The sequence below is a fragment of the Hamadaea tsunoensis DSM 44101 genome (assembly GCF_000428945.1).
Taxonomy (GTDB): Bacteria; Actinomycetota; Actinomycetes; order Mycobacteriales; family Micromonosporaceae; genus Hamadaea; species Hamadaea tsunoensis.
On the sequence record NZ_AUAX01000037.1, the window covers coordinates 1 to 57,671 of the forward strand.

At 73.9% G+C, this 57,671-nt stretch carries 30 protein-coding genes and 2 pseudogenes (1 of these 32 running past the window's edge); 9 read left to right on the forward strand and 23 right to left on the reverse strand.

Annotated elements, in window-relative coordinates:
- Positions 1-360: 360 nt before the first annotated feature.
- Both G401_RS50525 and G401_RS0134995 read right to left on the reverse strand, forming a co-directional pair.
- Positions 361-1,902, reverse strand: coding sequence for a DUF4185 domain-containing protein (locus G401_RS50525; RefSeq protein WP_051367615.1), 1,542 nt, complete (start codon positions 1,900-1,902; stop codon positions 361-363).
- 67 nt (positions 1,903-1,969) lie between these two features.
- Positions 1,970-3,097 (reverse strand): glycoside hydrolase family 172 protein, encoded by a 1,128-nt coding sequence (locus G401_RS0134995; RefSeq protein WP_027346159.1) that lies wholly within the window; start codon positions 3,095-3,097, stop codon positions 1,970-1,972.
- A 133-nt stretch (positions 3,098-3,230) separates the two neighbouring features.
- Here G401_RS0134995 and G401_RS0135000 point away from each other — a divergent pair, with 133 nt between their 5' ends.
- The 5 genes from G401_RS0135000 (at position 3,231) to G401_RS0135020 (ending at position 10,817) form a co-directional block, all read left to right on the forward strand.
- Positions 3,231-4,193, forward strand: a complete 963-nt coding sequence (locus G401_RS0135000; RefSeq protein ID WP_027346160.1) for a LacI family DNA-binding transcriptional regulator — start codon at positions 3,231-3,233, stop codon at positions 4,191-4,193.
- A gap of 69 nt (positions 4,194-4,262) precedes the next feature.
- Positions 4,263-5,768, forward strand: a complete 1,506-nt coding sequence (locus G401_RS0135005; RefSeq protein ID WP_034594046.1) for an FGGY-family carbohydrate kinase — start codon at positions 4,263-4,265, stop codon at positions 5,766-5,768.
- Entirely contained in the window at positions 5,765-8,242 is a 2,478-nt protein-coding gene (locus tag G401_RS50530) for a GH116 family glycosyl-hydrolase (RefSeq protein ID WP_034594047.1), read from the forward strand. The genes G401_RS0135005 and G401_RS50530 overlap by 4 nt, the downstream gene beginning before the upstream one ends.
- 2 nt (positions 8,243-8,244) lie before the next feature.
- A complete protein-coding gene (locus G401_RS0135015) occupies positions 8,245-9,885 on the forward strand; it encodes a fucose isomerase (protein WP_027346162.1) in 1,641 nt (546 codons plus the stop codon).
- A complete protein-coding gene (locus G401_RS0135020) occupies positions 9,882-10,817 on the forward strand; it encodes a hypothetical protein (RefSeq protein ID WP_027346163.1) in 936 nt (311 codons plus the stop codon). The genes G401_RS0135015 and G401_RS0135020 overlap by 4 nt, the downstream gene beginning before the upstream one ends.
- 12 nt (positions 10,818-10,829) lie before the next feature.
- Here G401_RS0135020 and G401_RS58460 read toward each other — a convergent pair whose 3' ends face one another.
- From G401_RS58460 to G401_RS0135075, 11 genes are all read right to left on the reverse strand, one after another.
- Positions 10,830-11,258, reverse strand: coding sequence for a MarR family winged helix-turn-helix transcriptional regulator (locus tag G401_RS58460; protein WP_027346164.1), 429 nt, complete (start codon positions 11,256-11,258; stop codon positions 10,830-10,832).
- Positions 11,259-11,351: 93 nt separating this feature from the next.
- A complete protein-coding gene (locus tag G401_RS0135030; RefSeq protein WP_027346165.1) occupies positions 11,352-12,059 on the reverse strand; it encodes a thioesterase II family protein in 708 nt (235 codons plus the stop codon).
- Positions 12,056-13,075: an AvrD family protein gene (locus tag G401_RS0135035; protein ID WP_027346166.1), complete on the reverse strand. Its 1,020-nt coding sequence runs from the start codon at positions 13,073-13,075 to the stop codon at positions 12,056-12,058. Before G401_RS0135035 ends, G401_RS0135030 begins: the two co-directional genes overlap by 4 nt.
- The gene (locus G401_RS0135040; RefSeq protein WP_027346167.1) at positions 13,068-13,349 is read right to left on the reverse strand and encodes a phosphopantetheine-binding protein; all 282 of its coding nucleotides are present in this window, start codon (positions 13,347-13,349) and stop codon (positions 13,068-13,070) included. Before G401_RS0135040 ends, G401_RS0135035 begins: the two co-directional genes overlap by 8 nt.
- Positions 13,343-14,068, reverse strand: a complete 726-nt coding sequence (locus G401_RS0135045) for an SDR family NAD(P)-dependent oxidoreductase (RefSeq protein ID WP_027346168.1) — start codon at positions 14,066-14,068, stop codon at positions 13,343-13,345. Before G401_RS0135045 ends, G401_RS0135040 begins: the two co-directional genes overlap by 7 nt.
- Positions 14,065-15,408, reverse strand: coding sequence for a class I adenylate-forming enzyme family protein (locus G401_RS0135050; protein WP_027346169.1), 1,344 nt, complete (start codon positions 15,406-15,408; stop codon positions 14,065-14,067). Before G401_RS0135050 ends, G401_RS0135045 begins: the two co-directional genes overlap by 4 nt.
- Complete coding sequence (locus G401_RS50535; protein WP_051367616.1) at positions 15,405-16,310, reverse strand: HAD family hydrolase; 906 nt, start codon at positions 16,308-16,310, stop codon at positions 15,405-15,407. The genes G401_RS0135050 and G401_RS50535 overlap by 4 nt, the downstream gene beginning before the upstream one ends.
- A 154-nt stretch (positions 16,311-16,464) precedes the next feature.
- The gene (locus G401_RS0135060; RefSeq protein WP_034594055.1) at positions 16,465-17,304 is read right to left on the reverse strand and encodes an MBL fold metallo-hydrolase; all 840 of its coding nucleotides are present in this window, start codon (positions 17,302-17,304) and stop codon (positions 16,465-16,467) included.
- Between the two features lie 35 nt (positions 17,305-17,339).
- Positions 17,340-18,434 (reverse strand): Gfo/Idh/MocA family protein, encoded by a 1,095-nt coding sequence (locus tag G401_RS0135065; protein ID WP_027346171.1) that lies wholly within the window; start codon positions 18,432-18,434, stop codon positions 17,340-17,342.
- A 93-nt stretch (positions 18,435-18,527) separates the two neighbouring features.
- Positions 18,528-19,967: an MFS transporter gene (locus tag G401_RS0135070; RefSeq protein WP_027346172.1), complete on the reverse strand. Its 1,440-nt coding sequence runs from the start codon at positions 19,965-19,967 to the stop codon at positions 18,528-18,530.
- A gap of 217 nt (positions 19,968-20,184) precedes the next feature.
- Positions 20,185-20,496: a winged helix-turn-helix transcriptional regulator gene (locus G401_RS0135075; protein WP_051367618.1), complete on the reverse strand. Its 312-nt coding sequence runs from the start codon at positions 20,494-20,496 to the stop codon at positions 20,185-20,187.
- A 177-nt stretch (positions 20,497-20,673) separates the two neighbouring features.
- Here G401_RS0135075 and G401_RS50540 point away from each other — a divergent pair, with 177 nt between their 5' ends.
- Positions 20,674-21,348, forward strand: coding sequence for a dienelactone hydrolase family protein (locus G401_RS50540; protein ID WP_034594048.1), 675 nt, complete (start codon positions 20,674-20,676; stop codon positions 21,346-21,348).
- Positions 21,349-21,400: 52 nt separating this feature from the next.
- Here the strand turns inward: G401_RS50540 and G401_RS50545 are convergent, their stop codons facing one another.
- The 8 genes and pseudogenes from G401_RS50545 to G401_RS58055 form a co-directional block, all read right to left on the reverse strand.
- The gene (locus G401_RS50545; protein WP_084557972.1) at positions 21,401-22,786 is read right to left on the reverse strand and encodes a carbohydrate-binding protein; all 1,386 of its coding nucleotides are present in this window, start codon (positions 22,784-22,786) and stop codon (positions 21,401-21,403) included.
- Between the two features lie 167 nt (positions 22,787-22,953).
- On the reverse strand, positions 22,954-23,226 hold the full coding sequence (locus G401_RS0135090) for a GlsB/YeaQ/YmgE family stress response membrane protein (RefSeq protein WP_027346174.1): 273 nt from the start codon (positions 23,224-23,226) through the stop codon (positions 22,954-22,956).
- Between the two features lie 261 nt (positions 23,227-23,487).
- On the reverse strand, positions 23,488-24,987 hold the full coding sequence (locus tag G401_RS50550) for a GMC family oxidoreductase (protein ID WP_051367621.1): 1,500 nt from the start codon (positions 24,985-24,987) through the stop codon (positions 23,488-23,490).
- Positions 24,984-29,474, reverse strand: a complete 4,491-nt coding sequence (locus G401_RS50555) for a non-ribosomal peptide synthetase (RefSeq protein ID WP_051367623.1) — start codon at positions 29,472-29,474, stop codon at positions 24,984-24,986. The genes G401_RS50550 and G401_RS50555 overlap by 4 nt, the downstream gene beginning before the upstream one ends.
- Entirely contained in the window at positions 29,461-33,480 is a 4,020-nt protein-coding gene (locus G401_RS50560; protein WP_051367625.1) for a non-ribosomal peptide synthetase, read from the reverse strand. Before G401_RS50560 ends, G401_RS50555 begins: the two co-directional genes overlap by 14 nt.
- Positions 33,477-37,220: pseudogene (locus tag G401_RS53710) on the reverse strand (SDR family NAD(P)-dependent oxidoreductase); the annotation flags it as partial. The gene G401_RS50560 and the pseudogene G401_RS53710, both read right to left, overlap by 4 nt.
- 88 nt (positions 37,221-37,308) lie before the next feature.
- A pseudogene (locus G401_RS53715) lies at positions 37,309-40,413 on the reverse strand (SDR family NAD(P)-dependent oxidoreductase); the annotation flags it as partial.
- A gap of 98 nt (positions 40,414-40,511) precedes the next feature.
- The gene (locus G401_RS58055; RefSeq protein WP_034594049.1) at positions 40,512-50,144 is read right to left on the reverse strand and encodes a type I polyketide synthase; all 9,633 of its coding nucleotides are present in this window, start codon (positions 50,142-50,144) and stop codon (positions 40,512-40,514) included.
- Between the two features lie 210 nt (positions 50,145-50,354).
- Here G401_RS58055 and G401_RS0135125 point away from each other — a divergent pair, with 210 nt between their 5' ends.
- The 3 genes from G401_RS0135125 to G401_RS0135135 all read left to right on the forward strand — a co-directional run bounded on the left by G401_RS0135125 (position 50,355) and on the right by G401_RS0135135 (position 53,338).
- Complete coding sequence (locus G401_RS0135125) at positions 50,355-51,794, forward strand: MFS transporter (protein ID WP_034594050.1); 1,440 nt, start codon at positions 50,355-50,357, stop codon at positions 51,792-51,794.
- 19 nt (positions 51,795-51,813) lie between these two features.
- Positions 51,814-52,404 carry a TetR/AcrR family transcriptional regulator gene (locus G401_RS0135130; RefSeq protein WP_027346176.1) on the forward strand — a complete coding sequence of 197 codons (591 nt, stop codon included), beginning with the start codon at positions 51,814-51,816 and terminating at the stop codon, positions 52,402-52,404.
- Between the two features lie 223 nt (positions 52,405-52,627).
- The gene (locus G401_RS0135135; RefSeq protein ID WP_027346177.1) at positions 52,628-53,338 is read left to right on the forward strand and encodes a hypothetical protein; all 711 of its coding nucleotides are present in this window, start codon (positions 52,628-52,630) and stop codon (positions 53,336-53,338) included.
- A gap of 28 nt (positions 53,339-53,366) precedes the next feature.
- On the opposite strand, the gene G401_RS50585 is transcribed toward G401_RS0135135, so the two are convergent.
- Together G401_RS50585 and G401_RS50590 are read right to left on the reverse strand one after the other, a co-directional pair.
- The gene (locus G401_RS50585) at positions 53,367-54,122 is read right to left on the reverse strand and encodes a helix-turn-helix transcriptional regulator (protein ID WP_084557974.1); all 756 of its coding nucleotides are present in this window, start codon (positions 54,120-54,122) and stop codon (positions 53,367-53,369) included.
- A gap of 121 nt (positions 54,123-54,243) precedes the next feature.
- On the reverse strand, positions 54,244-57,671 hold the 3' portion of the coding sequence (locus G401_RS50590) for a non-ribosomal peptide synthetase (RefSeq protein ID WP_051367631.1). Its footprint extends 550 nt past the window's final position; 3,428 of the gene's 3,978 nt are visible here — the last part of the coding sequence; the start codon falls outside the window, past its right edge — the gene reads right to left on this strand; the stop codon is at positions 54,244-54,246.

Genomic DNA, 57,671 nt, shown 5'->3' on the forward strand with positions numbered 1-57,671 from the left:
AAGACGCGTGAGGTGTAGCCGGAGCCGGTCAGCGTGCTCCGGAACCGTAAACGATCATGCGCGGGGCGGCCAAATTTACACCTCAGCCGTAAATGATCACCCCGTTCGACGCCCACCGCCCACAAGTCGGACAGTCGCGACAAAGGCCCGGGGTGCAGGGGTAGACGGTGACCGGACGACGGAGAAGGATGCGTCGCCCCAGAAACCTGGCAGTGGAGTCCCCGGAGCGCAGCGATAGGGGCGGAACGGTCTCCCGCGGGAGGAGCGGAGGTGAGATCGACGAACCCGGGACATGAATTTGATCGTGAATTTGTCCCGGCGACCCTGCGTAAGGACAAGGATCGCCGGGACAACGAAGGTTCAGACCGCGGTGAGGGAGAAGTCGTCCAGTTGGATCCAGATGTCGCCGTGGTCGGTCCAGACCCCGGCGTAGACGACGACGTTGGTGTTGGCGCCGCTGTTGAAGTTCACGACGACCCTGGTCCACGGGCCCACGGACGTGTAGTGGGCCTCGCTGATCACGGTGTTCCCGGTGGTACGCGCACCCAGGAAGCCGTTGTCGCTGTTGGCGGAGGTTCGGATGAATCCGGTCAGCTGGTAGCTGGTGTTGGCCGTGACCGGGACGGTCTGGTGCACGTCCTGCCAGCCGGCGTTGTAGCGGGCGAAGGCGTTGCGGTCACCGGAGTAGCCCCAGTGTGAGTTGTCGATGCCGCAGTTGCCGTTGCAGGCCCAGAATCCGCCCGTGCCGGTGCCGTTGAGGGCGCCGCGTTCGAAGCTGGGGTCGCCCATCAGGTTCGGCTTGACGATGGTTCCCGCGGTGTTGATGCGTACCTTCATCAGGTAGACGTTGTACGGGTCCCACTGCGACATCGTGAAGTAGATGGTTCCGTTGGCGCTCCACGGATGCATGAAACCGCCGTAGAGACCGGGGTAGTCGGCCGAGCTGACCACGATCTGCGCCGCGCCCCACGGGCCCTGCGGGCTGGTGGCCGCGCGCAGGATGATGTCCTCGCCCTGCAGGTACATCATCAACCACTTCGAGCTGTACGCGTCGTAGCGTACGGACAGTTCGGAGACCGGAGCGGAGACGATCGCGGTGGCGGCGGTGTCGGCGCCTGAGACCCAGCTGCTGCCGTTCCAGTACTGGTACGCGGACTGTGTCAGCATCGACGCCTCCGCGACCCGGGCCACGTACGCGCTGCCGCTGCGCCCGCTCGGCGTCCCGTAGACGTAGACGTAGCCGCCGTCGCGGGCGAACGCCTGCTGCTGGAAATGGTCGGTCAGCGACGGGTTGTTCCAGGTCGGCGTACCCGAGGTGGACCACGTGTTCCCGTTGTCGTCCGAGTACGCGATCCGCGCGTAGTCGGTGTCCCAGGAGCCGGGCGGGCCCCAGTGGTGGACGGACATGTACGAGACGTACTGGCGGCTGCCGACGGCGATGCCGGCCGTCGGGATCTTCGTGACCTCGCCGGTCCCGTCGGGCTGGTGCAGGCCGGGCAGGATCTCCCGGGCCCGGCCGTCGGCGGCGGTCACCGCGCTGGCGAAGTCCATGCCGTTGTCGGGGGTGGTGTCGGAGGAGCGCAGCAGGACGTTGCTGCGCCAGTTGGCGTCGCCGGCGCCGAGGGCTCCGCCGCCGGGGCCGACCCAGGCGTCGCCGAACGTGTCGCCGAACAGGGCCATGACCTGGCCGGCGTTGTTGTCCCACAGGATGCCGAGGTCGGTCGCCTTGACGTTCCAGCGGCCGTAGGTGTTGTTGGGCGAATCCGGTCCGGTGATCTTCTCGATCACCGTGGCGCTGGTGTGCGCGCTCGTCGCCGCGGCGGGTTGCGCGGCGAGCAGGAAGGTCGCCCCGGCTGCGAGAGCCAGGAGACCGGCGGTGGAGCGGGGGATGGACGTGAGCAAGGCCGTACTCCTCCCGATACCGGGCGCCGGAGGGGTTCCGGCGCCCGCCGCTGTGTGGAGACCGGCGTTACGAGGGCAGGCGGGGCGGCTGCGCGCCGAGGTCGGGCACCGGGGCACTGCCCAGGTGCACCTCCAGGTCGTCGGCGCTGGGCGTACGCGGGCGCCGGGCCGTGGGCCGGTCGAGGTAGAACAGGGCCGTGGAAGCGATGTCGTCGCGCAGGGGCAGGTAGCGCCAGCCGGACCGCCAGCCGAGTGCCTGGATGTCGACCCGCAGCCGCTGCGCGAAGTGGATCGGGTCGGGCAGGTGCCAGCGGTACATGCCGAAGCGCTGCTGGCTCACGTAGAGGCCGTCGGGCCGGATGACCTGCGGCATGCCGAGGTAGGGCGTGGAGAACTCGGTGTAGCCGCGACCGGGTACGTCGAAGTTCCAGGCGCCGCCGAAGTAGTCCTCGGTGCCGGTGCCGCAGATGGTGGGGTAGTCCTCGTCGTCGTCGAGGTAGAACTTGATCTCGCCCTCGCCCCACCAGCCGTTGCTGTTGACGCCCCAGGCGAGGTAGGTCCCGACGTAGTGGCCCGCCCCCTCGACGCCTTCGATGATCGTGTGCGGCTTCAGGTACTCCAGCGGATTGCTGCGCCGCCATTGGGCGTGCAGGTAGCCGAGGGCCGAGTAGTCCCCGCCGATCTCGTACGTGATCTGGTAGTAGACGCGTACCTGGACGGTGGACAGGTTCTCGACGGTGAGCCGGGCGCCGTCCTGGAAGGGCATGGGCCAGTAGGAGTTGAAGCCGCCGTGCGGGTTGGCCGCGATGACCTGCGAATTCACCTGGGCGAACTCGCCCCAGCCGGAGCAGAAGAAGTCGCCGTACGGCACCTCGACCGCCGGTTCGGCGGCCCCGTCCCAGTACGCGCGCAGCAGCAGCGTCCGCCAGTTGTCCTTGTGGGTCGTGATCCAGATGTGCGTGATCTTGCCCGCCCCCGGGATGTTCGCGAGGTCGAAGGTCGCGCCCGGCGCGATGTCGACGCTGGGCGAGATCTTCCAGCCCGGGCCGAGGTCGCGGGCGCAGTCGGCACCCGTCCCCTCGGTCGCGCGACCGCCGCCGCCGGCCGACCCGTCGAAGTTCTCGGGGCTGATCGACCGCGTCCGCACCGGGCGTAGGCGGGCGACCGTGCTCAGATCGGGGAAGCTGCTCGTCATGGAATGCGCTCCAACGGCGTTGTCGGGTACCTGTTCGTGCAATCGATTTCATTAAGGTAGAGTTGGCGCGCGGCCGTGTCAACGGTGACGGTCCGCGATCCCCCTGTGGCCGGCGAGATCGCTGAGGAACGTGATGGCAACGATTTATGAGGTCGCAGCCCTGGCCGGTGTCTCGCCCGCCACGGTCTCGCGGGTCTTCAACGGGCAGAACGTCTCCGCCGAGAAGGCCAAGCGCGTACGCGAGGCGGCCCGGTCGCTGTCGTTCACGCCGAGCCGGGTCGCCCGGACGCTGCGGATGCAGAGCTCCGAGGTGATCGCGCTGGTCATCCCGGACATCGAGAACCCGTTCTTCACCTCGATGGCCCGCGGTGTGGAGGACGTGGCGCAGGCCGCCGGCTACTCGGTCGTGCTGTGCAACTCCGACGAGGACCACGGCAAGGAGGCCCGCTACCTGGACATCGCCATCTCCGCCAACATGGCCGGCGTGATCCTCGCGGCGGCCGGGGACAACTGCGACCTCAGCGGCCTGATCGAGCGCAAGCGGCCGGTCGTGGCGGTCGACCGCAGCCCGCACGGATTCGACATCGACGCGGTGACCGTGGAGAACCGGGCGGGCGGCCGGGCCGCCACCACCGCGCTGCAGAAGCAGGGCTTTCAGCGGATCGCCTGCATCACCGGGCCCCGGGACGTCGAGACCGCCACCCAGCGCGCCGACGGCTGGCGGGACGCGGTACGCCCGACCGGCCCCGTCGAGGAGCGCTACCTCAAGTACGCCGACTTCCGGGTCGACGGCGGTCACAAGGCGATGCACGAGCTGCTGGAGATGGCGGAGCCGCCGGACGCGGTGTTCGTCGCGAACAACCTGATGGGAGTGGGTGCGCTGCAGGTGCTGTCGCCGCGCGTGGGCACCGCGCCCGCGATGGGCATGGCGGTCTTCGGCGACCTGCCGTTCGCGGCGATGGCCCCGATGGCGATCACCGTCATCCCGCTGCCCGCCCGCCATCTCGGGGTGACCGCGGCGAAGCTGCTGCTGGACCGCATCAACGGCGACGACCAGCCGCCCCGCACGATCGTCCTGCGCAACCACGCCGCCTGACGCGATTTCCCGGGAACGGCCGCCCCTGGGTGGTTGACGGTGAAATCGATTTCTGACAGGGTGTGGCCCATGCTGAGCCACTCGGCCGTCATCGGCATCGACATCGGCACCTCCAGTAGCAAAGGCGTGCTCGTCACCGCGGACGGTGTCATCCAGGCCACCGCGACCCGCGCGCACGACGTGCTCCGGCCCGCCCCGGGGCAGGTCGAGATGGACGCCGGGGTCTGGTGGGACGAAGCCGTCGGCATCGTGCGCGAGCTGCTCGCGAACCCCGGAGCACCGGCGGCGGGCGCGGTCCGGGCGGTCGGGGTGAGTGGCATGGGGCCCTGCGTCCTGGTGGCCGACGAGGCGGGTACGCCGGTCCGTTCGGCGATCCTCTACGGAATCGATACCAGAGCCACCGCGCAGATCGCCCGGCTGACCGAGGAGCTCGGCGGCGCCGAGACGATCCGGGACCGCTGCGGTTCGGCGCTGTCGACCCAGGCGGCCGGTCCGAAGCTCGCCTGGCTGGCCGAGAACGAGCCCGACACGATGCGCCGCGCGCGCCGGCTCTTCCAGCCGAACTCGTGGCTGGGCTGGAAGCTCACCGGCGCCTACTACTGCGACCACCACTCGGCCAGCCAGTGCGTCCCGCTCTACGACGCGCGCACCCAGCGGTGGTACGCGCCCTGGGCGGACCGGATCGCGCCCGGGATCGACCTGCCGCCGCTGGTGTGGCCGGGGGAGGTCGTCGGGACGGTGACCGGGGCGGCCGCCGCCGAGACCGGACTCGCCGCCGGTACGCCGGTCGTCGCGGGCACGATCGACGCGTGGTCCGAGGCGCTGAGCGTCGGCGCCCACGAGGTCGGCGACCTGATGCTGATGTACGGCACGACGATGTTCCTGATCAACACCGTGGCCGCCCCGGTGACGTCGCCGACGCTGTGGGGCACGGTCGGCGCGCTGCCCGGCACCCGCAACCTGGCCGGCGGCATGGCCACCAGCGGAGCCGTCACGACCTGGCTGGCGGACCTGTTCGGCTCGCGGGACTACGCCCACCTGCTGCGGATGGCCGAGGAGTCCGGGCCGGGCGCGCGGGGCGTACTGATGCTGCCGTACTTCGCCGGGGAGCGGACTCCCGTCGCGGATCCGCATGCCCGGGGCGTCATCGCGGGACTGACCCTCAGCCACACCAGAGGTGACCTGTACCGCGCGGCGTTGGAGGCGACGGCTTTCGGCGTACGGCACAACGTGGAGACGATGGCGGCGGCCGGCGGCGAGATCACGCGCATCGTCGCCGTCGGCGGCGGTACGCAGGGCGGGCTGTGGACGCAGATCGTCAGCGACGTCACCGGGCTGCCCCAGGTGATCCCGAGCAAGACCGTCGGCGCCTCGTACGGTGCGGCGTACCTCGCGGCGTCCTCCGTGGAGCCGGTGGACATCGCCGTGTGGAATCCGCCCGCCGCGATCTGCGAGCCCCGGGCGGAACTGCGGCCGGTCTACGACGAGCTGTACAGGCTCTATCGATCCCTCTATCCGGCCACTGTGGACATAGCTCACGCGCTCACCGCGTACCAGGAAGAGGTGGGGAAGTGAGGGAGCTCGGACCGGAGGCGACGGTCGCGGCCTTTCCCCTGGGCGGGATCGGGACCGGCAACGTGTCGATCGGCGCGCGCGGCGAGTTGCGGGACTGGGAGCTGGCGAACCGGCCCGACAAGGGCGCCCACCTGCCCTTCTCGTTCTTCGCGATCCGCGCGGCGCGCGCGGGCGCGCCGCCGGTGACGAAGGTGCTGGAGTCGCGGCTGGCCGGACCGCACGACGGCGACCAGGGCCACTACGCCGGCAGCCTCGCGGGCCTGCCGCGGCTGGACTCCAGCCGGATGCGCGGCGAGTACCCGTTGCTGCGCATCGGTTTCGAGGACGCGGAGCTCGGCGTCGGCGTGGAGCTGACCGCGTTCACGCCGTTCGTGCCGCTGGACGCGGACGCCTCGGGGATTCCCGGCGCGGTGCTGCGTTACGAGGTGACCAATCCCGGCCCGGATCCGGTCGACGTCACCGTGGCCGGCTCGCTGGCCAACCCGGTCGGGATCGTCGATCGCGACGTCTTCCACTTCCCGAAGTACGCGGGGCAGCCCGACAACACCTGGGTCGACGAGCCGGGCCTGCGGGGCATCCGCTTCGGCACCGACCTGGCCGGCACGGATTTCCGTTACGGGACAGCGGTCCTGGCCACCACCGACGACTCGACGACGGCCAAACCCCAGTGGCTGTCCGGCTTCTGGCAGGACGGCGTCCAGGTCTTCTGGGACGACCTGCGGGCCGACGGCCGGCTCGACCCCGAGACCGCCTTCAGCCTCGACCAGCCGCCCTATCCGGACTGGTTCACCCGGCTGCGCGTCGGCTCGCTCGCCGTCGCCCACCGCCTGGCCCCCGGCGCCACCCAGGCCTTCGAGTTCCTGCTGACCTGGCACTTCCCGAACCGGCGCCGCGCCTGGCAAGGCAACATCAACCTCGACAACACCAACAAGGACCTGGTGGTACGCAATCACTACGCGACCGCGTACGAAGACGCCTGGGCGGTGGCCCGGCAGCTGCGCGTACGCCTGCCGGAGCTGGAGCGCGCGACCCGGACCTTCCACAGTGCACTGTTCGGCAGCTCCCTGCCGCCGGAGGTGATCGACGCCGCGACCGCGAACCTCGTCGTGCTGCGCAGCACCACGTGCTTCCGGCTGGAAGGCGGCCGATTCGCGGCGTGGGAAGGCAGCTTCGAGCACGCCGGCAGCTGCGAGGGCACCTGTACGCACGTCTGGAACTACGCCCAGGCGGCCGCGTTCCTGTTCCCCGAGTTGGAACGCGACGCGCGGCGGACGGAGTTCGTGCACGAGACGCGGCCCGACGGCCGGATGAACTTCCGCGCGAACAGCGTCTTCGGCAACGAGCCGTGGGACTTCCACCCGGCGGTCGACGGCCAGCTCGGCGCGATCGTGCGGCTGTACCGCGAGTGGCGGTTCAGCGGCGACGACGATCTGCTGCGCGAGTGCTGGCCGGGCGTCCGGCGCGCGATCGCCTACGCCTTCGGCGAGTGGGACGCCGACGGCGACGGCGTGCTGGACAGCCGCCAGCACAACACGTACGACATCGAGTTCCACGGCCCGAACTCGCTGGCCAACTCGATGTTCTTCGCCGCTCTCACGGCCGTCGCGCGGATGGCCGCGTACCTGGGGGACGACGACGAGGCCGCCCGGTGTCGCGACGCCGCCGCGCTCGGCGCCGAGCGGATGGACGCGCTGCTGTTCAACGGCGAGTACTACGAGCAGCGCATCGACGACGTGGACGAGCGGCGGTACCAGTACGGCAGCGGCTGCCTGAGCGATCAGGTGTTCGGCCAGCTGCTCGCCCATCTCGCCGGGCTCGGCCACGTGCTGCCCCCCGACCACGTACGCAGTGCGATCGCGGCGGTGTACGCCCACAATTTCCGCCCCGATCTGTCCGGCCACCACAGCGTCCAGCGCACGTACGCCCTCAACGGCGAAGCCGGTCTCGTCCTGTGCTCGTGGCCGCGCGGCGGCCGTCCCCGGATCCCGTTCGTCTACTCCGACGAGGTGTGGACGGGGATCGAGTACCAGGTCGCCACCCACCTCGTGATCGAGGGCCTGGTCGAGGAGGGGCTGCACCTCGTGCGGTCCGTCCGCGACCGGCACGACGGCGTCCGGCGCAACCCGTGGAACGAAGTCGAATGCGGCAACCACTACGCCCGGTCGCTGGCGAGCTGGGGCCTGGTCGTGGCCCTCGCCGGAGCCGACTACGACGCGCGTACGCGGACCCTGACCCTGCGGCCGCGGTGGGGCGGAGACGACGCCCGGCTGCCGTTCACCACCGCGACGGGCTGGGGCGAACTGCGCCTGACGCCCGTGTCCGCCGAGCTCGAACTGCTCGGCGGCGACCTCGACCTGACCGCCGTGGCGGTACACCATCCGCGGCTCGGACCGCTGGGCGCCGGTCCCGTCCTGCTGCGGCCGTACGAGATCCACCAGCTGGCACCGATCAACCCCTTGTCCGAGGAGGACTGACCATGACCTTGTACACCCTGCCCGTGCCGGTCGAGCGCCCGGCGCTGTCGCCGCGCACCGTCTACACCGTGGCCAGCGGCGACCTGCGGCCCAGCGCGAACGTCACCTGCTGGGCGGTGCAGGCCCAGCTGGAGGCCGACGTCGCCGCCGCACTGGGCGACCTGGGCTGGTCGGTGCGGCGCGCCCACGGTTTCGACGACGCCAAGGGCCACGGCTTCATCGACAGCCAGCGGTACGGCATCGAGGTCTTCCGGGGCATCCCGGCCGACGCGCCGCTCATCGTCGTCGACGCGGTCTGGCAGTACAGCCATCACGTGCTGGCCGGTCTGCGTACCCACGCCGGGCCGATCCTCATCGTGGCGAACTGGTCCGGCGAGTTCCCTGGACTGGTCGGCCTGCTGAACCTGAGCGCCAGCCTGACCAAGGCCGGCGTCGCGCACTCGACACTCTGGAGCCCCGACTTCCGCGACGACTGGGCCCGCGACGGCCTGCGTACCTGGCTGTCGGAGGGTTCCGTCACGCACGACGAGTCCCACGTACGCGACCTGCCCGCCCTCGACCCCGCCCAGCCGGAGGTGGAGCTGGGGGTGGCGGTCGCCCGGCAACTGCGTACGGACAAGGCGATCATCGGCGTGTTCGACGAGGGCTGCATGGGCATGTACAACGCCATCATCGACGACGAACTGCTCAACCCGCTCGGCGTCTTCAAGGAGCGGCTGTCGCAGAGCGCCCTGGTCGCCGAGATGCGCAACGTCGCCGACGACGAGGCGTACGCGGCCAAGGACTGGCTGCTCGAACGCGGCTTCACCTTCCACTTCGGCGCCGACGAGGCGTCGGAGCTGACCGAGGCCCAGGTGATCAGCCAGCTGAAGATGTACATCGCGGCACTGCGCATCAGCGACGACTTCGGCCTGGACGCGGTCGGCATCCAGTACCAGCAGGGGTTGAAGGACACGGTGCCGGCCAGCGACCTGGCCGAGGGCCTGCTGAACAACGGCGACCGCCCCCCGGTCACCAGCCGCGACGGATCCCGCGAGCTGTACGCCGGCCGGCCCCTGCCGCACTTCAACGAGGTGGACGAGGGCGTCGCCGTCGACGCGCTGGTGACCAACCGGATCTGGACGGCGATGGGCTTCGAGCCGGAGACCACCCTGCACGACATCCGCTGGGGCGACGACTTCGACGGCGAGTTCGTGTGGGTCTTCGAGATCTCCGGTGCCGTACCGGCCGCGCACCACGGCGGCTACCACAAGAGCTGGAGCATGCGGCAGCCGCCGATGTACTTCCCGCTCGGCGGCGGCACCCTCAGCGGCGTCGCCAAGACCGGCGAGATCGTGTGGTCGCGCGTGTTCATCATGGACGGCGTCCTGCACGTCGACCTGGGCCGCGGGCACGTGCCGGTGCTGCCCGAGGAGGAGACCCGGCGGCGGCTCGACGCCACGACGCCGCAGTGGCCGATCATGCACGCCGTCCTGCACGGCGTCGGGCGCGACCAGCTCATGGCCCGGCACAAGGCCAACCACGTGCAGGTGGCGTACGCGCCGGACGCCGCGGGCGCGGACCGGGCCCTCGTGGCGAAGGCGGCCCTGTTCGCCGAACTCGGCCTCGTCGTGCACCTCTGCGGCGACGTCGACGTCAAATGACCCCCGGCGGCGCCCACGCGTGGATCCGCCCCGGCGCGACGGCCCCGGCCGAACCGCGCTGGGGCCACGCGGACGGTCTCCAGATCGGGCTGGATCCGGCGCTGGGCCCGCGCGGCCTGATCCGGGTCTTCGCGCCTTACCTGGACCATCCGCACGACCGGCTCGTGAACTTCATCGCGGTCGAGCCGCTGCCGGTCGGCGCCACCGACCGCGGCTATTCGGAGCTGGAGTTCAGCGAGCTGGACGGCGTACGCGGCAAGCGGTTCTGGTCGCTCGACGATCCCGCCGCGACACCGGGCGGGGAATACGCGGCGGGCGTGGTGGACGAGGTCGACGGCGTCGGGCGGCTCACCGTCTACATAGGATGCGAGCGGTTCGCCAACGGAGCCGAGGTACGCGTACGCGCCCGGTTCCGGGCCGACCGGCCGCACGAGGTGGCGCTGGCGGGGTTCCGGCTGGACTCCTCGGTGCCGCTGGACCGGCTCTACCTGTCGGCCACCATGGGCAACTGGGCCCGGCTGCGCCGCCTGCATCTCGCCGAACGCGTCGTGACGCCGGCGGAGCTGTGGCCCGGCCACCGCGGCGACGGGTTCACCGAGCACGCCCGGTTCCCGCTGTCCGCCCTGAGGCGTACCGCCGACGGTGCCGCCGTGGTCACCGCCGAGCCCGACGAGCCCGCACCCACGACGGCGGCGTACGCGGACGGGACGGACGGGCACTGGAGATACGTCGGCCGCCGGGCGGTGCAGGGCTGGCGGGCGCAGTCCCCCGGACCGGATCTCGAAGTGCTGGTCAACGGACGGTACTGCTACTGGGCCTCGCAGGCGCCCATTCCGGGCGGGACCTCCTACGAGAACTTCGAGCTGGGCGAGCCGTTCCGCGACGACCCGGACGGCCAGGAGTACGCCTTCACCGTCGAACCCCTCGACTGACCGTGCCGGCTCCTACTGGACGGCGCGCACCAGCAGGTCCTTGAGCTGTTCCTGCTGGTCGTCGTCCAGCCGGGCCAGCGGCGAGTCGATCCCCAGCTGCCGGACGACCTTGCGCCGCATCGCCGCCCCGGCCGGCGTGAGGTGCAGCAGCTTGGCCCGCCGGTCGGTGGGGTGGGGACGGCGTTCGAGCAGCCCCATCTCCTCCAGCCGGTCGGCGACGAAGGTGGCGTTGGAGGCTTCGCAGTGCATACGTTCGGCCAGCGTACGCAGGGTGCACGGCTCGGGAAGCTCGCGCAGCGCGACGGCCTGGGGTGCGGTGAGCCCGAACTGCTCGGCCACCCGCCGCACGTGTCGTTCGATCGACTGGGACAGGGCGTTGACAAGCCCACAGACCGCACTGTCGGACAACGCGGTCGATCGTCGCTTGGGTGGTGCCGCCATCGTCCCATCATAGCTTCCGTTCGACCCGTTACTTCGACAGCTCGAAATGTTCTGGCTTGATCGATCTCCGGGCGGACGGCGGGTACGCGCGGGTCAGGCCCCCGCCATGGCCAGGGTGGTGGACCGGCAGTCCCGGATGATCCGGTCGGACGCCTCAGCGGGCCGCTCGAACAGGGCGAAGTGGCCGCCGGGCAACGTGTGGAAGGCCACTGCGGTGCCCGCCTGCTCCACCCAGGGGAACACGTGCACGGCCGGGGCGAGCGGGTCGTCGGCGCCGCGGAGGACCGTCATCACCGCCCGGACGGGTGGGCCGGCGCGGTACGCGTACCGGTCGACGATCGCCAGGTCGGACCGCAGGGTGGCGAGCATGCGCTCGTCGAGGCCGATCGCGTCGCGCAGCACGGTCCGGGCGATGCGGTGGCGGGCGGCGCTGAGCACGTCCGGGGCCGGGCAACCGGAGACGCCCAGCCAGGACGGGCCGCCGCCGTCGCGTTCGAGGACCCGCGTCAGCTCGTACGCGAGCAGCCCGCCGAGGCTGTGGCCGAGGATCGCGTACGGGGTGGTGAGTTCGGGGCGCAGCACGGATTCCAGGTAGCCGACGGCTTCGCCGACGTCCGTGCAGCGCTGCCCGGCCGGCGCGTAGAACCGGCCGGGCAGGTCGACCGCGAGCAGCCGCCACCGGCGCGGCAGCAGCCGGGCGAACGGCACGAAGCCGGCCGCCGAGCCGCCCGCGTGGTGCAGCAGCACCAGGGTCAGCTCCGGCGGCTCGGTCCCGGCCGGTCGCAGGTCGCGCAGGCTCACGCCGGCACCCGCTGCGCCGGGGCGGCCACGGACGGGGAATCGGCCGGCAGTTCGTGGGCGAAGGCGGCCCGCAGCGTGATCCCCGCCAGCTCGCCGTGGATGTCGACGCTGCGCCAGATGCCCCCGCGCAAGGGGAGCACGCGGGTGTTCGCCAGCCGCACCGTCGCGGGCAGGCGATCTCCGGGAGACGGCAGTGCGACCGCATCGGCCGGGGCGGTGAGCACCGTCTGCATCATCCACAGCGTGTTGCTGCGTCCCCGCGACAGGCCGTCCAGCTCGTACATGAGCACCTGGGCGAGCTGCAGGCTGACGACGAACGCGTCGACCAGCTCCACCGCCGGCTGCCGCGCGCCGCCGACGCCGAGGCCCGCGACGCCCGGCTCCGCGTCGAAGTGCACGTCCGCATGGGCGGTCAGCGACGCGCGATCCACGTCCACCGCCCGGATGTGGTGGCGCCGGGTCGTGAACCCCGCGCCGTAGAACCGGTCCCCGGCCGGTCCGAGCACGGGCTCGAACCCGTCGAGCCCGGCCGCCGGGCCCGGCTCGCTCTGCGCGGCCGGATGTCCGATCTCGCAGCGTACGCGGAACCCGCCGACCGAGCAGTCGTAGCCGGAGTACGCGTCCTGGCGCTGGACCAGCCGCGCGGACAGCTCGATGCCGCCCAGGTCCTCCTGCGGTGCGCCGCCGGCCCGGATGACCGCCTTGCGGAGCACGGCCGCGGACCGCTCGGCCGGGGTGAGCCCCTGCCCGAGGGCGAGGTGGACCTCGGCCAGCTGCACGGCGAGCACCAGGGCGTCGATCGTGCTCAGATGCGGCCGCTGGTCCACACCGTCCTTCGTGGACCAGTCGGCCGGGTACGCGACGTCCACCCGCCCGGTGACGGCCGGCTGGGCCGCGTCGACGGCCAGGCCGTGGACGCGGTACCGGGACCGCTGGTATCCCCGGGAGAAGAACCGCTTCTCGCCGGGGCCGAGGTAGTCGTCGATGCTGTCGAGGAGCAGCCGCCCGTCAGCCAACGCGCTGCACCTCCGGCGAGCCGGCCAGCGCCGCCTCGTACGCGGCCACGAGGTCGCCGACCGTGCGTACGTCGGCGATCGAACGCTCCTCGCCGAACGGGTCGACGCCGGTGGTGGCCTCCAGCTGCATCAGCAGCTGCGCCAGCATGAGCGAGTTGAGCCCGGTGGCCAGCAGCGGATCGGCCAGCGTCCAGTCCGACTGGCCCTCGTCGATGAGCAGGACCGCGTCGATCTCCCGGCGGACGATCTGTTCGACCGGTGTGTCGTTCAGCATGTGATCCCTCCGTCGATGATGAGTGTCTGTCCGGTGATGAAGCCCGACTGGGCCGAGGCGAGGAAGACGACCGCGTCGACGACCTCGGCGGTGGTGCCGAACCGGCCCAGCGGCGTACGCCGGCGGATCCGGTCGCGGTTCTCGCCGGTCACCCCGGCCGTCATGTCGCTGTCGAAGAAGCCCGGCGTCAGGGTGTTGACCCGGATGTTGGCCGGGCCGAGTTCGCGGGCGAGGCTGCGCCCGAACGCCTCCAGCCCGGCCTTCGCGGCCGCGTAGGCGGCCACGCCGCGGTAGCCGCGTACGGCGTTGATGGAGGAGATGTTGACGATGACCCCGCCGCCGCCGAGCATCATGAACCGCGCGCAGCCCTGCGCGAGGACCATCGGCGCGAGCAGGTTGACCGACACCATGTCCTGCATGCGCTGCACGGCGGTCGTGACGAACAATTCCTGGTGCAGCAGGCCGGCGTTGTTGACCAGCAGGTCGACCCGGCCGAACTCGCCGTGCACCGTCTTGGCGAAGCCGCGCAGCTGGGTGAGGTCGCGTACGTCCACCGGGGACCAGTGGTAGTCGGCGCCGTACTTGTCGCGGGCGCGCTCCACGGCCTCGTTCGGCGTACGGCTGAAGGTCGCCACCCGCCATCCCTCGGCCAGCAGCCGCTCGCAGACCGCGAGGCCGAGGCCCCGGCTGCCGCCGCTGACCACCGCCACCCGGCTCACGACGCCACCCGGATCTTCTTGAACCGCTCCGAGTGCTGGTCGTCCTCGGAGATCTCCACGAGCATCGGGATCTTGTACGCGTCGAGCCGGCCCGCGCAGTGCTCGCGTACGCGCCGGTGCACCTCGCGGCGGTCGAGCGGTTCGCTGAGCTTGACCAGGGCCGTGACGACGTGCCCGGTGACGTGGCTGGGCCGCCCGGAGACGGTGGCGTCGGCGATGAACGGCAGTTCCAGCAGGACGTTCTCGACCTCGCTGGGGTAGACCTTCTCGCCGCCGACGTTGATGATCTCGGACTTGCGGCCGAGGATGCGGACGTAGGGGCCGTCGGTCTCGACCGCGTCCTGGGTGTTGAAGTAGCCCTGCTCGTCGAAGGGCGCGGGCGCGTTGAGGTAGCCGAGCATCGCCATGTCGGACCGGATCCACAGGATGCCGTCGCGGATCTGGTAGTCGAAGCCGTCGCCGCCCAGGCGGACCCAGAGGCTGTCGTCGCCGCGCGACTGGGTGGCCATGATGCCCAGCTCGGACAGCCCGTAGGTCTGCTTGAGCCGGACGTGCGGCAGCGCGGCGTGCAGCCGCTGCAGGACGCCGAGCGGCATCGGCTCGGTCCCGTAGGTGATGAGCCGCAGCCCGCTCAGGTCGTGCCGCCGGTACGCGCCGGAGATGAGCAGCATGTTGAGGAAGGTGGGCGTGGTCGGCAGCACCTCGACCCGGTGCTCGGCGATCGCCGAGCACACCGCGTCCGGCGAGCGGTCGGGCAGCGTCACGATGGCGCCGCCCTGGCTGAGCGTGTGCAGGAGGGTGTTGATCCCGCCGATGTGGTCGAGATTGAGGAACCCCAGCGTCCGCATCGCCTTGCGGACCTCGCCGTACTTCGCCAGGGCCCGGCCGAAGTCGAGCACGGTGGCCTTGCTGCGGCCGGTGGTGCCGGAGCTGAACAGGACCAGGCCGGGGACCTCGGCGTCGCGCAGCCGGTCGTAGAGGGGATGGTCGGCCAGGCGGCCGGTGTTGCGGTAGACGCGACCGCGCCCGGGCTCGACCGTGATCACGGTTTCGACCTGGGCGATCTCGTGGAACTCGGCCCTCTTGGCGGCGGGCAGCCGGGTGAGCGGCACGACGATCGCACCGGTGGCGACGAGCGCGAGCAGCCCCGCGCAGGCCTCCACGCTGCTCGGCCCTTCGAGGACGACGACCTGCCCGGGGCGGACGTCGCGGCGGTACAGGTCGGCCCGCCAGCTCTCGATCATGGTGAGTAGGTCGGAGTAGGTCCAGGTTCGTCCATCATGGATGATCGCGTCGGATGCGCCGAAGCCGTGCATCCGCTCGAAGAACCACTCGGTCATGCGTCCTCCGGTGTCTCGGAATGCGTCACGGGAGAGGTCTGGGCGGCCGCCGGCACGGGTACGCGTACCCGCGGCGCGGCCGGCCGCGAAAGCCGGTCAGCGGCATGCGGGGGAAGCCGGTCGGTGGCCGGCCGCGAAGGCCGATCGGCGGCCGGCAGGGGGAGTGGCCGCTCGCCGGCGGGCCCGGGTGCCGGCAGGAGCCGCCAGCCGCTCGCCCGAGCGACCGCCGACAGTTCCCGGTCCCCGTCGACCGCCACGGGCCACCCGGTCAGCCGCATCATCGGCAGATCCGAGACGTGGTCGCCGTACGCCGCGCAGCCCGAACCGGCCACGCCGTGCCGGGCGATGACCGCGGCCGCCGCCGTGGCCTTGGCGGCGCCGATCATGGGCGGGCCGGCCAGCGCGCCGGTGTAGCGGCCGTCGACGATCTCCGGCGCGGCGCAGCAGATCTCGTCCGCCCCGAGATCCGCGGCGACCACGTCGAGGCAGGCGGCCAGCGCGCCGGACACGAGCACGGTCCGGTCGCCGGCGTGCTGGTGGCGGCGCAGCTCGGCGAGGACCGGCTCGTGATAGAACCCGCCCGTACGCAGTTCGGCCCGCAGCCATTCGCCGGCCAGCTCGGCGACGAGGCCCGCGTCGGCGCCGGTGAAGTGCCGGAAGTAGCGGGCGTTGATCTGTTCGCGGGGATGCCCCTGCCGGCTCATCGTCGCGGCGGTGCTCGCCCAGCCGAGGTACTCGGCGGCCGGCCGGCCCAGCCGGGTCACGTAGTACCGCAGGAACCGGTGCATGGTCGACACCGTGGTGAGCGTGCCGTCCACGTCGAAGAAGGCGATCGCCCCGGGGGAGCGCGCCCCCAGGGGATGCTGCCCGTCGGCGGCGTGTGTCGATGCGCTGTGGCCCATGGGGAAATCATGGCAACGGCGGCCGCGCTGTCCCAGCCGTGAATGACACCATTGCCGCCGCCAACAGGGTCGCCGGGCGGTGTCGCGGCCGCGAAGGCGGGCAGCGTGAAACGGCCCGGGGCGAGGGTTTCCCCGGGCCGTTCGTCCTCAATGGTCAGTCGGTCGCGTCGACCGGCTGCCACCGCAGGCGCGTACCGGTGTTGTCGGGCAGGCTGCCGAACACCACGTCGGCGAAGTGGCCGCCGAAGCCGGTCACCTTCTCATCGCTCAGCTCGGCGATGACCGCCTGCCGCGACGCCACGGCCTGCGTACGGTCGAAGTCGTTCGCCGAGCCCCAGCGCGGATCGGCGAACTGGATCGGGGAGTGCAGCACGTCGCCGAACGCGATCAGCCGCTGCCCGCCGGACTCCACTACGTAGGACGTGTGGCCGGGTGTGTGGCCCGGCGTCGACCAGGCTGTCACCCCGGGAAAGACCTCCCGGCCGTCGGCGGCCGGGTTCATCCGCCGGCCCAGCACCTGCGCCCGGCGCGGATCGACCGCGCCGCTCCACCACCGCCACTCCGCCTCACCGGCGAAGAACTGCGCCCCGGCGAACACCTCCCGGTCCGCCGGGCCGCGTACCGCCCAGCCGATGTGGTCGTCGTGCAGGTGGGTGAAGGCCACGACCTCGATCCCGCCCGGCGCGACCCCGAGCTCCCGCAGGCCCTCGACCAGGCGCCCGCCCTCGATCTGCCCGAGCCCGTCGGGCATCAGATGCGCGGGTACGCGATTCCCGCCGAACCCGGCGTCGATGAGCATCCGCCGGTCCCCGTTCTCGACGAGCAGGCCGCCGACCGAGCCGGCCAGGTAGCCCTCACCGTCCAGGCAGTCGGTGCCGGCCGCGAAGTCCTGGGCCGCGGCGCCGCCGAGCCAGCGCGGGTGCATCTGCACGAGGCCGTCGGGAACGTAGCTGACCCGGATGTCCCCGATCATGATCGACCGGGTGGCGGACATCCGCGCCCAGCGTGAGTTGTCGAACACCGGGCCCCCTACTGCCGCGTACCGGTGGCGGCTGCCCGGCTGATCCGGTCGAGCAGGCGGTGGTGCGCCACGGCCGAGGCGAAGTCCGGCACCGTCGTCAGGTTCTCCTCGATGTCGGTACGCAGCTGGACGTACGCGTGGGCGACCCCGGACCACACCTCGTCCCCAGGCACCTGCCGGTACTGCGCCGGCACCGGCAGCGGCTGGAGCGCTTCGTCGCGGGTACGCGTACCGCTGAGGGTGAACTGGCCGAACTGGAGATGGCCGGTGCCGCCGGTGACGAGCAGGTCCCCCTCGGTGCCGTTGATCTCCCAGAGCAGGTTGGTGCCCGCGCTGCTGCCGCCCCGGTAGTGCAGCGCGGCGACGGCGCCGGACTCCAGGACGCCGGTGACGGCGACCTGGTCCTCGATGGTCGAGCGCAGCGGCTCGCCCGTCTCGGTGACGTGCACGGTCGGCCGCCGGGTGGCGGTGGTGGCGCTGACCGACGCGAAGTCGCCGAGGCACTGGGTGAACGCGGCGAGCGTGTGTCCGAAGGGGATGGTCAGCATCGAGGCGCCGCTGGACCGGTCGGCCAGGTACGTGCTGCGGGCGGCGTAGGTGGCGCCCCAGCCGCCGCCGGAGCCGACGAGCGTCGTGGAGAGCACCTCGCCCACGTAGCCGTCGGCGATGAGGTCGCGCAGGTAGCGCACGGCCGGCAGGGAGGTGGCCTGCAGCCCGGTCGCGGTACGCACACCCTGCTCGTCGGCGACCTTCGCGAGCTGCTCGGCCTCGGCGGTGTCGACGGCCAGCGGCCATTCGCAGTAGACCATCTTGCCGGCGGCGAGGGCCGGCAGGATGAGTTCCCGGTGCCGCGGTACGCGTACCGACACGACGACGAGGTCGACGTCGGGGTGCGCGGCCAGCTGCTCGACCGACGAGAACGCCAGCGGCACCTCGTACGCCGACCCGGCCCGGGCGGCCGCCTCGGGTGTCGTGGCGGCCAGGCCGCGCAGTTCGAACCCGTCGACGGCGCGCAGCGCGGGTACGTGGGCCCGCATCGCCCAGCCGAGATCGGCGCTCAGGCCGACGATTCCCACACCCAGCGGTTTGTAGTCACTTGTCATTAACTTACATCTCCCGATATATGGACAACATGGCTGTGCCGGGACGGCAGCACACGGCTGCCGCCCCGGCCCGAGGGGTGGTCGGCGGGGTGGTTACGCGTCGGCGGTCGCGTCCACCGGGGACGCCTGGGGCGCCAGCGGTGCCTGAGCGCGTACGCGGGGCAGCGCCAGGGCGAGGCCGACGGACAGCAGGATGAGAACGGAGGCCGTGTACACCGCCGTCTGGAGACCGTGCGACACCTGGGCCGGCGACGGGTTCGCCCCGCTCGCGGCGGCGGCGACCGCGACGAGCACGCCGAGACCGACCGCCGAACCGATCTGCAGGCCGCAGTTGGCCAGGCCGGAGGCGAGGCCCTGCAGCTCGTTCTCGACCCCGGTGGTCGCCGCGGCGAACATCGAGGTCCAGATGACGCCCTGCGCCAGGCTGAAGATGACGATGCCGGGCACCATCTGCAGGAACGTTCCGCCGTCACCGAGGAACGCGGCGAACAGGGCCATGCCGGCGGCCCCGATCACCAGGCTGATGATGATCGTGCTGCGTACGCCGATCGCCGTCGACATCTTGGCGCCGATGAGCGTACCGATGAGGATGAGGCCGCACGGCAGGATGAACGCCAGGCCGGTGCTCAGCGCGTTCCAGCCGCGGACGGTCTGCAGGGCCAGCGTGATGAAGTACGCGCTGGCGCCGAACGTCGCCATGAAGACGAACGCGATCAGCGTGCCGTAGCGCAGGTTCCTGTTGCGGAACACCCGCAGCGGCACGAGCGGGTTCGCCGTGCGGGACTCGATCGCCAGGAAGGCCGCCAGGAACGCGGCCGAGGCGAGGAAGCTGCCCAGCGTCACCGGGTCGGTCCAGCCGGCCTTCGGCCCGTTGACCAGCCCGAACACCAGGAGCAGGGCTCCGCCGGTGACCGTGACGGCACCCGGCAGGTCCAGCCCGCCGCTGCGCTGGCCCGGCGGGTCCGCGGGGACGACCCGCAGCGCGATGAGGCCGACGACGAGGGCGAGCGGGACGTTCACGAAGAACACCGCCTGCCACCCGAAGACCTGCGTCAGCACGCCGCCCAGCAGCGAGCCGACGACCATGCCGGAGCTGCCGGCCGCGCCCCACACGCCGAGGGCCTTGTTGCGTTCGGCGCCCTCCTTGAACAGGGTGGTGATGAGCGACAGGGTGGCCGGGCCGAGGACGGCGCCGCCGATGCCCTGCACCGCGCGGGCCCCCACCAGCAGGCCCGGCGCCGTCGCCAGGCCGCCCGCGACGGAGGCGACCGCGTACAGGGCGAGGCCCACCATGAACAGCCGGCGCCGGCCCAGCAGGTCGGACAGGCGGCCGCCGAGCAGCAGGAAGCCGCCGAACGTGACGCCGTACGCGCCGATCACCCACTGCAGGTCCTGACCGGAGAAGCCGACCTTGCCACCGATGTCGGGCAGCGCCACGAACACGATGCTGTAGTCCAGCGCGATGATCAGCTGGGCGAGTGCCAGCGACACCAGCACCAGCGCGGGATGCCGCACGGGGCTTGCTTGGGTCATTGTCTCCTGCACCTTCCTCGACGAACGTCGATTCGCCCGTGACCGGGTCCGCCGTCGGCGGCCGCACGGTTGATCACTTCTGTTGAAAACAATGCAGCGGAAATAGTTCTGACTCGCACTATACGGTAAGCGCCGATCGTGGTCGCTGGCAAGATGTCGGCGCACAACACGCCCGAGGAAGTGCGCAGATGTTTCGACCTTGAAACGAATCTGCTCGTCATGGCCGGGTCAGGTGCCGCTCGCTCCAGCCCTCGAGATGCCCGAGCAGGTCGACCAACTCGGCGCCGACCGGCGTCAGGCGGTAGACGGACCCGCCGTCGGAGGCCGCCGGATGATCGATGAGGCGCCGGTCCTCCAGCCGCCGCAGCGACTCCGTCAGCGGCCGATTGTGGACGTTCTCGCCGGTCGAGAGGGTGATGACCCGTTGCAGGTCGGTGTAGCGCATCGGGCCGCCCCGAAGCACCTTGAGGATGTTGACCGACCATCGCAACTTGATGACCGCGACTACGTGATGGATCGCGCCGGGCATGCTGCCTCCCCGTGGAACCGTGTCAGTTCGTATCGAAGCTATTATATTTTTAGTTCGTTACGAACTCGATGCATCCGCCCATGAATATCCTGAGCGGCAACACATCTCGTTTGACCGGTCCGGCGCGGGGTACGGGCAGGGCCACGACCGGAACGCGAACGAAGACGGGGATCGATCATGCGTACGACGGCGTGCCGGATCCCGGCGGCGGGAGCGGCGCTCGACGGCGACCTGGACAGGCCGGACGGGGCCACCGGGATCGTGCTGTTCGCGCACGGCAGCGGCAGTTCCCGGCACAGCGCCCGTAATCGGGCGGTCGCCGCGGAGCTGCGCCGGCACCGCCTGGCCACGCTGCTCGTCGACCTCCTCACGGCCGAGGAGGAGGTCGTGGACGCGCGTACGCGGGAACTGCGGTTCGACATCGACCTGCTTGCCGACCGCCTCATCGGCATAGTCGACTGGCTGGGCGGGCAACCGGAGACGGCCGCCCTGCCGGTGGGCCTGTTCGGGGCGAGCACCGGCGCCGCCGCCGCGCTCGTCGCCGCCGCCGAGCGTCCGCTGGCGGTCCGGGCCGTGGTGTCGCGCGGCGGCCGCCCGGATCTGGCCGGCCCCGCCGTGGCGCGGGTGGCCGCGCCGACCCTGCTCCTCGTCGGCGAGCGCGACCCGGAGGTGCTCCGGCTCAACGAGGCCGCCCGCGAGGCGCTGCGGTGCCGGACGCTGCTGCGGGTCATCCCGACGGCGACCCATCTGTTCGAGGAGCCGGGCACCCTGGAACAGGTGGCCGCGCTGGCGGCGGAGTGGTTCGGCGAGCAGCTTGCGCCGTGGGAGCACTCCGCCGGCCCGGCCCGGTAGCGGAACGGCCCGGCCCCGCGTACGCGGGACCGGGCCGGTGCGGCAGGACGGGTCAGCAGGCGCCGTTGTCCGTCCAGACGCCCTGGCTGTTGTTGCCGGGGATGTCACCCTGGGTCCACCACTTCGCGGTCCACTTGTGGCCGCCGTAGGAGACCACCGCACCGCCGTTGTACGCGGTCGTCGCCACCCACGCGGCGGCCGTGCAGGTTCCGGTGGGCGGGGGCGAGGACGGCGTACCGGAGCAGGCGCCCTGGTCCACCCAGACCGAGGCGGTGCCGGGGGTCTCGTTCTGCGTCCACCACTGGGCCTTCCACGTGTGGCCGTTGTAGGACACCAGCGCGCCACCCGTGTACGCCGTGCTGCTCACCCAGGCCGGCGCGGTGCAGCCGCCGGGCGGCGCCGAACTCGTCGAGGTCGACGGCTGGGTGGTGGGCGGAGTGGCACCCGCGAACCGGGCGGTGTACTTCGTGAACTCCCACGCGGTCTGCGGCACGCTGCTGCACGTACCCGACGTCGTGCTCTGGTTCGGGTCGGCGCACTGCCGGTCGCGGTTGACCGACCAGTACGTGTACCGGGCCAGGTGGTGACCGGTCGCGTAGTCGAGGACGGTCTGGAAGTCGGCCTGCCGGAAGTACTCGCCGGCGTCACTGCGGCCGTTCATCATCGACACGCCCTCGTGCGCGTACGCGTTGTCGCTGCTCCAGCCGAACGTCGTCATGAGCAGCGAGTGGAGCGCCTCGAGTGCGGCGGTCTGGCTGGACCCGCCGTTGAAGCCGCCGTCGAACGGCATGATCGAGTAGTTCGCGGGCGTGAAGCCGAGGCTCTTGGCGTCGTTGAACATCTGCTGCCCGAACCAGCCGGTGCCCGCGGCGGTTCCGGCGGTGGTCACCGACACGTAGAGGCCGGGGTTGTTCTGCTGCAGGATCTGCGCGGCGCCGAGCTCGTTGTGGACGGCCGCCGCGTTCTCGTACTCCGGCTCCTCCAGGTCGAAGTCGATCGCCTTGAGCGCGTACTTCGTGACGACCTGCTGGTACGCCGCGGCCGTGGCGGCGGGGGTGCCGCACGTCTGGCCGAGCTTCGTACCGCCGTAGCCGCCGATCGAGACGCTCACGTCGCCGCCGTTGGCGCGGATGCGGCTGATCAGGTTGGCCGCGTCGGTGTCGCCGGACACGGCCCGGGTCCCGTCCCACGTCGGCGAGCAGCCGCCGCCGTTGGGGGCGAGGATGAACGCGAGCTGGAACGCCTTCTGGCCGGTCGCGTTCATGACCTCGACCGGGTCCGGCGGGCTGTTGTCGAACGGCATCAGGTACGGAGCGGACGCGTACCAGTTGCTGGTCAGCGCGGCGTTGGCGGACGGGGCCGAGACGACGACCGCGGCGGCGACGGCGAGCGCTCCGGCGCCCACCGCGGCGAGGGCGGCCAAGGTTCGTCGGTGCACGTTCCTACCTCCTGAGCTGGGGGCTGAGCTGGGGAAGAAACTGTTAATAACCTTAATAGGTCGCGACTATACACCGACGTCAATCCCACGGGAAGACCAAGATTTCTGCCCGGAACAGCATCGTGGCCCGCCTCCCCGGTGGGGGTGCGGGCCACGGGAGCCGGCGGTCAGCCGATCGAGCGGCGACCCCGCGCGCCGGCGATGAGGAACACGCCGAGCGCCGCGAGTCCGATCTGGAACACCAGCTCGATCCAGTCCACGCCGGGGGTGGTCGCGACGCCGACGACCTGCGCGAGGGCGGTGCCGATGATGGCCGCCACGATGCCGACGACGATGGTCAGCCAGATCGGCATGTTCTGCTTGCCCGGTACCACGAGGCGGCCCAGGGCGCCGATGACGAGACCGACGATGATGGCGGAGATGATGCCCGCGACAGTCATGATGGTGCCTCCAGAGGGGATGTTTGATCGCAATTGCTGCGTTGTGTCCGCGCGGTGTTGATTCCCTGCGCGGAGTCCGGTCAAACATCGCCTCGGCAACGGCCGCGAGACGGAGGCGGAAAGTGGCGGGCCCGGGTGGGGCCCGAGTTCGCCGGCCCGCCACTCCCGCCGATCGTAGACAGTGGAGCGTCCCGAAGCGTCAGACCAGGACCGCATCCGATCTCGAACCAGGGTGGTAGGCCGCCGTACCGCCGTGGTTCGTCACCCCGCGCGGATGGATCGCGCGATGCGGTCCGCCACCAGCGCCACGGTCAGCTGCGGCGGCACCTCCGGCACCACCGGCAGGACCGACGCGTCGGCCGCGTACAGGTTGGTGAGGCCGTGGACCCGGCCCTGGCCGTCCACGACGGAACCCGCGTCCGCGCCCATCCGCGCCGTCCCGCACGCGTGGCCCATCGGCGTCGCGAACCGGCGCACGGCCGGGATCAGCAGCGCGCCGTCGGCCACCATCCGGTCCGTCCAGATCAGGGTCCTTTCCACCAGCCCGGCGTACGCGGGCCCGCGCAGGATCCGCCACGCGACGCGTACGCCGTCCGCCAGCCGCTCGGCGTCGTCCCCGGCCGCGTCCTCCCCGGCGGCCAGGCCGAACACCACCTCGGCCGGGTACGCCGGATCGGCCGACCGGATCAGCACGTGCCCGCGGGCCGCCGGGGCGGTGAGCACGGTCGCGATCGAGAACGCCGGCCGGCCGCCGAGCAGCGTACCGATGCCGGGCAGGCCCGCGGTGTCGACGTTCTCGGCCAGGAACAGGCTGAGGTCGGGGGCGAGGCGGGCATACACGGGGTGCCACGGGTCGCCGGGCCGGCCGGTTCCCGGGGTGGTCGCCGACCACAGGGCGATCACGGCGTGCTCGGCGAGTCCCCGGCCGACACCCGGCAGCCCGACCGCCACCGGTACGCCGGCCGCCGACAGGACCGCCGGGTCGCCGATGCCGGAGACCTGGAGCAGCGTCGGGGTGGCGAGCGCCCCGGCCGCCAGGATGACCCGGTCGGCCCTCACCTCGACCGGTTGCCCGTCATGGACGACGCTGACGCCGGTCACGCGATCGCCGCCCAGCCGCAGGCGCGACGCCGTCGCACCGGTCCAGACGGTCAGCCGCGGATGGTCCCGCACCGGCCGCAGATGCGTGTCCGCTGTGGACACCGCCCGGCCGTCGCGAGCCACGCTCGGGACGAGGGCGAGCCACGACTCTTCGGCCGGCCGACCGGACTCGGCCCAGGCGTCGGCCGCCGGGTCGTCGCCGAGGACGGGAAGGCCGAGGGCGTGGCCGCCACCGGTGAAGGCCAGCGCGACCGGGTCGAGCCGGTCCGGCCGCCGCACCGGCAGCAGACCGGCCAGCTCGGCGGCGTCCGCGCGGACCGCGTCCCAGCCCCATTCGGCGTACCCGGTGGCCTTGGCCCAGGCGTCGAAGTAGGACGGTCGCGGCCACAGCCCGATCGCCCCGTTCACCGCCGACGAACCGCCCACCCCGCGCCCGGTCGGGTACGCCGCCGGGCGGACGCCGGCCGCGCCGAGGAAGACCTGGCGTTCCCAGGTGTGCGGGCCGGACAGGACCGGCCGGCCGAGCGGTCGCGGGGCCGGCGGTTCGGCGCCGCCCGCCTCCAGGAGCAGGACCCGCCGTCCGGGATCGGCGCAGAGCCGGGCGGCGAGGACGCACCCCGCCGTCCCGGCCCCGATCACGACGTCGTCGAAGTGGTTCACCCGCCGTTCCCGGTGGTCAGGTCGCCCATCGCGGCGGCCAGTTCGGCGACCGTCGGGTTGCTGAACAGCGCCTGGAGCCCGTCGTCCGCGTCGGCGTGCAGGCCGAACTCGTCCCGCAGTCGGCCGAGGATGCGTACCGCGTGCAGGGAGTCGCCGCCCAGCTCGAAGAAGTTGTCGGTGACCCCGAAGTCGGCGCGGCCCAGGGCGTCGGCCCAGATCTCCAGCAGCCGCCGCTGCACGTCGTCCCCGGCGGCGACCTGGCGGGTGGCCTCGGCGTCCCGCCACGGCGCGGGCAGCCTCGACCGGTCCACCTTCCCGTTCGCGCTGAGCGGCAACGCGTCCAGCACGACGTAGTGGTGCGGCACCAGGTACTCGGGCAGCTGGTCGGCCAGCGCCGCGCGCAGCGTGCCGGGGTCGAGGCGGGACCGCCCGCCGGGCGCCCGCGCGACGATGACGTGCTGCGGCATGGCGGCCGCCGCGGGACCCTGCGGGCCGATGGCGGCGGCGCCGGTGAAGCCCGCCGCCGCGAGGGCGTCGAGCCACTGCGGCACCGAGCGGAACGGCAGGTCGCCTTCGGCGCCGCGGGCCAGCCCCTCGATGAGGCCGACGGTCACCAGGTGGACGGGCGAGTTCTCGGTCCCCTCCAGCAGCACCAGTACGCCGCCCGGCCGCAGCGCCGAGCGCAGGTGGGCCAGGGCCGCGGCCAGGTCGGCCGCGTCGTGCAGCACGTTGGCGGCGATCAGGACGTCGGCCGTCGCCGCGGGGAGGCCCTGGACCACCGGGTCGTGGTCGATGTCCCAGCGGGCGAAGTCGAGGGCCGGATGCCCGCCGAAGCGCTGCCGGGCCCGGTCGGTGAAGTAGGTGGACACGTCCGTGAACAGGTACCGGAACCGGCCGTCGGGCAGCGCCGGGAGCACCTCGGCCGTGGTGGCGCCGGAGCCCGCGCCGACCTCGGCGACGCGTACCTCGCCGGGCCGGGCGGCGACGAGCGAAGCGACGACCTCGGCGACCACCTGGTTGTGTACGCGAGACACCGGGTTGGCCGCGTACAGGGCCTCGGTCACGTCCCACGAGCCGCCGGGCAGGAGCAGGTCGAGCGGGCCGACCTCGCCGCGCAGGATGGCGCCGAGCCGGTCGGTGCTGGCCCGGAAGTAGCCCAGCAAGACGGACTGCTCGCCGCCGTCGCCCACGGGGGACAGGGCGGCGCCGAACCGGGCGTCGAGCACCTCGGCCGACAGCGGTTCGGCCGCCCGGAACGTCACGCCGTCCTCGGTGGACAGCAGTCCTTCCGCCGCCAGCAGGTCGAGCCAGCGGTGCAGCACGCCGCCGAAGCGGGGCTTGATCCCGTGGGCCGAGGCCAGCCCGGCCGCGGTCGACGCCTCGCCCGGCTGCGCGTACGCGCCGAGCTGCGCGAGCGTACGCGCGACCGCCAGGGGAGCGGCGACCGCCATCGCGCGCCACAGTTCCGCGAACCCGGCCAGTTCGGGGGCGAGGCTGCCGGCCGCCTGCGCCGCCCGCCGCCGGCCCGCGTCGAGCGCGTCGGCCAGCGCGTCGGTTCCGCCGTCGGCCCGGTCGGCGCCGTCGTCGGAACCGGCGGCCGGGACGGCGTACGCGACCAGGGCACGGTGGGCTGTGGCGGGATTCGTGCCGACGGTCACGACCGCCTCGGCGACGCCCGCCTGGCGGCGCAGGGCCGCCTCGATCTCGCCGAGTTCGATCCGGTAGCCGTTGATCTTCACCTGGAAGTCGGTGCGGCCGAGGAACTCGATGTCGCCGCCGGGCAGGAACCGGCCGAGGTCGCCGGTGCGGTAGACCCGCCGCCCGGTGGCCTCGTCGACCCGGAACCGGTCGGCCGTCCTTTCCTCGTCGGCCCAGTAGCCCAGCGCCACCCCCACGCCCTCGATCTCGATCTCGCCGGGCGTCCACACCGGACTGTCCTGCCCGGTCGCGGACCGTACGCGCATCGTCTGGTTGGCCAGCGCCCTGCCGTACGGGATGCGTACCCAGTCCGGCGGGACGGTGCCGATCGGGTAGGCGATCGACCAGATGGAACCTTCCGTCGCGCCGCCCAGGCTGACCACCTCGGTACGCGGATGCCGGGCCCGGACCGCGTCCGGCAGCCCGACCGGGATCCAGTCCCCGGACAGCAGCGCCAGCCGCAGCGCGCCCGCCTCGACGTCCGGCTGGTCGATCCACAGCTGCATCAGCGCCGGTACCGAGTTCCAGAGGGTGACCTGGTGGTCGCGTACAAGGTCGGTCCAGTGGGCGGGGTCCTGGGCGCGGTGCGGGTCGGGCACCACGACCGTGCCGCCCGCCGCCAGGACGCCGAAGACGTCGTAGACGGACAGGTCGAAGGTGAGCGACGACAGGGCCAGGACGCGGTCGGCCGGGCCGACGCCGTGCCGCCGGTTGATGTCCTGCACGGTGTTGGCGGCGCCCCGGTGGTCGATCATCACGCCCTTCGGCTGCCCGGTCGACCCGGACGTGAAGATGACGTACGCGAGATCGTCCGGCGACACCGCCGGCAGGGGGACGTCGGCGGCGTCGGTGGTACGCAGGACGCGTACCTCCGGAGGGAAGGCGAGGTCGGTGGCGGTGACCGCGAGCCGGGCGCCGCCGCGCCGCAGGATCTCGAAGCGCCGGGCTTGCGGCCAGCCGGGATCGACCGGCAGGTACGCGGCCCCGGACAGCGCGACCGCGAGGACGGCGACCACCTGTTCCCGGCCGCGCTCAGCGACCACCCCGACGAGTTCCCCCGGGCGGGCTCCGGCGGCGACGAGGCTGCCGGCCAGCGCGCGGGCGCGGTCGAGCAGGTCGCGGTAGGTGAGCTCGCCGCCGGCGTCGACGACGGCGACCGCGTCGGGCCGTTCGGCGGCCGAGGCGGCGACCAGCGCGCCGAGCGCGGCCGCGGGAATGTCCTCGGCGGTGGCGTTGGCGGCCGCCCGCTCCGCGGCCTGCCAGGCGGGCAGCGCGAGGACGGGCGGAGCGTCCCAGGTGGACGGACCGGCGAGGCTGGCGACCAGCGCCGTGTACGCGTCGAACATGTCGTCGAGCAGCCCGGCCGGGAACAGCTCCTCGACGGCGTCCCACACCAGCACGAGGCCCGCGGGGTCCTCGCCGGCCTGGTGGTCGAGCCACACCTGCGGCGTCTGCGTGCGGCCGAACACGTAGTCGCCGAAGAACGCCATGCTCTCGTGCGGGGAGGCGCCGAGCGCGCTGGTGAAGACGACCGGCATGGCCGCGCCCGGGCCGCCGCCGAGCCGCCGGGCCCGCTCGCGCAGCCCGCGTACGCCGCTGAAGGCGCTGTGCCGCAGGTCCTGCAGGAGTTGCCGGGTGGCGGCCGCGGCCCGCTCGCCGAACGGGGCGGCGGGTTCGGCGGACATCGCCAGCAGGGACACCGACGTGAAGTCGCCGATCACGTCGGCCAGCCCGGCCAGCGGCGGCCGGCTGAACAGGGTCAGGTTCAACGTCAGCGCGTCCTGGCCGCTCCAGCGCCGCAACACCTCCGCGTACGCGGTGACGAGCAGGCCGGACGGGGTGGCGCCGTGCCGGCGGCCGAGGCGCTGGATCTCGTGCCACACGGCGGTCGGGAGGACGGCCCGGCGCCGGGTGAACTCCGGGTGCTCGATCTGCGCCGGCGGCACCGCGACGGGCAGCGCCGGAGCGGGCGGCAGCTCGGTCAGCCGGTCCAGCCAGTACTCGCGGGCGGACTCGTACGCGGCCGACGTCCGGTACCGCTCGGCGGCCAGTACATAGTCGCGATAGGACAGAGGCAGCGGCTCCGGCCGGTGCCCGGGGTCCTCGTAGAACGCCCGCCAGTCCCGGAACAGCAGCTCCAGGCTCAGCCCGTCCAGGATGAGGATGTCGAGCCCGACGTGCAGCCGCGTACGCCCGCCGGGCAGCAGGCTCGCCCGGATGTCGAACAGCGGCCAGCGGTCGGCCGGCAGAACCTGGGCGCTCATCGCCGCCCGGGTCGCGTCGAGGGCCGCCGCCACCGCGGTCGCGTCGCCGTCGCGCAGGTCCGCCACGGGCAGGTCGTAGCGCAGCTCGCCGGGCAGGACGCGCTGCGTACCGTCGGCGTCGACGACCGCCCGGAGCATGTCGTGCCGGTCGACGACCCGCTGGAGGCTTTCGGCGAGCCGGCCGGCGTCCAGCTCGCCGCCGTCGAGCTCGATGAAGTAGTAGCAGGCGACGCCGCCGAGCTCGACCGCCCGCCCCCGCCCGACCCAGTACGCGTGCTGGATGTCGGTCAGCGGGAACGGCTCGTGCCGGCCGGCCGGATCGGCGACGACGTCGAGATCCGACCCCGGCGTGGTACGCAGCGCGGCGATCAGCTCGTCGCGGGTACCGGCCAGCCGGTCGCGCAGCTCCGCCGTCACCGCGCCGGGCGGCGCGAGCACCTCCAGCGACTCGCCGGCGGTCCCGGTGCCGACCCGCAGGCGTACGCCGCGCCGGCCCAGCTCCGCGATCAGTTCATGCGCGCTCACGGGTTCCCCCCTCGTCGGTCCGGCTCCGCCGCAGCGCGTCGGCCACGGCGGGGACGTGTCGGTCGGACAGCATCGTGTGGTGCGTACCGGGCAGCGTCACGGCGGCGACCGGGCCGGTGGTCACCGTGGACCAGCCCCAGTCCTCCTTCGCCGCCAGCGGATGCCCGGCGAACTCGGTCACCTCGCCGTCCCGGGCGCGGATCACGAGCATCGGCGCGCTGATCGGGGCGGCCCGGTAGCGGGAGCAGGCGCGTACCACCCAGTCGAAGACCTGCCGGACGGCCGTCAGGTCGGCGCCCGGCGGCAGACCCTCGACGTCCTCGGCGAACCACGCCGCGAGCGTCGGCCCGTCGACCTCCCGGGTCGTCAGCGGGGCCGGCACGTCGAGCACGGCCAGCGCCTCGACCACCGCCCCGGCCGCCTCCAGCTGCCGGGTCATCTCGGCGGCGATCACACCGCCGGACGACCAGCCGCCGAGCCGGTACGGCCCCGGCCCGTCGGCGCGTACCTCGGCCACGTACCGCGCGGCCAGTTCCTCGATGCCGCCGGGCAGCTCGCCGGGGGGCGGCGCCTGCAGAGCGGACAGACCTGCGCCGGTCAACCCGGCCAGGCCCCGGTAGCACAGCACCTCACCGCCGGCGGGATGCACGAAATACCACGGCCGCTCGCCCTCGCTCAGGCGTACCAGGGGGGTCCGGGCGCCGGCGCCGTCGTCGCACCAGCGCGCGAGCTGCGCCACCGTCCGCCGTTCCAGCAGCGTCCCGAGCGGAATGCGGCGCCCGAGGTCCGCGGCGGCCAGGCTGATCACGCGCAGCGCGGCGAAGGACGTCCCGCCCAGGTCGAAGAAGTCCTCGTGTACGCCGATCGCCGGCCGGTCGAGCACGTCCTGCCAGATCGCGGCGAGCGCGCCTTCGGTCGGCGTACGCGGTGCGACCGCCACGGCGCTGTCCTGCGGCACGGCGGCCAGCTGCCGCAGGGCGACCCGGTCGAGCTTGCCGTTGCCGGTCAGCGGCAGCGCGTCCAGCGTGACGATGTGCGCCGGGACGAGATAGGCCGGCAGGCCGGCCGCGAGCTCCCGCCGCAGCGCCCCGCCCTCGGCCGCCCCGACCACATACGCGACGAGCTGCTTGCCGCCGGCCGACGGGCGGGCGACGACCGCGGCCTCCTCGACGCCGGCGCAGCGCAGCAGGGCGTGCTCGATCTCGCCGGGCTCGACCCGGTAGCCGGAGATCTTCACCTGGAAGTCGGCCCGGCCGAGCAGCTCGATGTCGCCGCCGGGCCGGTAGCGGCCGAGGTCGCCGGTCCGGTACAGCCGTTCCCCGGTACGCGGATGCGCGACGAACGCGGCCCGCGTCCGCTCCTCGTCGCCGTGGTAGCCGAGGGCGACCCCGGCGCCGCCGATGTACAGCTCGCCGGGCACCCAGTCGGGCACGTCCCGGCCGGCGTCGTCCAGGATGTGCCAGGACTGGTGGGCCAGCGGGCGACCGTACGGTATGGACGTCCACTCGGGATCCATGTCGCCGACCGGGTGGAAGATCGACCAGATCGACGCCTCCGTCGCCCCGCCCAGGCTGACGATCCGGGCGCCGGGCGCGACCGCGCGCAGCCGGTCCGGCAGGTCGACCGGGATCCAGTCGCCGGACAGCAGGACCACGCGCAGGCTGGGCAGCGTCGTGCCCGCCGCGGCGGCCTCACCGGCGAGCAGCTGGGCGAGGGCCGGAACCGAGTTCCAGACGGTGACGCCGTGCTCGCGTACCGCGCGGACCCAGGCGGCCGGGTCGGCGGGACCGTCCGGCGGGAGCACCAGCGTCGCGCCCGCGGCCAGCGTGCCGAAGACGTCGAACACCGACAGGTCGAACGACAGCGCGGACAGGCCGAACACCACGTCGTCCGCGCCGATCCCGAACCGGCGCCGGATGTCGTCGATCGTGGTCGCCGGGCCCCGGTGGTTCAGCCGCGCGCCCTTCGGCCGGCCGGTCGAGCCCGAGGTGTAGATGACGTACGCGAGGTCGTCCGGCGTACCCGGGCCGGGGATGTCCACGACGGGCGCTGCGCCTTCGGGGGACACGACGGACACCGGCGCGCCGTCGAGCAGTCCGGCGACGGGGGCGTGGCCGACGACCACCGACACGCCCGCGTCCGCGCACAGCAACCGCAGCCGCTCGGCCGGCCAGCCCGGATCCATCGGCAGGTACGCGGCCCCGGCGGTCAGGACGGCGTACACGGCGATCACCTGGTCCCGGCTCTTCGGCAGGACGACGCCGACGATGCCGCCGGGGCGCGTACCGGCCGCGACGAGCCGGGCCGCCAGCGCGTTGGCCTTCGCCTGAAGGTCCGCATAGGACAGTTCGCCGGCATCGGTGCGGACGGCGATGCGGTCCGGCCTGGTTCGGGCATTGCGATCCGGTCCAGTGTGGAGCAGTTCAGCGCTGGGTACGCCGGTGGCGGCGTTGATCCGCGCCCGCAGCGCGACCTGCGCCGGTGGGGTGAGGTCCAGCGCCTCCGCCGCCCAGGCGGCGTCCCCGGTCGCCAGCTGCTCCACCGCCCGCCGGTACGCGTCCTGCATCGCGTCGATCAGCCCGGCCGGGAACAGTTCCTCGTAGACGTCCCAGGTGATCCACAGGCGGCCGTCGTCCAGCTCCCAGAACTCGGTGTCGATGAGCGTCTGCGGCGTCTCCAGGGTGCTGTGGAACGGCCGTCGCGCCGGGCCGAGGAACAGGGCGCTGCCGATCGCGTACGGGCACACGGCCCGGCCCAGCGTCCGGCGGCTGCGGTTCAGCTCCTGCAGCACCTTCACGCCGCTGTAGGCCAGGTTGCTCACGTCGGCGAGGATCGTCGCCTGCAACCGGCGGAAGCGGGCGGCCATCGGCTCGGCCGGGCGCCAGTCGACCTCCAGCGGATAGAGCGACGCGAAGTTGCCGAACACCTCGCCGACGTCCTCGTGCAGCGGCAGGCGGTGGGTCACCATGTTGTTCAGCAGGAAGTGCCGCGATCCGCTCCACAGGGCCAGCACCTCCGCGTACGCGCCGAGCAGCACGCTGGTCATGCTCAGCCCGCGGGCGGTCCCGTGGCGCCGCAGGCCGTCCCAGATCTCGGGGGCGAACAGCAGTTCCCGGCGGGTCAGCCGGGACCGGTCGTGCAGCCCGGCCCCGGTACGCAGCGGCACCTCGGGCGCGGCCGGCCAGCCCGGGATGCGGTCGTGCCAGTACGCCTTGGCCCGCTGTCCGGCCGGCGACTCCTCCAGCTCGGCGAGGGCGAGTACGCACTCCCGGAACGTGACGGCCGGCGCCGGCGGGTCGTAGCCGGGCTCGGCGTACCGGCGGAGGGCTTCGTCCACGAGGCCGAAGGCGCTGCGGGCGTCGGTGAACAGGTTGTTGTTGTTGTAGTGCAGCCGGTCCCGGGTCCCGCCGGCGGTCGCGTACCGGGTGATGTGCGGGAACAGCCAGGGCCACACGTCGTGCGGCGGCTCGGTGCGCTCCAGTTCGGCACGGGTCGCGAGCATCCGCCGTTCGGCCTCGGCCGGCGGCAGGTCGCGCAGGTCGGCCACGGTGACCCGGACCGGGGTGAGGTCGGTGACCGGCTGGAGCGTCAGGTCCTCGCGGGCCACGACGATGTCGGCCCGCCGCCGGGCGACCGCCGCGTTGAGGGCGGCCTCGAACCGCGCCGGTTCCAGCTCGTCCAGGTCGAACTCGACGTACTGGTGCGGGCGTACGCGGAACTCGAAGCCCGGCCGGCTGCCCATGAGGAAGGAGGTCTGCAGGTCCGAGGCGGGGAAGGGCTGATCGCGGGCCGCCGGATCGGGCACGGCCCGGGGCAGGTCCGCCGGGCCGGGCGGCGCGGCGAGCAGTTCGATGATCTCGGGCTTGCGGTCGGCGATGAGCGCCCGCAGGTCCGGCGTGAGCGTGCCGGGCGGGGCGGCCACGCGCAACTGGCCCGGCCCGGCGAGGCTGAGCCGGATCCCCCGGCCGGCGAGCTCGGCGAGCAGCCCGTCCACTCCGGCGATCACAGCGTCAGCACCTCCAGCCCGGTCGTGTCCGCGTCGGCCTCGGCGCGCACGCCGAGCAGCACGAGGTGGCGGCAGATCAGGTCGCCGACCTCGCCGGCCGTCGCCCCGGCGAACAGGTCGTCGGGGGAGACGTCGGCGCCGAAGTCGGCCAGCACGACCTGGCGCAGCCGGACGGTCAGCAGCGAGTCCAGGCCCAGCTCGTTGAGGCGCTGTGCGGCGAGGCCCGGCCGGATGCGGTCGCGGTCGGCGGCGGACAGGCCGAGCAGGTCCACGAGGTGTGCGAGCAGGCGGTCGAGGACGAGGGCGTGCGCCGCCACCGGATCGGCCGCGGCGGTCGCCACGAAATCCGGCAGCGCGGCGTCCGGCAGCGCGAAGCCCGGCGGCACGGCCCGGCCGGTGTCCGGTGTGGACGGCGTACCCGCGAGGTCGGCGAGGACGGTGTCGGGCACCCGGCGGCCGCCCGCGACGGCGTACCTCGGCCAGTCGACCTCGGCGATCGCGACCGCGGCGGCGCCGGTGTCCAGCCGGTCCAGGGCGGCGAGCGCGGCGGCCGGATCGAGGGCGTGCACGCCCGCCGCGGCGAGCCGGTCGAGGACGCGGTCACGGTCGGCCAGGCCGCCGTCGCGCCACGGTCCCCAGGCGACGCTCAACCCGGCCAGCCCGAGCCCCTGCCGGTACGCGGCCAACGCGTCCAGGAAGGCGTTCGCGGCCGCGTAGTTCGCCTGGCCGGCCGAGCCGGTCACCGAGGCCAAGGAGGAGTACAGGACGAACAGTTCCACCGGCGCCGACCGGGTCCGCTCGGACAGGTGCCAGGCGCCGCGTACCTTCGGGTCGAGGACGGTCGCGAAGCGCTTCGGGGTCAGGTGGGTGAACGGCGCGTCGTCGAGTACTCCGGCGGCGTGGATGATCCCGCGCAGCGGCGGCAGCGTACGCCCGATCGTCTCGACGAGCGTGTCGACGTGGCCCGGATCGGCCACGTCGGCCGCGATCAGCTCGACGGTGACCCCCTGTGCCCGCAGCGCCCCGACGGCGGCGGGCGGCTCGGCCGGGACCGACCGTCCGGTGAGGACGATCGTGCGGGCGCCCCGCCCGGCGAGCCAGGCCGCGGACCTCAGGCCCAGCGCGCCGAGGCCGCCGGTCACCAGGTAGGTGCCGTCGGCCCGCACCGGCAGGCCGTCGCCGCGCGGAGCCGGTCGCAGGCGGGCGGCGTACCAGGTGCCGGAGCGGTGGCACAGCCGGCCCGAGCCGCCGAGCGCGTGGGCGTACCGGCGGATCTCGTCGGCACCGGGTTCCACGGCGTCCGGATCGAGGTCGACGTGCACGCAGGCGAGATCGGGGAACTCCGCGGCCACCGCGCGGGCCAGGCCGACGGTCGGGCTCTGCTCCGGCCGTTCGAGACCCCCGTCCGGGCCGGCGACGGCTCCCCGGGAGAGCACGACGATCCCGGGCGGGCCGGGCTCCGCGACGACCGACCGCAGCCGTGCGGCGACCGCGTCCGTGACCGCGTACGCGGCGGTGGCCGGGTCGCCCTCGGCCTCCCCGGCGGCGACGATCTGCCAGCCCGCGGCCGATCCGGCGGCGGCGGACGCGTCCAGCGCCTCCCATCGCAGCACGTACGCGGGCGCGGGGGCGACCGTGTCGGCGGCCCGCAGGCGTACACCGGTCGCGAGACCGAGCACCGAGCCGTCGGGGTGCAGGATCGTGAGGTCGGCCCGCGCGTCGCCGCCGGCGTCCCGGCCACGCCAGGAGGCCCGGCAGCGTACGGCCGACGGGAGGTCGCCGGCCAGCCAGAACGTGTCGAGTCCGACCGGCCGCAGCGGCTCGTCCCCGGCGTGCAGCACGACGAGCGGGTGGAAGCACGCGTCGAGCACGGCTGCCGGGCGGTCCGCCTCGATCTCGGCGACGGCCTCGGTCCCGGCGGCCCACAGGCGGCGTACGCCCCGGAAGCCGGGCCCGTGGTCGAGGCCGAGAAGGCGTGCGCGGGCGTACAGGTCCTCGACGGAGTACGGGGGAAGGTCGGCGGGCGGGGGAGCGGCAGGGCCGGGTGCCGCGGCGGCCCTCGCGGTCGCGTGCTCCACCCACCCCGCCCCGGTACGCGCGAACAGCCGCACGGTCCCGTCCGCGCCGACCGAGGTCTGCAACCGGACGGGCGCCCCGAGTTTCAGTCCACGATGGATGCTCAGTCCGGCGACGGCCGCCCCGCGACCGGTCTCCCGCACGGCGTCCAGGGCCCACAGCGCGTACGCGGCCGCCGGCAGCACCGGTTCGCCGTCCACCCGGTGTTCGGCCAGGGCGGCCAGGTCGGGTGCGGCCGGCGTGGACGCGTACCGGTGCTCGTCGAGGCCGGCGAGGTCGATCGGCGTACCCAGGAGGCTCGGACCGTCCGTGGTGGCGGGATCGAGCCAGTAGGTCGTGTGGGTGAAGGCGGTCGCGGGCGGTACGGGACGTGCGGGCGTGGCCGGCTCTTCGAGGACGACGTGGGCGTTGGTGCCGCTGATGCCGAAGCCGCTGACCGCCGACCGGCGGACGCGGCCGGTCGCGGGCCACGGCTCGGCGGCGGTGGCGAGCGCGATGTTCGGATTCCAGTCCGCGCTCGCCGTGGGCGTCTCGGCGTGCAGCGTCCTCGGGACGATCCCGTGGCGCATCGCGGCGGCCATCTTGATGATCCCGGCGACCCCGGCGGCGGCCTGCGTGTGCCCGATGTTCGACTTGACCGTCCCCAGCCGCAGCGGGTACGCGCGGACGGCGTCCGCCGGGGCGTAGGTGGCGATGAGCGCGTTGGCCTCGATCGGATCGCCGAGGCTCGTGCCGGTGCCGTGGCCCTCGATGACGTCGACGTCCTCCGGCCGCAGTCCGGCGTCGGCGAGCGCCTGCCGGATCACCCGCTGCTGGGCCGGCCCGCTCGGTGCCGACAGCCGGCTCGTGCGCCCGTCCTGGTTGATCGCGGTGCCGCGGATGACCGCGTACACGGGATGGTGGTTGGCTTCGGCGTCGCTGAGCCGTTCGAGAAGGAGCATGCCGATGCCCTCGGACCAGCCGGTGCCGTTCGCCGACGCGGCGAAGGCGCGGCAGCGGCCGTCGGGGGACAGGCCGCGCTGCCGGGCGAACTCGACGAGGGTGTCGGGCGTGGCCATGACGGTGGCCCCGCCGGCCAGGGCGAGGCTCGTCTGCCCGGCCCGCAGCGCCTGAACCGCCAGGTGGACCGCGACGAGGCTGGACGAGCACGCGGTGTCGACCGTGATGGCGGCACCCCGCAGCCCGAGGGTGTGCGCGACGCGCCCGCTGGCGATGCTCGGCAGGCTCCCCGTGACCAGATGCCCTTCGTACGCGACCGGGTGCGGTCGCGGTCGCCGGCCGTAGTCGCTGTACATGATCCCGCAGTAGAGGGCGGTGTCGGAGTCGCGCAGATCGGCCGGGTCGATGCCGGCGCTCTCGACGGCGTGCCAGGTGACTTCGAGCAGCTGGCGGTGCTGGGGATCGGTGGCGGTGGCTTCGCGGGGGCTCATGCCGAAGAAGGCGGCGTCGAAGCCGCCCGGATCGGCCAGGAAGCCGCCGTGCCGGGTGGTCGTCGTCCCAGGGTGGTCAGGATCGGGGTGGTACAAGGTTTCCACGTCCCAGCCCCGGTCGGCCGGTAGCTCGCCGATTGCGTCGATCCCGGCCGCGACGAGGTCCCACAGCTGCTGCGGTGTCGTGACACCGCCGGGGTAGCGGCAGCCCATCCCGACGATCGCGATCGGCTCCGCCCGCCGCGCCCGCTCCTTCGCCAGCTGCTCCTGCGCCTCCAGGGCCCGTGCCGTCGCCGTACGCAGGTATTCCAGGAGCTTCTCGTCATCTGCCATCGTGGACCGCCCCGTTGTCGGTGGAGTTGCCGCCGGCCGGCCGGGAGCCGTCGGCGAGCCTGTCGATGAGGGAGAACAGTTCGTCGGCCGTGGCCGCCTCGACCCGGCGTACGGGCAGGTCGGCGGGGGCGGACAACCGGCGCAGGAGGTCGTCGAGGCGCCGGACCGCGGCCCGCCGCTCCGCGTCGGGCAACCGGAGCAGGGCCTCCTCCCAGCCGCGGACGTCCACAGGGGACGGATGCGCGGGGGCCGGTGTCGCGGCCAGGTGCCGGGCGAGGTCGGCGGGGGTGGGATGGTCGAAGGTCGCCGTGGCGGACAGCGTCAGGCCGGTGCCCGCCGCGATCCGGTCGCGCAGTTCCAGCGCCATCAGCGAGTCGAGGCCGAGGTCGAGGAAGCCCGTCCCGGCCGGCAGCGCCGTGTTGTCGGAGTGGCCGAGCACTCCCGCCGTCGCCCGCAGGATCAGATCCAGCAGCGCCGGCTCCCGTTGCGTCACGGGCAGGTCGGCGTACGCGACGGGCTGCGGGACCCGCTTCGCCGGTGCGGCCGGCCGGCGGCGCAGGATCGGCGGCGGATCCGCGTCCGCACCGAGATCCCAGGCCGCGGCGGCCGCGTACGCGCCGGGCAGGCCGAGGGCGGCGTCGAACCGGGCCAGCCCGTGCTCGACCGTCAGCGGCCGTACGCCGAGCCGTGCCAGCCGGGCGACACCGCCGGCCCCGAGCCGGTCGGCCATGCCCGCGCCGGCCCAGTGCCCCCAGGCGATCGAGACGGCCGGCAGCCCGAGGTGCCCCCGGCGGTGGGCGGCCAGCCCGTCGAGGAACGCGTTGGCCGCGGCGTAGGCGGCCTGGCCGGCGGCGCCGAGCGTACCGGCGAGCGAGGAGAAGAGGACGAACGCGGCGGGTGGCCGGTCGCGGGTCAGCTCGTCGAGGTGGACCGCCGCGTCCGCCTTCGCCCGCAGCACCCGGTGCACCTGGTCCTCGGTGAGGGTCGCGAGGGTCGCGTCGTCGAGCACCCCGGCGGCGTGGACCACGATCGCGGGCGGCCCGTCGTCCACCTCGGCCAGGACACCGGCGAGCGCGGTGACGTCGGCCGCGTCGCAGGCCCGCAGCATCGGTTCGGCGCCGGTCTCGCGCAGGGCGGCCAGCAATTCGCCGGACCCGGGCGCGGCCGGCCCCCGGCGGCTGAGCAGCAGCAGCCGCTTGACGCCGTGCCGCTCGGCCAGGTGCCGGGCGATCCGTGCGCCGAGCGCGCCGGTCGCGCCGGTCACGACGGCCGTTCCGCCGCCCAGCGCCACCGGTGGCGGGTCGCCCGCCAGCGGCCGCAGGACCGGCGCCACGAAAGCGCCGTCGCGCAGGGCGAGCTGGGGCTCACCGGTCGCGTACGCGCTGTCGACGGTGGACGTTCCGGCGGACGCGTCGACGTCGAGCAGGAACAGCCGGCCGGGGTGTTCGAGCTGGGCGGCGCGGACGAGTCCCCAGACGGCGGACCCGGCGACGTCGTCGACCCGTTCGCCGACCGCCTCGTGGGTCACCACCATGACCGGTCCGGGCTCGGCGAGCGTCTCCCGCAGCCGGTACGCGACCGCGGGCACGAGCGCGTGCGCGCGGACGGCCGGGTCCTCGCCGTCGGTGCGCACCCCGATGTCCAGGACCCGCGGCCGCTCGGTGACCTCGGCGGCGGCTCGTGCGACGGGTACCCAGCACAGCTCGTGCAGCTCGGGGGAGTCGTCCTCGGCGGCGCGTACGGGCGGCGTCCCCTCGTCGGGCATCAGCCAGTAGGTGGTGTGCCGGAAGACCGTCGCCGGCGGTGGGGGCGGCGGCTGCGTGGCCGGCGCTTCGAGGATGACGTGGGCATTGGTCCCGCTGATGCCGAACGACGACACCCCCGCCCGGCGTACGCGGTCCGCCGGCCAGTCCACTTCGGACGTCAGCAGCCGCAGCGAGCCGGATTCCCAGTCGGCGTGCGGGGTCGGCACCGCCGCGTGCAGCGTTCTCGGCAGCCGTTCACGGCGCATCGCGCCGATCATCTTGATGATCCCGGCGACCCCGGCGGCGGCCTGCGTGTGCCCGATGTTCGACTTGACCGAGCCCAGGTGCAGCGGCCGCTCCCGCCGCCCGTACGCCGCGATGAGAGCGTTGGCCTCGATGGGGTCACCGAGGCTGGTGCCCGTGCCGTGGGCCTCGATCGCGTCGACGTCCTGCGGCCGCAGTCCGGCGTCGGCGAGCGCCCGCCGGATGACCTGCTCCTGCGCGGTGCCGTTGGGCGCGGTCAACCCGTTGCTGACCCCGTCGGAGTTGACGGCGGCGCCGCGGATGACCGCGTACACGGGATGGTGGTTGGCTTCGGCGTCGCTGAGCCGTTCGAGCAGGAGCATGCCGACGCCTTCAGACCAGCCGGTGCCGTTCGCGTCCGCGGCGAAGGCGTGGCAGCGGCCGTCGGGGGACAGGCCGCGCTGTCGGGCGAACTCGACGAGGGTGTCGGGCGTGCACATGATCGTCGCGCCGCCGGCCAGGGCGAGGCTCGTCTGTCCGGTCCGCAGCGCCTGGACGGCCAGGTGGACCGCGACCAGGCTGGACGAGCAGGCGGTGTCGACGGTGATCGCCGGGCCGCGCAGGCCGAGGGTGTGCGCGATGCGCCCGCTGGCGATGCTCGGCAGGCTGCCGGTCACCAGATACCCCTCGTACGCGACCGGATGCGGCCGTAGCCGCCGGCCGTAGTCGCTGTACATGATCCCGCAGTAGAGGGCCGTGTCGGAGTCGCGCAGGCCGGCCGGGTCGATGCCCGCGCTCTCGACGGCGTGCCAGGTGACTTCGAGCAGCTGGCGGTGCTGAGGGTCGGCGGCCATGGCTTCGCGGGGGCTCATGCCGAAGAAGGCGGCGTCGAAGCCGCCGGCATCGGCCAGGAAGCCGCCGTTCCGGGTGGTCGTGGTTCCTGTGTGGCGGGGATCGGGGTGGTACAAGGTTTCCACGTCCCAGCCGCGGTCGCCGGGCAGGTCGCCGATGGCGTCGGTCCCGGCGGCGACGAGGTCCCACAGCTGTTGCGGGGTGGTGACACCGCCGGGGTAGCGGCAGCCCATGCCGACGATCGCGATCGGCTCCGCCAGCCGGTCCTCGGCGGCGCGGATCGCCGAGCGCAGCCGCTCGTTCTCCTTCAGCGCCGCGCGCAGGGCGCGGACGACCTCGGTGTCGGCGTCGGTCACCGGGTGGCTCCGTTCTCGTCGGCCCCGTCGCGGGCGGTCGTGCCCAGCGCCAGCCGTACCAGGTCCGCGACGTCCATGGCATCCACATCGGACTCCAACGGGCCGTGCTCGTGGACTTCGGACGGCGTGGTCGTTCGGGTGCGCTGCCGGGGAATCGCCGCGACGCCCCGGCCCGTGCCCGGATCCGGCGGTTCGCCTGAGGGGAGTCCGGCGAGGTCGCGTTCCAGCACTCCGGACAGGTGCCGCGCGATCGCCTCCGGGGTCGGGTGGTCGAACAGCACCGTGGCGACCAGGCGTACGCCGGTGGCGGCGGCCAGCGCGTTGCGTACCTCGACGGCCATCAGGGAGTCGAAACCCAGCTGCCGGAACGGGGTGGCCGGGTCGAGCCGCGTACCGGCGGGCAGTCCGGCGACGGTGGCGGCCTGCCGGAGCACCACGTCGAGCAGGGCCTGCTCCTGTTCGGCCGGGCCGAGCCCGGACAGGCGCGCTCGCAACGCGGCCGGCCCGTCCACCGCCGGGGCGGGAGCGGCCGCCGGACGGGCGAGCCGCGCGGCGATCACGTTCGGTACGCCGGTCGCCAGGACGCGGTCGAACAGGTCGAGCGCGGCGGCCGTGGCGAGAGGCGCGATCCCGGCCCGGTGCAGGCGCTGCCGGTCGGCGCCGGTGAGCCGCCCGCCCATGCCGGTGTCCCAGAGGCCCCAGGCGACGGAGGTGCCCGCCCGGCCCTGCGCCCGCCGGGCGGCCGCCCAGCCGTCCAGGTACGCGTTCGCGGCCGCGTACGCGCCCTGCCCCGCGGTGCCCAGCACGCCGGCGACCGAGGAGAAAACGACGAACGCGGTGACACCGGGGCCGGCCAGGTCGTCGAGGGCCGCCAGGGGGTCCACTTTGGAGCGGAAGGTCCGGGCGATCGTGCCGGCCGGGATCTCGGTGACCGGCCCGTCCTCGACGACCCCCGCGCAGTGCACCACGGCCGTCAGCGGGTACGCCTTCAGCACCTCGGCCGTGGCCGCCCGGAGCGCCACCGGATCGGCCACGTCGCACGCGCGCAGGACGACGTGCGCTCCGGCGTCGGAGAGTTCCCGCAACAGGGTGACGGCGCCGGGCGCGGCCGGTCCCCGCCGGCTGAGCAGGAGCAGCCGGGTGACCCCGTGCCGCTCGACCAGCCGCCGGGCCACGAGCGCGCCGAGGTCGCCGGTAGCCCCGGTGACGAGGACCGTTCCGCCGGGTTGGCGGGTGCGGCCGGACGGCTCCGGATCGGGCAGCGGCCGCAGTCCGGGCACATACGCCGTCCCGCCCCGGTACGCGTACTGGCCGGTGAAGCGGGGATCGGCGGGTGCGAGGCCGGCGACCGCCACGGGACCGTCGTCGTCCGTGTCCAGCAGCAGTACGCGACCGGGATGCTCGGTCTGCGTCACCCGCAGCAGCCCCCAGAGCGCCGCGGCGGCCGGCTCGACCGTCGCACCGGGACGGACCGCGACCGCGCCCCGGGTCACGGCGAGCAGGCGGGCATGCGCGTCAGCGGTGGACAGCCAGTCGCGTACGAGCCCGGCGGCCGTCGTCACGATCCCGGCCGGGGTCCTGCTCTCGTCGCGTTCGTCCAGGTGCCCGTCCGCGCCGGTCAGATGCCGCAGATCCAGCACCTCCGGTTCGCCGGCGGACGCGGCGGCTCCGGCGGCGGCCGAGGTGGCCGGGTACCAGGCGAGTTCCTGTAGCGGCTCCGCGAGGCGGCCGACCTGCTGATCCGTCACCGGTAGCAGAACCAGCGACTCCACCGTCGCGACCAGCCGGCCGTCCGGGGCGGTGATCGTCATCGCCACGCCGTCGCCCGCCGGGCGCAGGCGTACGCGCAGCTCCGCGGGGGCGCCGCCGAAGACGCGTACGCCGCGCCAGGCGAACGGGACGCGCGGCCGTCCGTCGCCGACGAGCCGGGGCAGCGCCGGCGGGCCGGCGTCGAGGCCGAGCGCGTGCATGGTCGCGTCGAACAGGGCCGGATGCAGGGCGAAGGCGCCGGGTGCGACGGTGTCCGGCAGGCGGATCTCGGCGAGCAGGTCGTCGCCGTCGCGCCAGGCCGCGGCCAGGCCCCGGAAGGCGGGTCCCCAGCCGTACAGGCCCAGCTTCTCGTGCTCCTCGTAGTAGCCGTCGACGGGGATGCGCCGCGCCCCGGCCGGCGACCACGGCCGGACCCGCGGATCGCCGGGCGAGGGGCCGAGAACGGCCGTCGCCAGGGTGAGCCATGCGCCCGACCGCTGCGCCCGCAGGCGCGCCCGGCGTACGCCGGTGTCGTCCGGCGCGCTCAGCCGCACCTGGAACGGCACGGGAGTCTCCTCGTCGAGGGTGAGCGTGGCGTGATGGGTCAGCTCGGCGACCAGCGGGCAGCCCGCCGTCCGTCCCGCGTACGCGAGCAGTTCGACGAAGGTGACGCCGGGCACCACGATCCGGCCGTGGACGGCGTGGTCGGCGAGCCACGGCTGGCCGCCCGGCCGGATCGAGCCGAGCAGCAGGACGCCGTCGTCGTCGAGCTCGACGCGTTCGCGGACGAGCGGGTGCTCGTCCGGCGCGCCGGCGGCGTCGGGGCTCAGCCAGTAGCGGGCGCGCTCGAACGCGGTGAGCGGCGGGGGCGCGGGGGCGGCGACCGGCGGCTCTTCGAGGATGAGGTGCGCGTTGGTGCCGCTGACGCCGAAGGAGGAGACCGCCGCGCGGCGCGGCCGGTCCGACGCCCAGGCGACCGGCGCCGACAGCAGCCGCAGCCCGCCCGCCGACCAGTCGACGCGGGGTGTCGGGGTGCCCGCGTGCAAGGTCGGCGGCAGCGTCCGGTGTCGCAGCGCGCCGATCATCTTGATGACCCCGGCGACCCCGGCGGCGGCCTGCGTGTGGCCGATGTTGGACTTGAGCGACCCCAGCCACAGCGGGCGGTCGGCGGTGTGCGCCCGGCCGTAGGTCGCCAGCAGCGCCTCGGCCTCGACCGGGTCGCCCAGCGCCGTACCGGTGCCGTGGGCCTCGACGACGTCCACATCGGACGCCGACAGCCCGGCGGCGGCCAGCGCCCGGCGGATCACCTGTTCCTGTGCGGTGCCGTTGGGCGCGGTCAGCCCGTTGCTCGTCCCGTCCTGGTTGATCGCGCCGCCCCGGAGGACGGCGTGGACCGGGTGGCCGTTGGCCAGCGCGTCGGACAGCCGCTCCAGCAGCAGGACGGCGACGCCCTCGCTGAAACCGGTCCCGTTCGCGTCGGCGGCGAACGCCCGGCAGCGACCGTCCGGTGACAGGCCGCCCTGGCGCGCGAACTCGCGCAGCACTCCCGGGGTGGCCATCACGGTCGCCCCGCCGGCCAGCGCGAGCGACGCCTCCCCGGTCCGCAGCGCCTGACCGGCCAGGTGCACGGCGACCAGGCTGGACGAGCAGGCCGTGTCGACCGTGACGGCCGGACCCTTCAATCCCAGCGCGTACGCGATCCGGCCCGACGCGACGCTGGGCAGGACGCCCGTGAGCCGGTGCCCGGCCAGGCCGTCGGGGGAGTGTTCCAGCGGCGGACCGTACTCGGCGGTCGAGATGCCCGCGAACACCGCGGTGTCGCTGCCGCGCAACGTGTGCGGGTCGATGCCCGCGTACTCGACGGCGTGCCAGGCGGCCTCCAGCAGCAGGCGTTGCTGGGGGTCGGTGGCCACCGCCTCGCGGGGGGTCATGCCGAAGAACGCTGCGGCGAACGATCCCGCGTCGGGCAGGTAGCCGCCGGCCGTGACCGGTACGCCGCTCCACTGGCGGTCGGCGGGGACCGGCCCGATCACGTCCCGGCCGCCGATCACGATGTCCCACAGCTTCTCCGGGGTGTCGGCGCCGCCCGGCAGCCGGCAAGCCATCCCGATGACCGCGATGGGCTCGGCGGCGTACGCACCCGGCTTCGCCAATACCTCGTCGTCCACACCGGACAGGTATGCGGTGAGCGCCGCCGCCGTCGGGTGCTGGTACGCCACGGTGGGCGGCAGCGGCCGGCCCAGTGCCGCCGACAGCCGGTTGCGCAGGTCGACCGAGGCCAGCGAGTCGAGGCCGAGATCCTTCAACGCCCGGTCGGCCGGTACGCGCGCCGGATCGCCGTGCCCGAGGACCGCCGCGATCTCGGCCCGTACGAGCGTCGCGACGTCGGCGGGGCGTCCGGGCGCGGCCCGTCCCGCAGCCCGTTCAGTGACCCGTGCTGCCACGACGTCCGCCAGCAGCGCCGGCACCTGTTCGGCGGGCAGGGCCCGGTCGAGCCGGGCCGCGACGACGTGCGTCCGCGTTCCGGCCAGCGCCGCGTCGAGCAGGGTGAGCGCGTCCCGGGGCGCGAGCGGCAGCACCCCGGCCCGGGCCAGCCGGGCGAGGTCGGCGGCACCCATCCGGCCGGTGATCCCGCCCGTCGGCTCCCAGAGCCCCCAGGCGATCGACAGGGCGGGCAGGCCGGCCGCGCGGCGACGGCGTACCAGGGCGTCGGCCGCGGCGTTGGCGGCGGCGTAGTTCGCCTGACCCGCGTTGCCGAGCAGCCCGACGATCGAGGAGTAGGCGACGAAGACGCGTACCGGGTGGGTCCGGGTCAGCTCGTCGAGGTTGCGCAGGCCGTCCACTTTGGAGCTGAAGGCGGTCGCCATCGCCGCCGGAGTGAGGCCCGGCAGCGGGGCGTCGCTCGTCGCCCCGGCGACGTGGAAGACGGCGGTCAGCGGGTGCGCCGCCGGGATCGCACCGATCACCGCGGCCAGGGCGGCGGCGTCGGCCACGTCGCACGCGGCCGTGGTGACCGTCGCGCCCGCCGCGCTCAGCTCGGCCGTCAGGTCCGCCGGTACCGGGCGCCGGGCGATCAGGAGCAGGCGGCGCACGCCGTGCCGGCGTACCAGATGGTGGGCGAGGTGTCGGCCCAGCGCGCCGCTGCCGCCGGTGACGAGGACCGTGCCGTCCCCGTCGAACGTGGGAACCGCCGGCGGAGCTGCGGCCGGCAGGGGTCGCAGCCTCGGCGCGTACAGCGTGCCGTCGCGGTCGGCCACCACCGGCTCGCCGGTCGCCCACGCCCGCCGCCCGTCCGGCTCGCCGGCCGTCTCCAGCAGGGTCACGCTGCCGGGATGTTCCGCCTGCGCGCCGCGTACCAGGCCGGCCACGGCGGCGGCCGCCGGATCGTCGTCGATCCCGCTCGTCACCACCACCAGGTGTACGCGTTCCGTGGCGTACCAGTCCCGCAGGAACTCCAGCGCCTCGGCGGCCGCCGCGGCGGGCTCGGTGTCCGGAGCGGACGGCAGCCGGACCACGTGCCCGGACCAGTCCCGCGAGGCGTCCGGCTCGGGCAGGGCCACCCACTCCGTGGTGTAGAGCCGGCCGCCGTCGCGGGTCAGCCAGTGCCGCGACAGCCGGAACGGGGTCGTCGGCGGATCGTCCGGTGTGGATGGCGTACCGGCAGGGGGCTCTTCGAGGATGACGTGGGCGTTGGTACCGCTGATGCCGAACGAGGAGACCGCCGCGCGCCGGGGGCCGGCCGACGGCCAGCTCCTCGGCTCGGCGAGCAGCCGCACCGTCCCGGCCGACCAGTCGACGCGCGGGGTCGGCGTACCCGCGTGCAGGGTGGCGGGCATCGAGCGGTGGCGCAGCGCGCCGACCATCTTGATGATCCCGGCGACCCCGGCGGCGGCCTGCGTGTGGCCGATGTTGGACTTGACCGAGCCGAGCCAGACCGGCCGCTCGGGAGTGTGCGCGCGGCCGTACGTCGCCTGCAGCGCCTCCGCCTCGACGGGATCGCCGAGCGCCGTGCCGGTGCCGTGCGCCTCGACGACGTCCACGTCGGCCGCGGAGACCCCCGCGCTCGACAGCGCCTGCCGGATCACCGCCTCCTGCGCGGCCCCGCTGGGCGCGGTGAGCCCGTTGCTGGCCCCGTCGTTGTTGACCGCGCTGCCGCGCAGCACGGCCAGGATGGGCAGACCTCGGCGGTCGGCGGCGGACCGGCGTACGAGGACGAGGATTCCGGCGCCCTCGGCCCAGCCGGTGCCGTCCGCTCCCGCGCCGAACGCCTTGCAGCGGCCGTCGGCGGCCAGCCCGCGCTGGCGGCTGAACTCGACGAACATGCCCGGCGACGCCATCACGGTCGCGCCGCCGGCCAGCGCGACGGTGCACTCGCCGAGCCGCAGCGCCTGGGCGGCCAGGTGCACGGCGACCAGGCTGGACGAGCACGCGGTGTCGACGGTCAGCGCCGGTCCGGTCAACCCCAGCTGGTACGCGATCCGCCCCGACGCCACGCTCGCCGCCGTGCCGGTGAGCAGGTAGCCGTCATGGCCCTCCGCACCGTCGGCGAGCCTGGGACCGTACTCCTGGGCGGTGGCGCCGACGAAGACGCCGACCGGCCGGTCGCGCAGGGACGCCGGGTCGATCCCGGCCCGCTCCAGCGCCTCCCAGGCCGTCATCAGCAGGAGCCGCTGCTGCGGGTCCATCGCGTCGGCCTCGCGCGGGCTGATCCGGAAGAAGTCCGCGTCGAACTGGTCGGCGTCGGCGAGGAAGCCGCCGGTCCTCGCGTACGTGCGGCCGGGCCGGTCGGGGTCGGGGTCGAAGAGGCCGCCGAGGTCCCAGCCCCGGTCGCGGGGGAACCCGCCGATCGCGTCGACGCCGTCGCCCACCAGCCGCCACAGGTCCGCCGGCGTGCGGACCCCGCCGGGGTAGCGGCACGCCATGCCGACGATGACGACCGGGTCGTCGTCCGTGACCGCGACCGCCGGTTCCTCGGCCCGGACGGCGGGCTCGTCGTCGAGGAAGGCGGCCACCGCGGCCGGGGTGGTGTGCCGGAAGAAGACGCCGGCCGCGAGCCGCCGGCCGGTCGCCGTACCCAGCCGGGCGCGCAGGTCCTCGGCGCCCAGCGAGTCCAGGCCGAGCTCCGAGAACGACCGTTGCGCCGCCACGTCGGCCGGTGACGCGTGGCCGAGCACGGCCGCCGTGTGCGTACGCACGACGTCCAGGGTCGTCCCGCCGGTACGGGTCGGCGCCGGCGGCGGTCCGGCATCCTGTGTGGACAGCCAGTGGCGGCGGCGCTGGAAGGCGTACGCGGGAAGGGAACGGACCACCCGGGAGCGCGACCAGGTCACGGGCCGGCCGGCGACGTGCAGCCGGGCCAGGACGCTCAGGAAGCTGTCGGGTTCGGCGGCGGGCGGGCGCAGGAGCGCGTGCAGGACGGGCGGGGCGGCGTGCCCGCGCAGGGTGTGCCGGGTGAGGGTGGTGAGCGTCGCCGACGGTCCGAGCTCGACGTAGGTGTGCCCGGCGGCGTGCGCTGCGGTGACGGCCTGATGGAAGCGCACGGGCTCGGTGAGGTGGTCGGCCCAGTGCCCGGGGTCGGCCAGCCGCTCGGCGGTGGCGACCTCGCCGGTGAGCGTGCTGACGATCGGGATGCGCCCGGCCTGGAACGTCAATCCCCGGGCGGTCTCGCGGTACGCGTCCACGATCGGCGCCAGCAGCCGTCCATTGTGGAAGGCATGGCTGACCGTGAGCCGGGTGGTGGTGATTCCGGCCCGGGCCAGCTGCTCGGCGGCCGCGTCGACCTCGGCGGGCGATCCGCTGAGCGTGGTGAGCTCCGGCGCGTTGTACGCGGCGATCGCGAGCGTCGCCGAGCCGTCCAGCAGGTCGCCGAGGTTCTCGGGTCGTGTGTGGACGGTCAGCATCGCCCCGTCGGGCAGCGCCTCGGTGAGCGCGGCCCGGGACATGACCAGGGTCGCGGCGTCGGCCAGGGAGAGGACGCCGGCGACGTGCGCGCCGCTGATCTCGCCGATCGAGTGCCCGAGCAGCAGATCGGGTCGCACCCCGTACGCGGCCAGCAGCCGGTCGAGCGCGACCTGCAACGCGAAGACGGCGGGCTGGGTGAACAGCGTCCGGTCGAGCAGCGCGGCGCCGGGGGTGCCGGGGGCGGCCCACATGACGTCGCGCAGCGGCCGGGGAAGGCGGGGGTCGACGAGCGCGAAGACCTCGTCCATGGCCTCGCGGAAGGGAGCGGCGGCGGTGTAGAGGTCGCGGCCCATGCCGAGGCGCTGGCTGGCTTGCCCGGTCAGCAGGAAGCACAGCTTGCCGTGGTCGTGGGATGCCTCGCCCACGACCGTTCCGGCGGGGGCCTCACCGGCGGCGAACGCGGTCAGCGCGGCGAGCACGTCGTGGCCGGGCAGGAGGGCGGCCCGGTGGGAGAGGTGTTCGCGGGTCGTGGCCAGGGCACCGATGATCGCGTTCGCGTCCTCCCGAGCGTCGGCCAGGTACGCCGCGAGCCTGGCGGCCTGGGCCCGCAACGCTTCCGGGGTCGACCCGGAGACCAGGAAGGGTACGGCCAGGCCGGGATCTTCTCCGGACTTCTTCTCGGCGGGAGCCTGGTCCGGCGCCCCGGCCACCACGAGATGGCAGTTGGTCCCGCCCATGCCGAAGGACGACACTCCCGCGACCACCGGCCGCTCCTCGGGCCAGTCCCGCGTCTCGGTGACCACCCGGAGGCCGAGCGTTGCGAGGTCGAGGTCCGCCGGCGGCCGCTCGTGGTGCAGGCTGGCCGGCAACCGCCGGTGGTGCACCGCCAGCACGGTCTTGAGCAGCCCGGCCGCACCGGCCGCGCCCTCCAGGTGCCCGACATTGGTCTTCGCCGAGCCGACGAGGACCGGTTCGGCCCGGTCGGGGCCGAAGACGGCACCGAGCGCGCGCGCCTCGACGCGGTCGCCGATCGGCGTACCGGTGCCGTGCAGTTCCACATAGGTCACGTCGGCCGGGTCCACGCCCGCGGCCGCGTACGCCGAGCGGATCGTGGCGGCCTGGCCGTCCGCGCCCGGCTCGGTCAACCGGCCGGTACGCCCGTCGTTGGCCACGGCGCCGCCGCGCAGGACGGCGTACACGCGGTCGCCGGCGGCCAGGGCGTCGTCCAGCCGCTTCAGGACGAACAGCACACCGCCTTCGCCCCGGACGTAGCCGTTGGCGCGATGGTCGAACACGTGGCAGCGGCCGTCGGGGGACAGCGCGCCGAACCGTTGAGCCGTCAGCGCCGACTCGGCGGTCAGGTTCAGCTGGGCACCCCCGGCGAGCACCACGTCGGCGGTACGCGTACGCAGCTGGTCGCAGGCGAGCTGGACGGCGACGAGGGAGGCCGACTGTCCCGAGTCGACGGTGAGGCTCGGCCCGCGCAGCCCGAACCGGTGGGAGATCCGGTTCGCCAGCACCGTACGCCCGGTCCCCGGCAGCGTGTGCGGTCCGATGGCGGTGGTGCCCGCGCGCCGGGTGAGGGCGGCGTAGTCGTCGGCGAGCGCGCCGAGGACGACCCCGGTCGCAGTCCCGGCGAGGGTGCCCGGCGGGATCCCGGCGTCCTCCAGCGCCTCCCAGGCCAGCTCCAGCAGCAGTCGCTGCTGGGGATCCATGGCGGCCGCCTCGCGGGGCGAGATGCCGAAGAAGTCCGCGTCGAACCGGTCGACCTCGTCGAGGAAGGCGCCGAAGCGTACCGCCGGGCCGCCCGCGGCCAGGATGTCCGCGGAGTCTTCGTAGCCGGGGCGGGACGCGGGCAGCGCGGTGACGGCGTGCCGGCCCGCGGTCAGCAGATCCCAGAACGCGGCGGGGCCGGGCGCCTGGGGCAGGCGGCAGGCGATGCCCGTCACCGCGATGGCGGCCGTCGGCTCACCGCTCATGCCGGTATCACGTCCCCAGGGTCGAACGGGCAACTCACAACGTGGTTGATGACCTTTGTAGACTCTGCCGTTCGACGTGCGCCGATGTCTTCGTCGAGATTGCTCTCTTGTCCCCTCGCCCCCGGCGACTTGCCTGTCGTAGAATCGCGGCGCTAGTCTTAACAGCGGTGTAAAGATTAATGGTGCAAGAGATGATCTGAGGAGCCATGGATGAGTCAGACGACCGACGCAGGCATCGCGACCGAGGCGCCCGCCGCCTCCCTGCCCCGGGCCGGGTTGATCCTGGTCCTGCTGTCGCTGGCGCAGTTCATGGTCATCCTCGACGTGACCGTGGTGAACGTCGCGCTGCCGGCCATCGGCCAGTCGCTGCACCTGGGCCGCGAGGCGCTGACGTGGGTGATCACCGCCTACGTGACCACGTTCGGCGGGCTGCTGATCCTCGGCGGCCGGCTGGCCGACGCGCTCGGCCGCAAGACCGCCTTCCTGGCCGGCGTGGGCGTGTTCACGCTCTCGTCGCTGGTGGCGGGCCTGGCGACCGGCGGACCCATGCTCCTGGCCGGACGTGTGGCCCAGGGCGTCGGCGCGGCGCTGCTGTCACCGGCCGCGCTCGCGGTCGTCACGACCGAGTTCACCGGCCGGGACCGCACCCGCGCCCTCGGTGTCTGGGCCGCGATCGGCGGTGTGGGCGCCGCGCTCGGCGTGGTCGTCGGCGGCCTGCTCACCTCGGGCCCCGGCTGGGAGTGGGCGTTCTTCGTCAACGTGCCGGTCGGCATCCTGGTCGCCGCGACCCTTCCCCGGCTGCTGCCGGCCCGGCCGCGCTCCGGTGCGGTCCGGCTGGACATCCCCGGTGCAGTCCTCGGCGTGGCCACGGTCGCCCTGCTCATCTTCGGTGTCGTGCGGGCCGGTGCGACCGGCTTCGGATCGGCCGCCGCGCTCGTCCCGATCGGCCTGGCGGTCGTCGCCGGCATCTTCTTCGTCCTGGTCGAGCGGCGGTCGGAGGTGCCGCTGGTCCCGCTGGGGCTGCTCACCGGCGGGGCGCTGCCCGGCGCGGTGGCCGTCATGATGGCCGCCACCGGCGTCCTCTACGCGGCGTTCTTCCTCAGCTCGATCTTCCTGCAGGACGTCCGCCAGTTCAGCGCCCTGAAGACGGGCCTGATCCTGCTGCCGATCGCGGTCGCGATCGTCGGGGGAGCGCATCTCGGCGGCGGGCACATCGGCAAGTTCGGCCCGCACCGGGTGGCCGCGGGCGGCCTGGCGATCACGGCGGTCGGCGTACTGGGGATGGCGTGGGTCGGCCCGACCAGTTCGGTGCTCCTCTCGGTCGGCATCGGATTCTTCGTGGCCGCGTTCGGCATCGGCGCCACGTTCGTCACCGCCATCGGCTCCGGCGTGGCCACGGTCGACGAGCGGAACGCCGGCGTCGCCTCCGGCATCCTCAACACCGGGCACGAGTTCGGCGGGGCGCTGGGCGTCGCCCTCGTCTCCGCCGTCGCGGGCGGCGCGCTGACCGGCACCGGGCCGGTGGCGGCCGGGTTCGACCACGCGTACCTGGTGCTGGGGGCGATCGGCCTGCTCGGCGCGATCGTCGCCGCGCTCGTCCTGCCCCGCGACCTCCCCGCGACCGGCGACGGCCGGCGTTTCCTGCACTGACCCGCCGTACGCTGGTCCGATGACCGACAGCCAGGCCGTACGCCACCGGCGGGCCGACGCGGAGCGCAGCATCGAGTCGATCCTCGACACCGCCACCCGCGTCGTGCTCGCCGGCGAGGAGATCAACATGTCGGCCCTCGCCCGGGCGGCGGGCGTCAGCCGCGTCACGCTGTACGCGCACTTCGCCACCCGCGAGGCACTGATCGAGGCGGTGCTCAGCCGGGCGCTGGCCCACGTGACCGACGAGCTGACCCCGGCCGTGGCGGCGGGCGGTTCGGCGGCCGAGATGATGGCACAACTGCTGCGGACGTCGTGGCCGCGGCTGCACGAGCACCGCAACCTGTTCACGGCGGCGTCGGCCGTGCTCGGCCCGGACCGGCTGCGCCGCCTGCACGAGCCGGTCTTCGCACTGGTCGAGCAGCTGATCCGCACGGGTCGCCGGGACGGGACGATCCGGTCCGACCTGCCGGTGGAGTGGCTGGTCTCGGCGACCTACGCGCTGCTGCACCTGGCCGCCGAGCAGCAGACGGCCGGGAAGCTCACCGCCGCCGAGGCCGGCGACGTGGTGACCTCCTCCATCATGTCCCTGCTCACCGCCGGGACCGTCTGATGGGGACGGTCGCGCTCGACGGCACAGGACGGTCCTGAATGGATGTCGGCCTTGATCGCAACCCCTGCGCGTACATTCCCTTCGATGCGGGTCTCCGGTTCTGCGGTCCGCGCGGCGTCGGCATGATGGATCGAGCCACGGCGATGACAAGGGGCACCTCGCGATCATGAGCGGAACCCGGCGCCGGGCTGCCTCCCACTCGCCGACCGCCCGAAGGATCCCCATGACCACCGTTGACGACGCCTCCCGGGCCCACCGGATCGCGGGCGGCCTCGCCCTCGTGGCGGCCCCCGTGTTCCTGCTCGCGGGCGGCATCAGCCACGGCGCCGACCAGCCCGGCGCGCTGGCCCAGCTGACCCGCGTACGCGCCGACCCCGGCCGCTGGTACGTCGCGCACCTGCTGATGATCATCGGCTTCGCCCTGCTGATCCCGGCGGCGTTGCAGCTGATCCGGCCGATCCGCCGGGGCGCGCCGCGCGTACACCTGGTGGCGGTGGTGCTGATCGGGCTCGGCGGCATCGCGATGATCGCTCAGATCGTGCTGGACGGCTTCGGTCAGTGGCTGCTCGCGCAGGCGGGCGATCCCACGACGGGCGGGCTGCTGCTCGAACGCCTGCGCTCGGCCCCGGAGCTGGTGATCCCGACCGCGCGGCTGTCCGGCCCGCTGGCGGTGGGGTTGTTCTGGTGCGCCTTCGGGCTGTGGAAGACGAAGACGGCGCCGGGATGGCAGGTGGCCGTCCTGGGCGTGGCTTCGGTGGCGCTGATGGCCGCCATCGCCGGCGGCCTGGCTCCCGCGATGGCGGTGGCCTTCGTCTGCCTGGCGGTGGTCATGGTGCCGACCGGCGTCCGGGAGATGGCGTCCGGCGTACGCGCACCGGCCGTGCCGCCGCTGTCCGCCGCACCGGCGGAGCTGGCCGAGACCGCGGCGCGCTGAGCGTCGCGGCGGGTGCCGCCGAGCGGTCTCAGGCGACGGCGTCGCGCCGGTGCGCGCGCGGGGCCCCGGCCGGCAACGCGACGAGCACCGGGTGGGCAGCCGGGCGGACGGCTGGACGGGCGGCTGGACGGGCGGTCGGGCGGGCCGGGCCGAGCAGCAGGTCGACGCTGCGCAGCCCGCCCGCGGGAATGGTGATCGGCCCCGCGCCGCCCAGGAGGACCGGCCGGTCGGCGGCCCGGTCGCCGGCCATGGCGAGCACGTACCAGTCGCCGTGCGGCACCGGGTCGAGCAGCCAGTCGCCGGGGGCGGGGATCGTGATGCCCGCGAGCGGCCGGCCATGCGCGGCGGGCTGGTCGAACAGGCCGATGAACACCGGACCCGCGAGACCGGACCGGCCGCCGCGGACGCTGCCCGCGAGCGAGCCGCGGGACGCGGGATCGAAGGCGTCGAACTCGATCGGGTCGAAGCCGTCGAAGCGGCGGAACCGACCGGGCGAGACCCCGACGCACTCGGTGAACCGGGTCGTGAAGGTCCCGAGACTGGTGTAGCCGACCTGGCAGGAGATGTCGGCGACGCTGTCCGTCGTGGTCCGCAGCAGCCGCTTGGCCTCGTGCATGCGCACGGTCGTCAGGAATCGTCCGGGTGATATCCCGGTGATCCGCCGGAACAATCGCGAGAAATAGAATCGACTCATGATCGCGGCGTGGGCTATGTCGTCGAGGGTCAGGGGTTCGGCGTACTTTTCGCGGATCAGCGTAATCGCACGTTGAACGGCGTCGTGCATCGTCCCCCCTTGCCCGAAACATTGCCGAAACCCTTGCGTTCAAGGGAAAGCCCCTGCCACGGACGTCTGCCCGACGGCGACCCGGAGGCGACCAGCCGCGAACAGTGTACATGCATAAATGTCATCCCTCCATTTTGGTCCTTTGTCCTGCGCCTTTCGAGTGAGTCCACAGTGCTATATTGCGGCGCAATGCGGTTGCGGGCCGGCCGAATCCGCCGTCGGCGCCCATCCCGGCCTGCCATCGCCGGGCGATCTCGCGCAGCCGGCCGGCCCCGGCGATCGTGTAGTGGTCGGCCCGGTAGCGGTCGACGACGATGTCCGGGCACAGCGATCGCCAGTGCTCGGCCGCGCCGGGCCGGGCCGACCGCGTCGCCGCGGCCAGGAAGACGCGCATGCCCGCAGCCGCCGGACCCGGCCGGTACGCCGCCAGCGCGGCCAGGTTCCGTGCGTGCGCCCCGGCCAGCCGCCGGTACGCGGCCAGGTCGACCTCGGCGGGGAACAGGCCGGCCGCCACCGCGATCGCGTGGGCCTGCGCGTCCGATGTGGAACTCGTGAGCCGGCGGCGTACCGCGGCGGGCAGGCGGCCCTCGGCGAGGTCGGTCAGGAACTCCAGATGCGCCCGGGCGCCGTCGGGCCGGCCGCGGACGCCCCGCGCGTCGCTGTCGATCATCAGTACGGTGCAGGACCGGCCGGCCGCGCACAGCTGCTGCGCCACCTCGTACGCGAGGACGCCGCCCATCGACCAGCCGCCGAGCAGGTAGGGCCCGTCGGGGTCGGCCCGCTGCAGGGCTTGTCGATAGCGGGCCGCGATCTCGGCGAGCGTACGCTCCGGCTGCCCGCCGGCCGGCGGTTCGAGGCCGGCGAAGGCGGTCACCGCCCCGGGCCAGTCCGCCGCCAGCGGTGCGTACGCGCCGACGGAACCACCCACCGGCGGGAACAGCCACAGCCGGTCGCCGGGCCGGTCCGCGAGCACCACCGCGCCCGCATCGGGCTCGGCGGCCGGTGGTTCGCCGTCCAGCGCCGCGATCCGGGCGGCGAGCGCGCGTACGGTCGGGGTCTGGAAGACCTGGCCGATCGGGACCGCGACGCCGTGCCGGTCGCGGATGCGGTGCACGAGCCGCAGGGCGAGCAGCGACGTGCCGCCCAGTTCGAAGAAGTGCTGGTCGGGGCCGACGGCCGGCACCTCCAGCAGGTCTGCCCAGAGTGCCGCCAGTTCCTGCGTGAGGGCATCGGGAGCGGTGGCCGTGCCGGGCGCGGGGGCCGACCGGGCGAGGGTCGCGGCGATGTCCACCTTGCCGTTGCCCGTCAGTGTCAGCTCGTCCACGACGGCGACCTGCCCCGGCACCATGTACGCCGGCAGCGCCGCGCGCAGCCGCCGCGTGAGCGCCACCGGGTCGGCGGTCGTGCCGGCGGCGGGCACGACGGCCGCCACCAGCCGCAGCCCGCCGGGGGAGGACTGGGTGCCGACCGCGCACTCGCGTACCGAGGGGTCGGCGAGCAGGACGGCCTCGATCTCGCCCGGCTCGACCCGGAAGCCCTGGATCTTCAGCTGCCGGTCGGCCCGGCCGAGGAACTCGATCGTCCCGTCCGGCCAGTACCGGCCGAGGTCGCCGGCGTCGTACAGCCGCTCGCCGGCCGGCCCGGTGACGAACTTGCGATCGGTGGTCTCCGGGTCGCCGAGGTAGCCGAGCGCCACCCCGGCCCCGCCGATGTGGATGCGGCCGGTGGCCCAGGGCGCGCGTACGCGGCGGCGGCCGTCGAGGACCGTCATCGTCTGGTGCCGCAGCGGCCGTCCATAGGGGACACTGCGCCAGGCCGGGTCGAGCCGGCCGACCTCGAAGTGGTTGGACCAGATCGACGCCTCGGTCGCCCCGCCCAGCGCCAGTACGCGGCTGCCCGGCCACCACGACCGCAGCCGGTCCGGCAGCGGCAGCGGGATCCAGTCGCCGCTGAGCAGGAACACCCGCGCGGGCGCCCGGCGGGCGGCGGGGTCGGCTGCGGTCACCTCGCACAGCAGCTCGGCGAGCGCGGGCACCGAGTTCCAGACCGTCACGCCGCGCTCGGCCGCCAGCGTGGCCCAGGCCTCGGGGTCGGGCCGCGGCGCGGGATCGGGCAGGACCAGGGCCGCCCCCGCGGCCAGGCTGCCGAACACGTCCCACACCGACAGGTCGAAGCTCAGCGACGAGATGCCGAAGACCCGGTCGGCCGAGGTCAGCCCGATGCGCTCGTTGACGTCCGCGATCGTGTTGACGGCACCCCGGTGATCGATCATGACGCCCTTGGGCGTACCGGTGGAGCCGGAGGTGTGGATGACGTACGCGAGCGCCCGGTCACCGGCCACGCGCGGCAGCCGCGGGGACTCGGCCGTCAGGTCCGCGAGGGTGACGTCCACAGTGGTCACATCCGGGAGGTCCGGGCCGCCGGGCCGGCGTACGGCCACCTTCGCCCGGCAGTCGGCCAGCAGCCGCTCGATCCGGTCGGCCGGCAGCGCGGCGTCCACCGGGCAGTAGGCGGCACCGGCGCGCTCGATCGCCAGCACCGCGACGACCTGCTCCCAGCCCTTCGCCAGGACCACCGGGACCAGGTCGCCCGGGCGCGTACCGGCCGCGCGCAACCGGTGGGCCACTGCCCGTGACGCGGTCTCCAGCTGCGCGTACGTCAGGGTCCGGTCGCTGGTGAGGACCGCCGGCGCCGCGGGGGTCGCGGCCGCCCAGCGCAGGAACCCGGTCTCCAGCCGGGCCTCGCCCGCCGGTCCGCTCGCCGGGTTCAGGCCCGCGACCAGCTCGCGGTGCGCGGCCGGCACCGGGTCGCCCGGCTCCCGCCCGGCCGCCAGCGCCTCGACCGTCGCGCGGTAGGCGCCGAACATCAGCTCCGCGAGCCCGGCCGGGAAAGCCTCGTCCACGCAGTCCCAGACGCAGCTCACCCCGCCGCCGGGCAGGTCCTGCACCTGGTTGTCCACCAGCACCTGGGGAGTACGCAGAGCGGTGTCCACGATCCGGCAGGCGCCCCGGCCCGGCGCGGCCGGCGGCATCCCGGCGCCGAGCATGCTGTTGAAGACGTAGGGGAGGGCCGCGCGGGGCGGCAGTCCGCGGCGTACGGCGACCTCCCGCAGCACCGCCACGCCGCTGACCGCCGAGCGGCCCATGTCCGTCCACAGTTGACGCTGGACGCGCTGCCCCCGCTCCCAGTAGCCGCCCTCGGCGAGGTCCACCGCGAGCGGCAGGGTCGAGCTCAGCTGGCCGACGACCGGCCCGGCGTCGCCGGCGTCCCCGGGATGCAGCACGTTCAGGGTGAACTCCGGCCGCTCGGCCCAGGTCGCGAGCGTCTCCGCGTACGCGTGCAGCAGCGCGGCCGCCGGCATGATCCGGTGCGCCTGGACGGTCGAGCGCAGCGTCGCCCACTGGGCCGCCGAGAGGTCGAACGAGCGCCGGACCAGGTTGCCCGGGCGGACCGAGGACAGCGGCCGGGCCAGCGGCAGCTGCGGGGCGTCCGGCAGGCTGTCCACCCGGCCCAGCCAGTACGCGCGGTGCTCGGCGTACCGGGGGCCGT

What these genes read in the sequence shown, in the direction of transcription:
- G401_RS0134995 (WP_027346159.1), bottom strand. Translation starts at nt 3,097, where the DNA reads ATGACGAGCAGCTTCCCCGATCTGAGCACGGTCGCCCGCCTACGCCCG.
- G401_RS0135000 (WP_027346160.1), top strand. Translation starts at nt 3,231, where the DNA reads ATGGCAACGATTTATGAGGTCGCAGCCCTGGCCGGTGTCTCGCCCGCC.
- G401_RS0135005 (WP_034594046.1), top strand. Translation starts at nt 4,263, where the DNA reads ATGCTGAGCCACTCGGCCGTCATCGGCATCGACATCGGCACCTCCAGT.
- G401_RS0135015 (WP_027346162.1), top strand. Translation starts at nt 8,245, where the DNA reads ATGACCTTGTACACCCTGCCCGTGCCGGTCGAGCGCCCGGCGCTGTCG.
- G401_RS0135020 (WP_027346163.1), top strand. Translation starts at nt 9,882, where the DNA reads ATGACCCCCGGCGGCGCCCACGCGTGGATCCGCCCCGGCGCGACGGCC.
- G401_RS58460 (WP_027346164.1), bottom strand. Translation starts at nt 11,258, where the DNA reads ATGGCGGCACCACCCAAGCGACGATCGACCGCGTTGTCCGACAGTGCG.
- G401_RS0135040 (WP_027346167.1), bottom strand. Translation starts at nt 13,349, where the DNA reads ATGCTGAACGACACACCGGTCGAACAGATCGTCCGCCGGGAGATCGAC.
- G401_RS0135050 (WP_027346169.1), bottom strand. Translation starts at nt 15,408, where the DNA reads ATGACCGAGTGGTTCTTCGAGCGGATGCACGGCTTCGGCGCATCCGAC.
- G401_RS50535 (WP_051367616.1), bottom strand. Translation starts at nt 16,310, where the DNA reads ATGGGCCACAGCGCATCGACACACGCCGCCGACGGGCAGCATCCCCTG.
- G401_RS0135060 (WP_034594055.1), bottom strand. Translation starts at nt 17,304, where the DNA reads ATGTCCGCCACCCGGTCGATCATGATCGGGGACATCCGGGTCAGCTAC.
- G401_RS0135065 (WP_027346171.1), bottom strand. Translation starts at nt 18,434, where the DNA reads ATGACAAGTGACTACAAACCGCTGGGTGTGGGAATCGTCGGCCTGAGC.
- G401_RS0135070 (WP_027346172.1), bottom strand. Translation starts at nt 19,967, where the DNA reads ATGACCCAAGCAAGCCCCGTGCGGCATCCCGCGCTGGTGCTGGTGTCG.
- G401_RS0135075 (WP_051367618.1), bottom strand. Translation starts at nt 20,496, where the DNA reads ATGCCCGGCGCGATCCATCACGTAGTCGCGGTCATCAAGTTGCGATGG.
- G401_RS50540 (WP_034594048.1), top strand. Translation starts at nt 20,674, where the DNA reads ATGCGTACGACGGCGTGCCGGATCCCGGCGGCGGGAGCGGCGCTCGAC.
- G401_RS0135090 (WP_027346174.1), bottom strand. Translation starts at nt 23,226, where the DNA reads ATGACTGTCGCGGGCATCATCTCCGCCATCATCGTCGGTCTCGTCATC.
- G401_RS58055 (WP_034594049.1), bottom strand. Translation starts at nt 50,144, where the DNA reads ATGAGCGGTGAGCCGACGGCCGCCATCGCGGTGACGGGCATCGCCTGC.
- G401_RS0135125 (WP_034594050.1), top strand. Translation starts at nt 50,355, where the DNA reads ATGAGTCAGACGACCGACGCAGGCATCGCGACCGAGGCGCCCGCCGCC.
- G401_RS0135130 (WP_027346176.1), top strand. Translation starts at nt 51,814, where the DNA reads ATGACCGACAGCCAGGCCGTACGCCACCGGCGGGCCGACGCGGAGCGC.
- G401_RS0135135 (WP_027346177.1), top strand. Translation starts at nt 52,628, where the DNA reads ATGACCACCGTTGACGACGCCTCCCGGGCCCACCGGATCGCGGGCGGC.
- G401_RS50585 (WP_084557974.1), bottom strand. Translation starts at nt 54,122, where the DNA reads ATGCACGACGCCGTTCAACGTGCGATTACGCTGATCCGCGAAAAGTAC.